Source organism: Micromonospora sp. CPCC 205546 (genome assembly GCF_036902715.1).
GTDB lineage: Bacteria > Actinomycetota > Actinomycetes > Mycobacteriales > Micromonosporaceae > Micromonospora.
Genome location: NZ_JBAKHL010000021.1, coordinates 57,672 through 102,162 on the forward strand (window position 1 = coordinate 57,672; position 44,491 = coordinate 102,162).

At 73.7% G+C, this 44,491-nt stretch carries 38 protein-coding genes (1 of these 38 running past the window's edge); 20 read left to right on the forward strand and 18 right to left on the reverse strand.

Going from position 1 to position 44,491, the window contains the following annotated elements:
- Positions 1-159: the start of an amylo-alpha-1,6-glucosidase gene (locus tag V6U77_RS12900; RefSeq protein ID WP_334606523.1), read on the reverse strand. It extends 1,785 nt beyond the left edge of the window; 159 of the gene's 1,944 nt are visible here — the first part of the coding sequence; its start codon is at positions 157-159; its stop codon lies off the left edge, out of view.
- Between the two features lie 42 nt (positions 160-201).
- On the opposite strand from V6U77_RS12900, the gene V6U77_RS12905 reads away from it, so the two are divergent.
- From V6U77_RS12905 to V6U77_RS12915, 3 genes are read left to right on the forward strand one after another with little or no spacing between them, the layout of a single operon-like run.
- Positions 202-2,910: an MGH1-like glycoside hydrolase domain-containing protein gene (locus tag V6U77_RS12905; RefSeq protein ID WP_334606524.1), complete on the forward strand. Its 2,709-nt coding sequence runs from the start codon at positions 202-204 to the stop codon at positions 2,908-2,910.
- Positions 2,911-2,959: 49 nt separating this feature from the next.
- Positions 2,960-3,403, forward strand: coding sequence for a TetR-like C-terminal domain-containing protein (locus tag V6U77_RS12910; RefSeq protein ID WP_334606525.1), 444 nt, complete (start codon positions 2,960-2,962; stop codon positions 3,401-3,403).
- A gap of 56 nt (positions 3,404-3,459) precedes the next feature.
- The gene (locus tag V6U77_RS12915) at positions 3,460-4,167 is read left to right on the forward strand and encodes an HAD family hydrolase (protein WP_334606526.1); all 708 of its coding nucleotides are present in this window, start codon (positions 3,460-3,462) and stop codon (positions 4,165-4,167) included.
- 422 nt (positions 4,168-4,589) lie between these two features.
- On the opposite strand, the gene V6U77_RS12920 is transcribed toward V6U77_RS12915, so the two are convergent.
- The 4 genes from V6U77_RS12920 to V6U77_RS12935 form a co-directional block, all read right to left on the reverse strand.
- The gene (locus tag V6U77_RS12920; protein WP_334606527.1) at positions 4,590-5,357 is read right to left on the reverse strand and encodes an SH3 domain-containing protein; all 768 of its coding nucleotides are present in this window, start codon (positions 5,355-5,357) and stop codon (positions 4,590-4,592) included.
- Positions 5,345-7,180 (reverse strand): C39 family peptidase, encoded by a 1,836-nt coding sequence (locus tag V6U77_RS12925; RefSeq protein WP_334606528.1) that lies wholly within the window; start codon positions 7,178-7,180, stop codon positions 5,345-5,347. Before V6U77_RS12925 ends, V6U77_RS12920 begins: the two co-directional genes overlap by 13 nt.
- 98 nt (positions 7,181-7,278) lie before the next feature.
- A complete protein-coding gene (locus V6U77_RS12930; protein ID WP_334606529.1) occupies positions 7,279-7,917 on the reverse strand; it encodes a hypothetical protein in 639 nt (212 codons plus the stop codon).
- Between the two features lie 20 nt (positions 7,918-7,937).
- A complete protein-coding gene (locus V6U77_RS12935) occupies positions 7,938-8,663 on the reverse strand; it encodes a hypothetical protein (RefSeq protein WP_334606530.1) in 726 nt (241 codons plus the stop codon).
- A 91-nt stretch (positions 8,664-8,754) separates the two neighbouring features.
- Between V6U77_RS12935 and V6U77_RS12940 the strand changes: the two genes are divergently transcribed.
- A complete protein-coding gene (locus tag V6U77_RS12940; protein ID WP_334606531.1) occupies positions 8,755-11,667 on the forward strand; it encodes an AfsR/SARP family transcriptional regulator in 2,913 nt (970 codons plus the stop codon).
- 38 nt (positions 11,668-11,705) lie between these two features.
- Here the strand turns inward: V6U77_RS12940 and V6U77_RS12945 are convergent, their stop codons facing one another.
- Complete coding sequence (locus tag V6U77_RS12945; RefSeq protein ID WP_334606532.1) at positions 11,706-12,086, reverse strand: YccF domain-containing protein; 381 nt, start codon at positions 12,084-12,086, stop codon at positions 11,706-11,708.
- 93 nt (positions 12,087-12,179) lie between these two features.
- Positions 12,180-12,455, reverse strand: a complete 276-nt coding sequence (locus tag V6U77_RS12950) for a hypothetical protein (protein WP_334606533.1) — start codon at positions 12,453-12,455, stop codon at positions 12,180-12,182.
- A 175-nt stretch (positions 12,456-12,630) separates the two neighbouring features.
- Here V6U77_RS12950 and V6U77_RS12955 point away from each other — a divergent pair, with 175 nt between their 5' ends.
- Positions 12,631-13,071, forward strand: coding sequence for a hypothetical protein (locus V6U77_RS12955; RefSeq protein ID WP_334606534.1), 441 nt, complete (start codon positions 12,631-12,633; stop codon positions 13,069-13,071).
- A gap of 78 nt (positions 13,072-13,149) precedes the next feature.
- Here V6U77_RS12955 and V6U77_RS12960 read toward each other — a convergent pair whose 3' ends face one another.
- Positions 13,150-13,728: a mycothiol-dependent nitroreductase Rv2466c family protein gene (locus V6U77_RS12960; RefSeq protein ID WP_334606535.1), complete on the reverse strand. Its 579-nt coding sequence runs from the start codon at positions 13,726-13,728 to the stop codon at positions 13,150-13,152.
- A 230-nt stretch (positions 13,729-13,958) separates the two neighbouring features.
- Between V6U77_RS12960 and V6U77_RS12965 the strand changes: the two genes are divergently transcribed.
- The 4 genes from V6U77_RS12965 to V6U77_RS12980 are packed head-to-tail and all read left to right on the forward strand — an operon-like array spanning position 13,959 to position 18,331.
- Positions 13,959-15,248, forward strand: a complete 1,290-nt coding sequence (locus V6U77_RS12965; RefSeq protein WP_334606536.1) for an ABC transporter substrate-binding protein — start codon at positions 13,959-13,961, stop codon at positions 15,246-15,248.
- Between the two features lie 46 nt (positions 15,249-15,294).
- Positions 15,295-16,281 carry a carbohydrate ABC transporter permease gene (locus tag V6U77_RS12970; RefSeq protein ID WP_334606537.1) on the forward strand — a complete coding sequence of 329 codons (987 nt, stop codon included), beginning with the start codon at positions 15,295-15,297 and terminating at the stop codon, positions 16,279-16,281.
- 1 nt (position 16,282) lies between these two features.
- Complete coding sequence (locus tag V6U77_RS12975) at positions 16,283-17,116, forward strand: carbohydrate ABC transporter permease (RefSeq protein WP_334606538.1); 834 nt, start codon at positions 16,283-16,285, stop codon at positions 17,114-17,116.
- 9 nt (positions 17,117-17,125) lie between these two features.
- The gene (locus V6U77_RS12980) at positions 17,126-18,331 is read left to right on the forward strand and encodes an ABC transporter ATP-binding protein (RefSeq protein ID WP_334606539.1); all 1,206 of its coding nucleotides are present in this window, start codon (positions 17,126-17,128) and stop codon (positions 18,329-18,331) included.
- Positions 18,332-18,428: 97 nt separating this feature from the next.
- On the opposite strand, the gene V6U77_RS12985 is transcribed toward V6U77_RS12980, so the two are convergent.
- Positions 18,429-19,181 carry a YsnF/AvaK domain-containing protein gene (locus V6U77_RS12985; RefSeq protein WP_334606540.1) on the reverse strand — a complete coding sequence of 251 codons (753 nt, stop codon included), beginning with the start codon at positions 19,179-19,181 and terminating at the stop codon, positions 18,429-18,431.
- A gap of 157 nt (positions 19,182-19,338) precedes the next feature.
- Positions 19,339-20,448, reverse strand: a complete 1,110-nt coding sequence (locus V6U77_RS12990) for a winged helix DNA-binding domain-containing protein (protein WP_334606541.1) — start codon at positions 20,446-20,448, stop codon at positions 19,339-19,341.
- A gap of 126 nt (positions 20,449-20,574) precedes the next feature.
- On the opposite strand from V6U77_RS12990, the gene V6U77_RS12995 reads away from it, so the two are divergent.
- A complete protein-coding gene (locus tag V6U77_RS12995; protein ID WP_334606542.1) occupies positions 20,575-20,964 on the forward strand; it encodes a hypothetical protein in 390 nt (129 codons plus the stop codon).
- Positions 20,965-21,154: 190 nt separating this feature from the next.
- On the opposite strand, the gene V6U77_RS13000 is transcribed toward V6U77_RS12995, so the two are convergent.
- Entirely contained in the window at positions 21,155-21,643 is a 489-nt protein-coding gene (locus V6U77_RS13000) for a GNAT family N-acetyltransferase (protein WP_334606543.1), read from the reverse strand.
- A gap of 143 nt (positions 21,644-21,786) precedes the next feature.
- Between V6U77_RS13000 and wrbA the strand changes: the two genes are divergently transcribed.
- Positions 21,787-22,404: an NAD(P)H:quinone oxidoreductase gene (gene wrbA / locus V6U77_RS13005; RefSeq protein WP_334606544.1), complete on the forward strand. Its 618-nt coding sequence runs from the start codon at positions 21,787-21,789 to the stop codon at positions 22,402-22,404.
- Between the two features lie 94 nt (positions 22,405-22,498).
- Here wrbA and V6U77_RS13010 read toward each other — a convergent pair whose 3' ends face one another.
- On the reverse strand, positions 22,499-24,466 hold the full coding sequence (locus V6U77_RS13010; protein ID WP_334606545.1) for an anthranilate synthase family protein: 1,968 nt from the start codon (positions 24,464-24,466) through the stop codon (positions 22,499-22,501).
- A 256-nt stretch (positions 24,467-24,722) separates the two neighbouring features.
- On the opposite strand from V6U77_RS13010, the gene V6U77_RS13015 reads away from it, so the two are divergent.
- The 3 genes from V6U77_RS13015 to V6U77_RS13025 all read left to right on the forward strand — a co-directional run bounded on the left by V6U77_RS13015 (position 24,723) and on the right by V6U77_RS13025 (position 29,182).
- Entirely contained in the window at positions 24,723-26,102 is a 1,380-nt protein-coding gene (locus V6U77_RS13015) for an FGGY family carbohydrate kinase (RefSeq protein ID WP_334606546.1), read from the forward strand.
- Positions 26,103-26,201: 99 nt separating this feature from the next.
- Complete coding sequence (locus V6U77_RS13020; protein WP_334606547.1) at positions 26,202-28,763, forward strand: sensor histidine kinase; 2,562 nt, start codon at positions 26,202-26,204, stop codon at positions 28,761-28,763.
- Positions 28,760-29,182 (forward strand): roadblock/LC7 domain-containing protein, encoded by a 423-nt coding sequence (locus tag V6U77_RS13025; RefSeq protein ID WP_442934427.1) that lies wholly within the window; start codon positions 28,760-28,762, stop codon positions 29,180-29,182. The genes V6U77_RS13020 and V6U77_RS13025 overlap by 4 nt, the downstream gene beginning before the upstream one ends.
- Positions 29,183-29,254: 72 nt before the next feature.
- Here the strand turns inward: V6U77_RS13025 and V6U77_RS13030 are convergent, their stop codons facing one another.
- Positions 29,255-30,676: a GH1 family beta-glucosidase gene (locus tag V6U77_RS13030; protein ID WP_334606548.1), complete on the reverse strand. Its 1,422-nt coding sequence runs from the start codon at positions 30,674-30,676 to the stop codon at positions 29,255-29,257.
- A gap of 961 nt (positions 30,677-31,637) precedes the next feature.
- On the opposite strand from V6U77_RS13030, the gene V6U77_RS13035 reads away from it, so the two are divergent.
- Positions 31,638-34,529 (forward strand): glycoside hydrolase family 48 protein, encoded by a 2,892-nt coding sequence (locus tag V6U77_RS13035; protein WP_334606564.1) that lies wholly within the window; start codon positions 31,638-31,640, stop codon positions 34,527-34,529.
- Positions 34,530-34,812: 283 nt separating this feature from the next.
- Here the strand turns inward: V6U77_RS13035 and V6U77_RS13040 are convergent, their stop codons facing one another.
- Positions 34,813-35,505, reverse strand: a complete 693-nt coding sequence (locus V6U77_RS13040; RefSeq protein ID WP_334606549.1) for a DUF3159 domain-containing protein — start codon at positions 35,503-35,505, stop codon at positions 34,813-34,815.
- An 84-nt stretch (positions 35,506-35,589) separates the two neighbouring features.
- Between V6U77_RS13040 and V6U77_RS13045 the strand changes: the two genes are divergently transcribed.
- Positions 35,590-36,477 (forward strand): phosphatase PAP2 family protein, encoded by an 888-nt coding sequence (locus tag V6U77_RS13045; RefSeq protein WP_334606551.1) that lies wholly within the window; start codon positions 35,590-35,592, stop codon positions 36,475-36,477.
- A 4-nt stretch (positions 36,478-36,481) separates the two neighbouring features.
- Here the strand turns inward: V6U77_RS13045 and V6U77_RS13050 are convergent, their stop codons facing one another.
- Complete coding sequence (locus tag V6U77_RS13050; protein WP_334606552.1) at positions 36,482-36,934, reverse strand: YbhB/YbcL family Raf kinase inhibitor-like protein; 453 nt, start codon at positions 36,932-36,934, stop codon at positions 36,482-36,484.
- A 103-nt stretch (positions 36,935-37,037) separates the two neighbouring features.
- Between V6U77_RS13050 and V6U77_RS13055 the strand changes: the two genes are divergently transcribed.
- Positions 37,038-37,706 (forward strand): maleylpyruvate isomerase N-terminal domain-containing protein, encoded by a 669-nt coding sequence (locus V6U77_RS13055; RefSeq protein ID WP_334606553.1) that lies wholly within the window; start codon positions 37,038-37,040, stop codon positions 37,704-37,706.
- 76 nt (positions 37,707-37,782) lie between these two features.
- On the opposite strand, the gene V6U77_RS13060 is transcribed toward V6U77_RS13055, so the two are convergent.
- A complete protein-coding gene (locus V6U77_RS13060; protein WP_334606554.1) occupies positions 37,783-38,667 on the reverse strand; it encodes a DUF1028 domain-containing protein in 885 nt (294 codons plus the stop codon).
- Positions 38,668-38,793: 126 nt separating this feature from the next.
- Here V6U77_RS13060 and V6U77_RS13065 point away from each other — a divergent pair, with 126 nt between their 5' ends.
- The 3 genes from V6U77_RS13065 (at position 38,794) to V6U77_RS13075 (ending at position 41,463) form a co-directional block, all read left to right on the forward strand.
- The gene (locus tag V6U77_RS13065; protein WP_334606565.1) at positions 38,794-39,768 is read left to right on the forward strand and encodes an LLM class F420-dependent oxidoreductase; all 975 of its coding nucleotides are present in this window, start codon (positions 38,794-38,796) and stop codon (positions 39,766-39,768) included.
- Positions 39,765-40,556 (forward strand): SDR family oxidoreductase, encoded by a 792-nt coding sequence (locus V6U77_RS13070; protein WP_334606555.1) that lies wholly within the window; start codon positions 39,765-39,767, stop codon positions 40,554-40,556. Before V6U77_RS13065 ends, V6U77_RS13070 begins: the two co-directional genes overlap by 4 nt.
- A gap of 190 nt (positions 40,557-40,746) precedes the next feature.
- Positions 40,747-41,463, forward strand: coding sequence for an NPCBM/NEW2 domain-containing protein (locus V6U77_RS13075; protein ID WP_334606556.1), 717 nt, complete (start codon positions 40,747-40,749; stop codon positions 41,461-41,463).
- 194 nt (positions 41,464-41,657) lie between these two features.
- Here V6U77_RS13075 and V6U77_RS13080 read toward each other — a convergent pair whose 3' ends face one another.
- Together V6U77_RS13080 and V6U77_RS13085 are read right to left on the reverse strand one after the other, a co-directional pair.
- Entirely contained in the window at positions 41,658-42,725 is a 1,068-nt protein-coding gene (locus V6U77_RS13080; RefSeq protein ID WP_334606557.1) for a DUF2855 family protein, read from the reverse strand.
- An 88-nt stretch (positions 42,726-42,813) separates the two neighbouring features.
- Positions 42,814-44,491, reverse strand: a 1,678-nt coding sequence (locus V6U77_RS13085; protein WP_334606558.1) for a DUF3488 and transglutaminase-like domain-containing protein, incomplete at its 5' end; no start/stop codon positions are given.

Genomic DNA, 44,491 nt, shown 5'->3' on the forward strand with positions numbered 1-44,491 from the left:
CTCGCCGGCCACCACGAGCAGTCCGTGGTACCGACGGGTGCGCAGGCCGCTCACCGTGCCGGTGGCGTAGCCGCCGAGACCGTCGGTGACCAGCCACTCCCGGGCCGCGCCGCCGGTCAGATCGCCGCAGACCTGCGGGCCGAAGCGAATGTCGATCAACTTTCCTCCACCGGCGGCGGGGTGCAACACGCCACGACGAGAATGGCTCCTGTGGTGAAGTCCCGCGGCGACGTCGAAGATGTGCGAGTGATCACCGACGTGCCGCCCCCCGACGACCACGCGCCCGACCCCGAACGGCTCCGGCTGGCTCAGGCCGATGCCGGGGAACAGGACTGGCGCGCATGGGGTCCCTATCTGTCCGAACGGGCGTGGGGGACGGTACGGGAGGACTACAGCGAGCACGGTACGGCCTGGGACTACTTCCCGCACGACCACGCGCGCTCCAGAGCCTACCGCTGGAGCGAGGACGGCATGGCGGGCGTCTGCGACGACCGGCAGACGTTCTGCTTCGCCCTCGCCCTGTGGAACGGCAGGGACCCGATCCTCAAGGAGCGGATGTTCGGCCTCGGCGGCGACGGCGGCAACCACGGCGAGGACGCCAAGGACTACTGGTGGTACGAGGACTCCACCCCCACCCACTCGTGGATGCGCTGGCGCTACCACTACCCGCAGGCCGCCTTCCCGTACGACGAGCTGGTCGCGGTCAACGCGCTGCGCGGGCGCGACGACACCGAGTACGAGCTGGTGGACACCGGCATCTTCGACGACGACCGGTACTGGGCGGTGACCGTCGACTACGCCAAGGCCACCCCGACGGACATGTGCGTCGTCGTCACCGTCGCCAACCGGGGCGACCGGGCGGCCACCCTGCACGTGCTGCCCACCCTGTGGTTCCGCAACACCTGGGCCTGGGGCCTGCCGGGCGGTGACCGGGTGCCCCGCCTGGTCGGCGAGGGATCACGGCTGGTCGGCGAGCACCGGGTGCTCGGCCAGCTGCTGCTCGAGGGCGACGGCGAACCCACGCCGCTGCTCTGCGACAACGACACCAACGCCGAGCGGCTCTGGGGGCTGCCCGGCCGCTCCGCCTACCCGAAGGACGGCATCAACGACCACGTGGTCGACGGGGCCCCCACGGTCAACCCGGCCCGCGAGGGCACCAAGGGCGCGCTGCACTACGTGCTGGACGTGCCGGCCGGGGCGCAGCGGCGCATCCGGCTGCGGCTGACCCGTACCGCCCCGCCGCCCGGCGGCACCCCGCCGCCGCCCGCGGACCTGGGCGACGGCTTCGACGCGGTGGTGTGGGCCCGCCGGGCGGAGGCGAACCGGTTCTTCGCCGGCGTGATCCCGGCCGCCGCGACCCCGGACGAGGCCCTGGTCGCCCGGCAGGCGATCGCCGGGCTGATGTGGGGCAAGCAGTTCTACCACTTCGACGTCAAGCGCTGGCTGGAGGGCGATCCCGGCTCCGCGCCCCCGCCCTCCGGCCGCCGGCACGGGCGCAACAGCGCCTGGTGGCACATGACGAGCTTCGACGTGATCTCCATGCCGGACCCGTGGGAGTACCCCTGGTACGCGGCCTGGGACCTGGCCTTCCACTGCGTCAGCATCGCCCGGGTCGACCCCGGCTTCGCCAAGGAGCAGCTGCTGCTCCTGCTGCGCGAGTGGTACCTGCACCCCAACGGCCAGATCCCCGCGTACGAGTGGGCGTTCGGTGACGTGAACCCGCCGGTGCACGCGTGGGCGGCGCTGAAGGTCTTCGAGATCGACGGCGGCCGGGACCACGCCTTCCTGGCCCGGGTGATGCACAAGCTGCTGCTGAACTTCACCTGGTGGGTCAACCGCAAGGACACCGTCGGCAACAACGTCTTCGAGGGCGGCTTCCTCGGGCTGGACAACGTCGGCCCGTTCGACCGCTCGGCGGCGCTGCCGGTGGCCGGCGTGCTGGAGCAGTCCGACGGCACGGCCTGGATGGCGATGTACGCGCTGAACCTGCTGGACATCGCCGTCGTGCTGGCCGAGCACGACCGCACGTGGGTCGACACCGCCACCAAGTTCTTCGAGCACTTCGCCTACATCGCCGCCGCCGCGTACGAGCAGGGCCTGTGGGACGCCGAGGACGAGTTCTTCTACGACGTGCTGCGCCTCGCCGACGGCTCGAAGGTGCCTTTGAGGGTCCGCTCGGTCGTCGGCCTGCTGCCCCTGGCCGCGACGACCCGGCTCACCGCCCACACCCTGCACCGGCTACCCGAGTTGCACGCCCGACTGCGCTGGTTCCTCGCCAACCGCCCCGAGTACGCCGACGTCATCGGCGCCCGGCGGCTCGGCCCCGACGGCCGCCAGCACCGGCTGCTGTCCATGGTCGGCCCGGAGCAGATCGTCCGGCTGCTCGCCCGGATGCTCGACACCGACGAGTTCCTCTCCGAGTACGGCCTGCGCACGCTGTCGCGCGCCCACCTCGACAAGCCGTTCTCGGTGACCCTCGGCGGCCAGGAGTTCAGCGTCGGCTACGAACCGGCCGAGTCGACCAGCGGCCTGTTCGGGGGCAACTCGAACTGGCGCGGCCCGATCTGGATGCCGACCAACTTCCTGCTGATCAGCGCGCTGCGCGACTACGCCGCCTTCTTCGGCGACGACCTGCAGGTGGAGTATCCGACGCGCTCCGGGGAGAAGCGGACCCTCGACGAGATCGCCGACGACCTCTCCGCGCGGCTGATCTCGCTGTTCACCCGCGACGGCTGGGGCCGGCGGCCGATCTACGGCGCCGCCCAGCTCTTCCAGACCCACCCGGACTGGCGGGACCTGATCTGCTTCCCCGAGTACTTCCACGGCGACAACGGCGCGGGGCTGGGCGCCTGGCACCAGACGGGCTGGACGGCGCTGGTCGCCGACCTGATCCTCACCCTGCGCCGCTGAGCCGAGCAGCGCCGCCCTCTACCGCCGCTTCCCCGACCCGGCCGCGCTCATGTCCGCCGTGGCGGTGCGCGGCTTCGCCGACCTGGCCGCCGCGCTCGCCGCCGCCCGGGCCGCCGCCACCGGGCGTGCTGACTGGCCGGCGGTGGTCGCGGCCTACCTGGACTTCGCGTACGCCAGTCCCGAGGTCTACGACGCGATGCTCGCGCACACCGCGGACCTCACCCTGGGCCGCGACCGGGGGCCGGGTGCGCCCGGCGCGGCCTTCGCCGAGTTGCGCGCCGCCCGGGCCCCGCTGGCTGCCGGGCGCGATCCCGACACGCTCGCCGAACTCGGCTGGGCGTTGCTGCACGGCACCGTCATGCTCACCCGGGGCGGCCGGCTGCGCCCGGACAAGCAGGAGCAGCGGGAGGACATGATCATGTCGGGGCTGCTCACCGGCCCGGGCGCCACGGCGTCGACCGGGGACGAGCCGACCCCGGGAAAACCCGGCTGACCGGGCCGGCGGGCCCGCAGTACCGTGGCCCCGGCCGACACGGGTGGAGGAGAGTCATGGGGAACGCGACGCGCCGCCGCGAGGGGCAGGTGCTCGTCTTCGACGCCGACGACACGCTCTGGGAGAACAACGTCCTGTTCGAGCGGGTGATCGACGACTTCCTGGAGTGGCTGGACCATCCGACCCTCGACCGGGCCGAGACCCGGTCCATCCTCGACGACATCGAGCGGGCCAACGCGGTCGCGCACGGCTACGGCAGCAAGGTGTTCCTGCGCAGCCTCGGGCAGTGCCTGGAACGGCTGCGGCAACGGCCCGCCACGGAGGCGGAGCGCCGGCGGATCGACGAACTGGCGACGGCCCTGGTGGCGCACCAGGTGGAGCTGATGCCCGGCGTGGCCGAGGCGCTGGACGACCTGGCCGCCCGGCACGACCTGCTGCTGCTGACCAAGGGCGAGCGCGAGGAGCAGCAGCGCAAGCTCGACGCCTGCGGCCTGCTGCACCACTTCCGGGCCGCGCACATCGTGCCGGAGAAGGACGTCGACACCTACCGGTGGCTGACCCGGGAACACGGCATCGACCCCGCCGTCACCTGGATGATCGGCAACTCCCCGAAGTCCGACATCCGGCCCGCCCGCGCCGCCGGGCTCAACGCCGTGTTCATCCCCAACGACAACACCTGGGTGCTGGAGCACGACGAGCTGGACCCGGCCGACCCGGGGGTGCTGCGGCTGTCCGCGTTCCCCGAGCTGCTGCACCACTTCTGAGCCGTTCTTCGGGCCGCCCCGCAGGGGCGTCCGGAGCGCCGGACGCGGTGACGGCCTCGACGGGAAACAGCGCTGGCCGGTAGGGCGGTGTTACGTCGACATGCCGCATTTTCGCCTTGACGTCAATCACGCGGGCCCGGTGCCGTCCGTCCTTGTCGCGGCCCCGACGGCACGCCTAGCCTGATTCGGCGTTCACGGCTCTTCGGGGTGAGTCGGGAGCGTGCCGAAGTCCGGTAGGTGGGCACCATGGAGCTGAGTGCAGGCGGCTGGCTCGCCGCGTTGAGCCCGGCGTGGGCGACGTGCCACGCCCACGCGCTCAGGCGGTGCGTCCGCCACCACGCCGGACGGCTGGGGGCAGGACCGGGGAGTTGCGGCCCCGGTCCTGACGCCCTCCGCCCGGCGCGCAGCCGCGTTGCCGAGGTTCAGCAGCTCGGGGCGACGGTGCCCGACGAGCCCGTGTGGACGAAGCCGTCGGAGACGAACCGCCCGTCGCCGATCTTGTCCCAGATGTCGGTCCAGTACTGGTAGACGTCGCTCCAGACGCGGGTGCCCCGGGCCTGGCAGACGATCCGTACGGTCGTGCCGTGGGCCACCGTGCCGACCAGGGCGTACGAGGTGCCTGGGCCGGAGCGGACGTTCAGCGGGTCTCCGCCGGTGTTGACGGTGCCGTAGACCCCGCCACCGGGGTTGTTCACGCCGTCGCGGGCCTCGGTGAGGTAGTTGCGGTAGGAGCCGTTGGTGTAGGTGGCCCACGCGCTCCATCCCGACCAGCCCCAGATGTCGTGGGCGGCGCGGGCGTTGCAGTAGACCTCGTAGGCGCAGGCGTCGGTGACCCAGGAGTGGTAGCAGTTGTTGATCTGCCATGCGCCCCGGTCCAGGGAGCCGTTGGGGCAGCCGGACGTCGGGCCGTTGTAGCCCTGCGCGCCCGCGACGCACTGCGACTCGGCCAGCGCCACGGCGACCGAGATGACCAGGTTCTCGCCGGTCCAGCCGGCGGCCCGGGCGGCTCCGGCGCAGCGTACGGAACGGGCGGTGGCCTGGATGCCCACCTCGTCGGCGTCCGACGCGGCCTGGGCCGCCGGGATCGCCGCGCCGGGCCCGGCCGGCACCGCGGCGGCCGCCGGGCCCCCGCCGTACCCGATGCCGAGGACGGCCACCAGCGCGACCAGCCCACGGGTCATGCGGCCCATGCGTACCACCCCCGGATGTAGTCGAGTGTGTAGACGGTGTTCTTGCCGTCCCAGCTGCCGTCGGTGCCGGCGCCGTACGGGTCGTTGACGTAGACGCGGCCGTCGTCGAGGTAACCGGTGATCAGCCCGATGTGTCCGTACTGGCCGTAGGCGAAGTTGCCGCTGACCACGACCATCAGGTTGGCGTCGATCTTCGACTTGATCCACGACCAGGTGACGTTGCCGGTCTCGGCGACGGCGTAGCTCACGTGCCGGTCGAGGTAGTCGCCCATCCAGCGGTGGATGGTGCCCTGGGACGGCGTCTCCACCAGCCAGCCGTACGCCCCGGCGAAGTAGTTCCAGTTCGGGTCCGGCGCCACCGCGTCGTAGGTGGTGCCGTAGGCGCTGTAGCTGTGGGTGATGTAGCGCCCGTAGGGCGACCAGTGCCGTGACGGCGTGCTGACGTAGTAGCCGTTCTGGTTGGCGAGCTGGTAGCCGGCGAGGTCCATCACCGCGCTGGTCGGTCCGCAGGCCGAGTTGCCGTTGAAGGTGTCGGCGGTGTCCCACAACTGGTGGATGAAGGTCGAGCCGACGACCTTGGACTGGACGCCGACGTCCCCGGTGCCGTCGCGCCCGCCGGCCGCACCGGTCGGGGCCGCCCCCTTGGTGCCGGTGGTGACGGCCGAGGTCGGGGCGTCGGCGGTGGCGTCGAGCCGCGCCGCGGTCACTGGTCGCGTCGCGTCCACCGTCTGGACGCCGTACCGGTCCGAGGTGAGGCGGAGCTGGGTGCCGGCGAAGCCGTCGAGGCGGTAGTTGGGGGTGACGCCCTCGACGAGGCGTCGGGCGGTGGTCGCGGCGAGGTCCCGCACGTAGGTGCCGTTGAGGTCGTCGAGCCGCTGCAACGCCCGGGAGCGGCTGGTCGCCTTCTCGGCGGGGGAGACGCACGCCTGGATGGTGTAGGCGACCCGGTCGCCGTCCGGGCTCCAGGCCGCCTCGCGGTAGGAGTCGCGGGTGGCGCCCGTACGCACGACCGTCGCGCCGTGTTCGTCGGCGAGCAGCAGGCTCGACGAGGTGCCGGCGCACGGGTAGACGTGGTCCGCCACGATCGCGCTGACCCGCTGCGCGCCGTCGATCCGGGTCACCCGGATGTCGCGGTAGACCACGCCCTTCGCGGCGTCGCCGGCCAGCACTGTCCGGGTGGCGCCGGTGGTCAGGTCGACCCGGCTCAGCGACGGACCCGACGCTTCGCCGGCGGCGCGGTGGGTGAGCAGCGCCGCGGCGTCGCCCTCCCCCCAGCCGACCAGCCGCACGTCGGCCCCGTCGAGACTGGCGACGGTCCGGTCGGGTCCACTCCGGTCTGGTGGGCGCAGCCGCAGCTGCCCGGAGCCGTCGCCGGCCAGCACGTAGCCGAGCCGGCCGTCCCCGGCGTAGACGGCGGAGGTGATGCGTCCGGCGGCGATCCTGGTCAACCTGCCGCTGCCGACGTCGAGGGAGAGCAGTTCGGCGCCGTACCGGCCGTTGAAGTCCCGGATCAGCGCCGCGTGGCGTCCGGTGGGGCTCAGCGTGGTCCGTACCGAATTGCCGGGGTCGTCGACCGCGACGGTGGCGCGGGTGACGCCGTCGACCCGGACCTGGTAGCCGGCGGCGGAACGGACGGTGTGGATGCCGACGGCGGCGGGGCCGGCCGCCGGGGTCGCCGTGGTGTGGTCGGCGGTGGCCGGCACCGCGCCGGCGAGGGAGGTCGAGAGAGCGGCGGCGCAGAGCCCGGCGAGCACCGCCGGCCGGGATGCCCTGCGCGGTGGACGTCTGCCCGGCGGATGGCCGGGGGAGGGCAGTGGTTGCATGTGCCCCTCCTTCGAGTCGTTCCGGTCGGCCCCTGGGGCCCGACCGGGCGGGATGGGACGGTGGTTCCCGGCCGGCGTCCGCGCCGGTCGGGTGGTGCTCACGGGGCCGGTTCCTGGTGGGCCCTGACGAGCCCCAGCGCGGTGCGCAACGTCAGCGCCACGGCCGTCGTGTCCGCCAGGTGGCTGCGCCGGGCCAACAGGGCCGTGGAGACGGGCCACGTGCTGTTGGCCTCGCGCATCAGTTCGGCGGTCGCCACGTCGGCCGGTCGGCCGACGCCGAGGATCCGGTCGGCGGCGGCGTCGTCGAGGACGTAGATCCAGACGCGGTACGGGCTCGGATCGTCGGTGAGACCCGGTCCGGCCACCGTCGTGCGTTCGACCCGGTCAGGAAGGTTCGCAGCCGGGCAGCCGGACGTCAGCGCCGTCGCCGGACTGAACCGGGCCCTGCCGTAGGCGCCGGTCCAGTTCGGGTCCCGACGTGCCTGCTCCAGGCCCGCGAGCAGGTCGGTGTGCACGGCCTGCCCGTCGGCGTCCGCGCCGGCCTCGACGCACATCCGCAGTGACGAGCGGTTGGTGACGAGCAGCCCGTTGGTGGTGTCGACGTGGGCGTGGTCGCCATGGTCGTGCCCGGGGTCGCGGTCGAGCACGGCGGTCGCGACCGCTCCGGCCGCCACCGCCGACGTGAGGCAGGCCGTCAGCGTGGTCAGCAGGCGGGTCCTGAGGGAATGTCGTGCCATCGTGACTCCTCGCGGAAACGTCAGGCCATGACGTTCAGGACGGACTGGAAGTCGGACGGGCTCGGATACCAGTTGGTCCAGTTGCCGCATCCGTAGCCCACGACCGTGCTGTGCATGAGGCTCGGCGGGTTGCAGGTGCCGTTGTCGTCGGTCAGCCCGAAGACGTGCCCGAACTCGTGGTTGATGAAGCCCCGCCCCACGTTGTCGAGGCGTCCGCCGGAGCTGAACACCAGGAAGACGTACGCCCACTGGCTGTCGTAGTGGCCCTGGGCGGCGTCCCACACGGGGTTGTCGTGCTCGACGCAGTTGTAGTAGCCGACCGGGGCGCCGCAGCGCGCGCTCCAGTCCCAGCCGTAGTGGACCTCGATCTCGATGGTGTTGCGGGTCGAGGCCGGGTACGAGCTGCAGTTGCCGCTGGTCGCCCACAGGTCGATGCGCCAGTTGCCCAGGCCGTCCCAGACCTTGCCGGCGCCCATCTCGGTCAGGGTCTGCTTGACGAAGGCGCGGGCCGAGCTGTGGCTGACCTTTGCCGTGTCGGTGGACTCGACGCAGAACTGCTCGTCGTTGGCGCCGGCCGACGATCCGGCGGTGGCGTAGTGCATGTTGTGCAGGTGACGGGTGGAGGACGGGTTGGGGTGTGAGGCGTGGGCGGGGCCGGTCGGCACCAGCAGCGCGGCGACGAGCACGGCGACCCACATCGCCGGCACCCAGGCCGGCAGCCGCTCCCCGGCATTTCGATCAGTCACGGGAGGATCTCCTTTCCCGGTGGGAGGTGCGGCGCAGCTTCCCAGTCGTCGTTCTATTTCTGGTATAGACAGACCGCTATGCTTTGGCGGCATGAGTGGTCGGCTGACCTTCGGGCTGCTCGGTCCGGTGCGGATCTGGTCGGACGACCGGCCGGTCCCGGCCGGCCCGCCCCGGCAGCGGGCGGTGCTCGCCGCGCTGCTGCTGCACGCCAACCGGGCCACCCCGGTCGACGACATCGTCGACCTGCTCTGGGCCGACGAGCCGCCACGCACCGCGCGCAAGAACGTCCAGCTCTACGTGTGGCGCCTGCGGCAGCTGGTGGGGGACCGGCTGACGTCGGACGCGCCCGGCTACCGGATCACCGTCGGTCCGACCGAACTGGACGTGTCCCGCTTCGTCGCGCTGCTGGAGTCCGCCCGCGCGGCCGTGGGGTCCGGCCTGACCGAGGGGGCCGCCACGCTCTACCGCCGCGCGCTCGACCTGTGGCGTGGTGATCCACTGGCGGACGTGGCCTGCCAGGGCAGCTTCGGCGTCAACGTCGCCTGGCTGGACCGGCTGCGGCTGACGGCGTACGAGGAGTACGTCGACGTCGGGCTGGAGCTGGGTCGGCACCACGAGATGCTGGCCGTGCTCGACGAACTCGTCGCGCGGTATCCGCTGCACGAGCGCTTCGCCGAACAGCAGGTCCTGACGCTGCACCACCTCGGTCGTCGCGGTGAGGCCGTCGACGCCTACCGGCGTTGTCGTCGTGCGCTGGCCGACGAGTTGGAGCTGGAGCCGGGCCCGGTGCTGCACCGGCTCGGCGAACTGGCCGGCGAGGCGGGTCCGGCCGACCCCGGCGCGCCCGGGGCGGCGGGTGAGCCCGCCCGGCAGTTGCCGCACACCGTGCCGGCGCTCGTCGGACGGGACCGGATGCTCGCGGCACTGCGCGATTCGCTGGCCACCGGGCCCGGACGCGCCATGCCGTTGTGCGTGGTCAGTGGCCCGGCCGGGGTCGGCAAGTCGGCGTTGGCGGTGCAGGCGGCGCACCAGGTGGCCGGCTCCTTCCCCGACGGGCAGCTCTACGTGGACCTTCGCGGCGCCACGGCCGGCGTGGACCCCGCGCCGCCGCTGGACGTGCTGGGCCGCCTCCTGCGGGCGCTCGGTGTCGCCGAGACGGCGATCCCCGTCGACGTGGCCGAGGCGTCGGCCACGCTGCGCTCGCTGCTGGCCGGCCGGCGGCTGCTGCTGGTGCTCGACAACGCACACGACGCCGGTCAGGTGCGACCGCTGATCCCGGCCGGCGACGGGTGCGCCGTCCTGGTGACCTCCCGCCGCAGCCTCGCCGACATCGACGGCGCCACCCACGTGGAACTGGACGTCCTCGACGAGGCCGACGCCGTCGAGCTGCTCCGCCGGCTCGTCGGCGCCGCCCGGGTCGCCGCCGAGGCCGACACGGCGGCCCGGTTGGTCCGCCGCCTGGGTGGCCTGCCCCTGGCGATCCGGATCGCCGGCGCGCGCCTGGCCGCCAGACCGAACTGGACCCTGACGACCCTCGACGGCCGCCTGCGCGACAAGCACCGCCGGCTGCACGAGCTGCGCCTGGGCGACATCGCGGTACGCACCAGCTTCCTGGTCAGCTACCAGCACCTCACGCACCCCCTGGCGCCACGGCTGTTCGGGCTCATCGGCGCCGTCGACGCCCCGGACGTCACCTGCGCGGTGGCCGCCGCGCTGCTCGGCGTCGACCTGCCGCTGGCGCTCGACGCGCTCGACGAACTCGTCGACGCGCGACTGGTCGACGAACCCGTGGCGAACCGGTACGCCATGCACGACCTGATCCGGCTCTTCGCCCGGGAGCGTGCCGAGGAGGAGCCGGGGCCGCAGCGGACGTCGGCCGTGAACCGCATGCTCGCCCACTACCTGGAGCGGACCCGTCACGCGTTGGCGCTGCTGCGCCCGGGCACCCGGGCGCCGGCGATCACCGGCCCGTCGCACTTCGCCGACGCCGACGCGGCACTGGCCTGGCTGGCCGCCGAGCGGCCGAACCTGGTGGCGGCCGTCGTCCAGTCCGCGGCCTCGTCGAGCACCGCGCGGTTCGGCGTCGACCTGGCCGACAGCCTCTTCCTGTTCTTCGAGATGCGCGGTCACGTGGGCGACTGGATCACCGTGGACCGGGCGGGCATCGCCGCGGCCGAGCGGCTGGGCGACCGGGTGGCGCAGGCGGGTCTGTCGCACGACCTGGCGGTGGCCTACTTCCACCTGCACCGCACGGACGAGGCGACGCGCCTGCTGCGACGCAGCCTGGAGATCAGCCACGCCGCGGGCGACGACGAGGGCCAGGCCCGGGCGCTGAACCAACTCGGCGTCCTGCACGGGATGGCCGGCGAGTACGACCGGTCGGCCGAGTACTTCAAGAGCAGCCTGCGGCTGCGCCAGCGGCTCGGCGACCTGCGCTCCTGCGCCGCCACCAAGGGCAACATCGGCATGGCCTACCGCCTGGCCGGCCGCTACGAGGAGTCGATCCGCTACTGCCGGGCGGCGGCACGCCTCGCCCGCCGCGGCGCCGCCCCGGAGATCGAGGCCAACGCGTTGGGCAACCTCGGTGAGGTGCAGTGCCTGCTCGGGCGCTACCGCTCCGCCCTGCGCTACCTGCGGCGCGGCCTGGCCGTGGCCGGCGTACCGGTCAACGAACGCAACCGGGGCAGCCTGATGGGCACCCTGGCCGAGGCGTGCCTCGGCGACGGACAGGTCGGCCCGGCCATCCGGTACGCCGAGCTGGCCGTGGAGGCGATGCGCCGGGCCGACTTCCGGCACGGGGAGGCGGTGGCGCTGCGCCGACTCGGGGTGATGCTGTGCCAGCGCGGTGACGCCGCTCGCGGGATCCAGCAGCTCCGGCTGGCGTTGGCCCTCTTCACCCAGGTGGGCAGCGCCGAGGCCGACGAGATCCGCGCGCAGTTGCGGGCCCAGGTCGCGCGCCGGGAGGTGCACGGCGGACGCTGGTCGGCGGCCGGTGCCGGCTGATCACCGTCGGCGAGGGCCACGGCCGTGGGCCGGACCCGTCACGGGGCGTCGACGACCTCGCGTCCGAGGGGCCAGATCGCGGCGGGAACGAGCTTGAAGTTGGCGATCCCGAACGGAATGCCGATGATCGTGAGGCACAGCGCGACACCGGCCAGGACGTGGGACAGGGCCAGCCACCAGCCGGCGAGCACCACCCAGAGGACGTTGGCGAGCCCGGAGGCGATTCCGGCGCCGGGCTTGGGCACGACGGTACGGCCGAACGGCCACAGGGAGTAGACCGCGAGCCGCAGCGACGCGACGCCGAACGGAATCGTGACCACCAGCACGAAGCAGATCAGCGCGGCGATGCCGTAACCGACGGCCAGGACGATGCCGCCGCCGAAGATGAGCCACAGCACGTTGAGCACAAACCGGATCATGCTTCTGAGCATGACCGACCTGTGCCACCCGGGCCGCGCCGCCGTCCCCGGCGTTGCTGCGGGCGGGGTTGGGGTCGTTCGCGTACGTGTGTGTCAGGAGGCCTCGCCGCGCACGATCGCCACCGCGACGCGGCAGAACTCGTCCATGTCGGGATTGAAGCCGGCGGCGATGTCGGGGTGCAGCCCCGAGCGCGTCTCGTCGAGCAGCCGCTGGCAGATCTGCTCCACCGGCTCCCCGGCGTAGCTGGCGCTGACCCGTTCCGTGGCGGCCTGCAGCGCCGAGGTCAGCTGATCCTCCAGCGGCCCGCGCAGCTTCTGCTGCACGGGATCCAGCCCACGAGGATCCAGCGTGACATGTGGCTCCGACATCGGCGCTCCCTTCGTCGGCGTCCGCGGTACCCCACCGCGGCCGTCGGTCAAACCACCTTCGGTACCGACGGCACCTCCTCGTTGGCAACGATCCTGCCAACCGCCGGGCCGACGAGGGGAGGATCCCGCGGGAACCCACCGATCGGGGCGGGCCGGATCTTGTTACGGTGTGCTCGTGGCGGACGGGGCGGCCGGCTGGGGAATGAGGATCCTGCTCTGGGTCGGGCTCCCTTTCCTCGCCCTCCTCGGGCTGGCTCTCGCCGTGCCCGACGTCGCCCCGGCCTGGCGGGCGAAGTCCGGTGGCGGCGTGGCGGGCACGTTCACCGCGCTGCACGAGAAGTGCAGCCGCAACTGCGTCTGGCACGGTGACTTCGTCCCGGCCGGGGGCGGCACGCCGCGTCACGACGTCATCGTCTACGACGGGCCGGACGGGCTGACCTCGGGGGCCACCGTGGCAGCCCGTGACACCGGCGCCCGCAGGGGTGTCTTCGCCGCCCGGGGCGGCGGCACCTGGCTGATCTTCTCCGGGCTCGCGGCGGCCGGCGCGCTCGCCGCGATCGGCTGGGTGGTCGTGGTGGTGCGCGCGATGACCAACCGCCGCCGCACCGGGTCATGACAGGGGCGGCCGGGCACGCCGGGCCGGGCGGGCGAGGCGCCCCCGACCGGGGAGAACCACGAAGGTGACGGCCGCAGGTCAGTGGCGGGCGCGCTTGACCTCGTGGAAGGCGGGCATCCGGATCAGGGGGAGCAGCGAGTCCCAGATCGTCAGGGCGTCGTCGGTGCCGGGAACCTCGGTCAGGATCGGGCCGTGGACGCCCCGCTCGGCGCCGGGCACCATGAGCACCGGCGCGCCGATGTCCGGGCCGGCCGAGGCGTACGCCAGCGCGTGCGACTCGCGTACCGCCTCGTCCCAGCGGTCGTCGTCGAGCGCCGGCGCGGCGGCACCCAGGCCCGCCGCCTCGACGGCCGCGTCCACGATCTTCTCCGACAGCGGGTTGCCCACGTCGTGGCTGCGCGCGCCGACCTCGGCGTAGAAGCGCGCGACGTCGTCGTGGCGGCCCTCGGCGCGCAGGGCCTCCACCAGCCGCAGCGCCCGGCTGGAGGCGGTCATCGCCTCGGCGTGCTCCGGCGGCACCCGCCCCGAGTTCAGGATGGCCAGGCTGAACGCCCGCCACTCGATGTGCAGGCTCCGGGCGTCGGCGACCGCGACCAGCCAACGGGAGGTGCGCCAGGTCCACGGGCAGGCGGGGTCGAGGAAGAAGGTGGCGTCCATCGGCCGAGCCTACGGGCGTCCGGCCCGACCCGCACGGTGGTGATCCGCACCACCGCCGGCGCTGTCGGCCCCGCCCCACCAGCGTCAGGTTTCGCAACTTCGCAGGTCGGGCAGTGTGTGGCCACGAAACGTCCGGGCGACGGAACTGCTGGTCAGACGCCCGAACGGCTCGCCGTGCGCCGGGGCGCGGAGCCTCACCCCGGCCTTTGGCCGACACGAGGGGAGGGGTGATGAGCGACCCTGACAAGGCCCGACGCCGACGGCGGCCGCGCGTGCGCGCGGTGGCTGCCGCCGCGGCGTTGACGCTGGTGGCGCCGATGGCGGCCGCCTGCGGATCCGGCGGGGACGGCGGTACGCCCACGATCAACCTGTACTACCCGCCGGAGCAGAACCTGCAAAAGGTCGTCGACGACTGCAACGCGCAGGCCCAGGGGCGCTACAAGATCGTCTACCGGGTGCTGCCCCGGCAGGCCGACGACCAGCGGGTGCAGATGGTCCGCCGGCTGGCCGCGCAGGACACCGGCATGGACGTCCTCGGCCTCGACGTGACCTGGACGCAGGAGTTCGCCAGCGCCGACTGGATCAGGGAATGGACCGGGCAGGACCGGGCCGAGGTCGAGCAGGGCACCCTCGCCGGCCCGCTGGAGACCGCCCGCTACTCCGACAAGCTCTACGGCGCGCCGAAGAACACCAACGTCCAGCTGCTCTGGTACCGCAAGGACCTGGTGCCGCAGCCGCCGAAGACGTGGGACCAGATGATCTCCGCCGCCCAGGAGCTGAAGCAGCAGGGCAAGCCGTACCGGGTGCTCACCATGGGCGCCCAGTACGAGGGCCTCGTCGTCCTCTACAACACCCTCGCCGAGAGCGCCGGCGGCAAGATCCTCAGCGACGACGGCAAGCAGGCCGTGATGGACGCCGGCACCGTGCGGGCGCTGGAGCAGCTCCAGCGCTTCGCCACGTCGGGCGTGACGTCGCCGTCGTTCAGCAACGCCACGGAGGACCCGGTCCGGCTGGAGTTCCAGTCCGGCGACGGCGCCTTCCAGGTCAACTGGCCGTTCGTCTATCCGGCGATGCAGGAGGCCGACCCGGAGCTGGCGAAGAAGGTCGGCTGGGCGCGCGTCCCGGGCGTCGACGAGAACACCCCGAGCAAGGTCACCATCGGCGGGATCAACATGGCGGTCAGCGCCTACTCGAAGCACCCGGAGGAGTCCTTCGAGGCGGCCCGCTGCATCCGCAACGAGAAGAACCAGAAGTTCTCCGCCGTCAACGACGGGGTGCCGCCGACCATCGAGAAGGTCTACGACGACCCGGAGATGGCCGAGGCGTACCCGATGAAGGACACCATCCTCGAAGAGCTCAAGGAGCCGGCGGTCCGCCCGCTGACCCCGGCGTACCAGAGCATCTCCACCGTCATGTCGGCGATCCTGTCGCCGCCGTCGGCGATCCGGCCCGAGCAGACCGCCGACGAGCTGCGCGACGCCATCGCGGACGCCCTCGAATCGAAGGGGGTCCTGCCGTGAGCGAGCGCACCCGGCGCCTCGACGCCGACGGTCGGGAGGTGGCGGCATGAGCGTCAACGCCACCCCGGCGGGCGCCGAGGTCGCCGCCGAGGAGACCGCCGACCGGGCCACGGCGCCGACCCGGCGCGCCGGCCGGGGCCGCAAGGCCCCGCTCAGCGAGAACAAGAGGGCCGAGCGCCGGCTGGGCTGGCTGCTCTGCGCGCCCGCCGCGCTGGTCATGCTGCTGGTGACCGCCTACCCGATCATCTACTCGGTCTGGCTGTCGTTGCAGCGCTACGACCTGCGCTTCCCCGCCGAACGCGAGTTCGTCGGGCTGGAGAACTACGTCACCGTGCTGACCAACGAGTTCTGGTGGACGGCGTTCGGGGTCACCGCGCTGATCACGGTGGTCACCGTCGCCGTCGAGCTGGTGCTCGGCATGGGCCTGGCGCTGATCATGCACCGCACGCTGGTCGGCCGGGGCCTCGTGCGGACCTCCGCGCTGATCCCGTACGGCATCGTCACGGTCGTCGCGGCCTTCTCCTGGCGGTACGCGTGGACGCCGGGCACCGGCTACCTGGCCAACCTGTTCAGCGACGGCGCGCCGTTGACCGAGCGCGCCAGCTCGCTGGCGATCATCATGCTGGCCGAGATCTGGAAGACCACGCCGTTCATGGCGCTGCTGCTCATGGCCGGCCTGGCCCTGGTGCCGGAGGACCTGCTCAAGGCGGCCTCCACCGACGGCGCCACCTCCTGGCAGCGGTTCACCAAGGTGATGCTGCCGGTGATGAAGCCGGCGATCCTGGTCGCGCTGCTGTTCCGCACCCTGGACGCGTTCCGGGTGTTCGACAACATCTTCGTGCTGACCGCGGGCGGCAACGAGACCTCGTCGGTGTCGATGCTCGCCTACAACAACCTGATCCGGGGCCTGAACCTCGGCATCGGGTCGACGATGTCGGTGCTGATCTTCCTCGCCGTGGCGATCATCGCCTTCGTCTTCGTGAAGCTGTTCGGTACCGCTGCCCCCGGCAGCGACGACGGGGAGAGGCGTTGAGATGGCTGACACCACCACCCGGGCCAAGCTGCGCTGGGGCCTGCTGGACGCCATCGTGGTCGTCTTCGCGCTGGTGCCGGTGCTCTGGATCATGTCGTTGTCGTTCAAGACCCCGGCGACCCTGACCGACGGGAAGTTCATCCCGCAGGAGTGGACGCTGGACAACTACCGGACGATCTTCCAGACCGACCAGTTCGTCCGGGCCCTGGTCAACTCGATCGGCATCGCCCTGATCGCCACCGTGATCGCCGTGGTGCTCGGCGCCATGGCCGCGTACGCGATCTCCCGGCTCGACTTCCCCGGCAAGCGGCTGCTGGTCGGGGTGTCCCTGCTGATCGCGATGTTCCCGCAGGTGTCGCTCGTGTCGCCGCTGTTCGAGATCGAACGCCAGCTCGGCCTCTTCGACACCTGGCCGGGCCTGATCCTGCCGTACATCACCTTCGCCCTGCCGCTGGCGATCTACACGCTGTCGGCGTTCTTCAAGCAGATCCCGTGGGACCTGGAGAAGGCGGCGAAGATGGACGGCGCCACACAGGCCCAGGCGTTCCGGCGGGTCATCGCCCCGCTGGCCGCGCCGGGACTGTTCACCACGGCGATCCTGGTCTTCATCTTCTGCTGGAACGACTTCCTGTTCGCCATCACCCTGACCTCCACCGAGCGGGCCCGCACGGTGCCGGTGGCGCTGTCGTTCTTCACCGGCGAGTCGCAGTTCGAGGACCCCACCGGGGCGATCTGCGCCGCCGCCGTGGTGATCACGATTCCGATCATCCTGTTCGTCCTCTTCTTCCAGCGCCGCATCGTCTCCGGCCTGACCTCCGGCGCAGTCAAGGGATAGGTGGTACTCATGGCTGACATCGTGCTCGACAAGGTGAGCAAGAAGTTCCCCGACGGCACCGTCGCGGTGGCCGACGTCGACCTGGAGATCGCCGACGGGGAGTTCGTCATCCTGGTCGGTCCCTCCGGCTGCGGGAAGTCCACCACCCTCAACATGATCGCGGGCCTGGAGGACATCAGCTCCGGCGAGCTGCGCATCGGCGGCCAGCGGGTCAACGACAAGGCGCCCCGGGACCGCGACATCGCGATGGTGTTCCAGTCCTACGCCCTCTACCCGAACATGACCGTCCGGGAGAACATGGCGTTCCCACTGCGCCTGGCGAAGCTGGACAAGGACACGATCCACCGCAAGGTGGAGGAGGCGGCGAAGGTCCTGGAGCTGTCGGCGCTGCTGGACCGCAAACCGGCCAACCTCTCCGGCGGCCAGCGCCAGCGGGTCGCGATGGGCCGCGCGATCGTCCGGCAGCCCAAGGCGTTCCTCATGGACGAGCCGCTGTCCAACCTGGACGCCAAGCTGCGGGTGCAGATGCGCACCGTGGTGTCGCGCCTGCAGAAGAAGCTCGGCACCACCACCGTGTACGTGACCCACGACCAGACCGAGGCGATGACCCTCGGAGACCGCGTGGTGATCATGCGGGGTGGCGCGGTGCAGCAGGTCGGACCGCCGCAGGAGCTGTACGACAATCCGCGCAACCTCTTCGTCGCCGGCTTCATCGGCTCACCGTCGATGAACTTCCTGCACGCCGCGGTCGAGGACGGCAGCCTGCGTACGGCGCTGGGCGACGTGCCGATCGGCGAGCGGATCCGGCGCGAGCTGGAGGGGGCCGACGCCCCGCGCGAGCTGATCCTCGGCATCCGGCCGGAGCACTTCGAGGACGCCGCGCTGATCGACGACGACACCCGCCGCCGGGGCATCGAGTTCGAGGCGCCGGTCGACATCGTCGAGTCCATGGGCTCCGACAAGTACGTCTACTTCAGCGTCGAGGGGGAGCGGGCCAGCGCCGCCGAGTTGGAGGAGCTGGCCGCCGACGCGGGCGCCGACTTCAGCGGCGGCGGCGCCAGCCTGGTGACCCGGCTGTCGGCCGAGTCCCCGGTCGAGGAGGGGCAGAACCGCCGGGTCTGGTTCAACCTCGAGAAGATCCACCTGTTCGACCCGACCAACGGGCGCAACCTGACCCTGCACGAGGGGCGCGCGGCCGGCGCGCTCGCCGACTGACGTATGCCACCACGGCGGCACCGGTCGCCGTCGCGACGGAGGACAGGACGGGCGGGTGGGTCGAAACCGACCCACCCGCCCGTCGTCGTGTCATCGGTCAGCGGCGTCGCCGGCTACGTTCCGGGATGTCCGCGTCCACCCGCTCGCGACGGATCTGGTCGTCGATGGGCTGTTCCTCGACGACCTCCTCCTTGGCCAGGTGGACCCGCTCCACGGGCACCGTCTCCTTGGCGACCACCGGTCGCTCGGCCCGCAGGGTCATCTCCTGCTCGGCCTCGCCGATGTCGGCGCGCATGCCGCGCGCGTCGCGTGCGGCGATGGGCTCCCGCTCCACGCGCACCTCGTCGTGCTCGACGGGCACGGTGGTGTGCACGTCCTCGGTCACCACGTACTTGCGCAGCCGGGCCGCACCGGCGGGCTGGCTCTCCGTGCCGACCCGCAGCCGCTCCTCCGAGCGGATCAGGTCCTCGCCGGCCGCCGGCGCCCGTCCCCGACCGGCGGTCGGCGGGGGCTGCGGAGCCCGCGGGGCCTGCGGCGTCAGGCGGTAGTGCGCGTAGAGCTGCTCGATCTGCGCCGTGTCCAGCGGCTGGTCGGTGCCGGCGTCCACGGCCGGAGCGTCCTTCACGGTGGACTTGTCGTAGTCGACCGCGAGCCCGGCGTCGGTGATCCGGGCCTTCTCCAGCGGAGCCATCGACTCCTTGTGGCCCATCAGGCCGGTCTTCACACTGACCCAGGTCGGCTCGCCGGCGGCGTCGGCCCAGATCTGACCCACGCTCCCGATCTTCGAGCCCGAGCGGTCCTTGACGTCCTGCCCGTACAGCGAGTTGGCCTGCTGTTCGTTGAGCCTCATGGTCGTCTACCTCCCTCTCGGTTCATGGGGCGGATACCCCGCCGGCCGGCACGGATTCGTCGACGGCCGGCCGGATAGGAGCAGCGCCGCGGGCCCGACGCACTGCCGGGACGCCAGGCACCGATGGGACGGATGGGACCGGTGGGGCCGCCGGCGCTCAGGCGGACCAGTCGACGCGGAGCGGCAGGCCCAGGAAGTCGGCGTAGCGGCTCAGCGCGCCCTGCACCCGGGCCCGGCACCGCTCGTCGAGGGGCACCAGAGGCGACACGGTGACCGTCACCCGGCTCCTGCCGACCGCGCGCTTCCAGGTGCCCACGACCCGCCCGTCGCGCACGACCGTCGCCTGGAAGACGCCGTTGCGGCCGGGCACGATCGCGTCGGCGTGGGCGGGATCGAGCATCAGCGAGCGGTCCTTGAAGCCCAGCAGGTATTCGTCGAAGCCGGGCAGCACCAGCAGGTCGTCGACCGGCGCGCGGGACGCGTCGAGCAGGGCCACGTCGACCAGCGCCTCCTGCCCGTCGACCCGCACCGTCGTGAGGGCGTCGCCGGCCGCCGCGAAGCCCCGGCGCGCGTCGGTGAGCGTGAGCCCCGTCCAACCGGCGAACTCCCGGGCGGTGACCGGCCCGTGGCCCCGGACGTAGCGGTGGGCGAGGGTCGCGAGGGCCTCGTCGCGCTCCGGCCGGTGCGCCTCGGGCGCCCACTCGTCGAGCAGGGCGAAGGTCTGCTCGACGCCCACGTTGGGCGCGAGGCAGGTGACGCCGCGGACGCTCGCGTACCAGAGGAGGTGGTATCCGCGCTGGTCGCCGGTGTCGATCCCGGCGGTCCGCAGCGCGGCCAGGCAGTGTGCCCGGGTGAGCCGGCCGCCGCCGGCCAGCGCGCCCCCGAGCACGTCGAGCGCGCGGGCCGCGTCGGCCTCGGCCAGCCCGAGCTGGGCGCGGCGCGTGGCGGCGCCGGCCAGCGAGCGTACGCCGGTCAGCTCCAGCATCCAGCGGGCGTCGCGGGGCGGCACGAGGTGCACGGTGCCCCGCATCGGCCAGGTGCGCAGCGCCTCCCGGCGTTCGAGCGCGGCGTGCACGTCGGCGTGGCCGAGCGCGGGCAGCCGCGCCCCGAGTGACCACATGCCGCTGGCCAGGTCCTGCGCCTGCATGGCCCCGAACCACCGCACCACGTCGGCAACCCCGGTCGGGCGCGCCGTGGGATGCGGGCGGAGCAGCAGGCTGGTCATCCGTAGTGCGAGCGCCTCGCGCCCGGTCAGCTCCGCCGGCATCAGGCTCCTCGGATCGGGTGGGACACCAGCGTAGGGCCGACCCCCGACATCCGACGCATGACCGCCGTCGTAGCGGGAAAGCGGCCGGCCAGCAGGCGTGCCGTCCGCGCGCCCGGAGGGAGCGACATGACCGCGTCCAGCGAGCCGGCCCGGGGTGCCGGCGTCACGACCCGTGCCGGCCGCGGCGGCCCGGCCGCCAAGACCAGCGCCGCCGCCGCCTTCGCACTGGTCTTCGGGGTGGCCGCGCTGATCAGCGTGCTGACGGTGATCCTGTCCTGGATCGGCCTGCTGCTCGGCGTCATCGGCGTGATCCTCGGCATCGTCGGTCTCAAGATGGCCGGCCGGCCCGGGGTGACGGGCCGGGGCGTGGCGATCGGCGGCCTGGTGCTCAGCGCCCTGGCGGTGCTGATCGGGCTGGCCTTCGCCGCCGGGATCACCACCTTCCTCAACGACCAGGGCGGCGTGGACCGGATCCAGCGGGAGGTCGACGACCTGCGCGACCGCCTCGACACCTGACCGGCGCCCCTGACCGCGCTTCGCCGGCGACGCTGCCGGCCAAGCGCGATCCCCCGTTCGGGTCGGCCGGTGCCGGGCGGTTGCCGGTCCGCCGGCACCGGTGGGACCAGGATCCCCGGTCGGCGGCCGCACCCGCACCGGAACGCATCGAAACTTGCGGACATCTTGAGTCGCCGCGGGCGGCCGGTCCTCAGAGGCGGCGGTGCATGACGAGCAGGTCCACGAAGCCCTGGACGGGATGGCGGAACGCCTCCGGCACCCGGCCGACCACCTCGAAGCCGAGGGACCGCCAGAGCGCCACCGCGCGGGTGTTGGTCGCCACCACGGCGTTGAACTGCATGGCCCGGTAGCCGTCGGCGCGGGCGAGCGCCAGCACGTGCTCGCCCAGGGCCCGCCCCACCCCGCGCCCGCCGGCGGCCGGGGCGACCATGAAGCTGGCGTTGGCGACGTGGTCGCCCGGCCCGAGCTGGTTGGGCACCAACTTCGCCGAGCCGAGCACCGTGCCGTCCGGGTCGACCGCGACGACCGTGCGGCCCGGCGGCGGCACCAGCCACATCGTCCGGGCCCGCTCGCCGTCGACGTCGCGCGGCCAGGTGTACGTCTCACCGGCCGCCACGATCCGTCGCAGGAAGGGCCAGATCAGCGGCCAGTCGTCGCGCGTCGCGGCTCTGATCTCCATGCCCCCAGCATCGCTCGCGGCGGACGGGCGCGGGTACGCGGGGCGCGCCCGGCGCGGGTGGGCCAGCAGATCCGAGCACCGTTTGACGGCGTAAGCATCGGGTAGTCGCGGGAGCTGACCCGACATGAGGAGGGAAACATCCGATGGCTGCCCAGACCAAGGTCGCGGTGATCTACTACAGCGCCACCGGCATCACCTACCAGATGGCGCAGGCGGCGTGCGAGGCCGCCGGTGAGGCTGGTGCGGAGGTGCGCCTGCGCAAGGTGCGTGAGCTGGCGCCGGACGAGGCGATCCGTTCGAACTCGGGCTGGCACGCGCACCACATGGAGACCCAGGACGTCCCCGAGGTGCAGCTCGACGACCTGTCCTGGGCCGACGTGGTGATCTTCGGGACCCCGACCCGGTACGGCGTGATGGCCGCCCAGCTCAAGCAGTTCATGGACACCACCGGACCGCTGTGGTCGCAGGGCGCCCTGGCGAACAAGGTCTATTCGGCGTTCTGCTCGACGGCCACCTTGCACGGCGGGCAGGAGGCCACCCTGCTGTCGATGTTCAACGTCTTCTACCACTGGGGCGGTGTCGTGGTGACCCCCGGCTACACCGACCCGAGCCAGTTCGTCGCCGGCAACCCCTACGGCGCCTCGCACACCAGCAACAACGGCGAGACGGCGCCGGACGACATCGCGCTCGGCGCCACCGCCCTGACCGTCAGGCGGGCCGTGCAGATCGGTGCGGCGCTGAAGGCGGGCCTGCCCGGCTGACCCGCCGTCAACCCGACCGGGCCGGCTGCGCCACCGCGACCGGCGGTCCGGGCGGGGGCTCTCGACCCGATCCGGACCGCCGGTCGCAGCACCCCTACCCCCGATCGAGGCGACCATGCGCACCCGGCCGCCCCGACGACCTCCCGTCCGCCGCGGGCGGCCCCCCGACCGGCGCCGGCAGCAGCCCGCCCAGCAGGTCGGCCAGCACGGCCACGCCGTCGGGGCTCAGCACCGACTCGGGATGGAACTGCACCCCCGCGAACCCCCGCCCGCGCAGGGCGTGCACCGCGCCGTCGGCCGGATCCCGGGCCAGCTCCACCGGGCCGTACGGGGTGGCCATCCGGTCGACGTCGGCGCGCGCCGTGAAGGTGGAGTAGAAGCCGACCCGGCGGCGGGTGCCGAAGACGTCCACCTCCCGCTGGAGACCCTGGTAGGGCGCGTCCCGGCGGTGCGGCGCCAGCCCCAGCAGGCCGGCGAGCAGCTGGTGACCCAGGCAGACGGCCAGCGTCGGCCGGCCCTCGGCGAGCAACCCGGCGAGCATCCCGCGCATCGTGCGCATCTTCGGCTCGGTGGCGCTGCCCGGGTCACCCGGACCGGGGCCGAGCACCACCAGGTCGTGGCCGTGCACGCCGCCGGTGCTGTGCCACGGCCGCAGCGTCACGGCCAGGCCGAGCGCGCCGAGCTGGTGGGCCAGCATGCCGGTGAAGGTGTCCTCGCCGTCGACGATCAGCGCCCGCCGGCCGGCCAGCCCGGCCAGCCCGGGCAGGCCACCGGCTCCCGGCGACCGCTGGTCCAGCCAGAACCGGGCCAGCGGCGCGTTGCGGGCGGCCAACGCGGCCCGGACCTCCGGGTCGTCGGCGAGGCGTACGGCGGGCTCCGGGCCGCCTGCGGGCGCCTGCGGGCCGAGACCCAGCGCGGCCAGCACGCCGGCCGCCTTGGCGTGCGTCTCGGCCACCTCACCCTCGGCCGTCGAGTGCCGCACCAGGGTGGCTCCGACCGGCACCCGCAGCTCGCCGGCGGGGGAGATCTCGGCGGTGCGGATCAGGATCGGCGCGTCCAGGGTCTGCCGGCCGGCGTCGTCGCGCCCGAGCAGCGCCAGCACCCCGGCGTAGTAGCGCCGCCCGACGCGCTCGTGCCGGGCGATGACCCGGCAGGCGTTCTCCATCGGGCTGCCGGTGACGGTGGGCGCGAACATGGTCTCCCGCAGCACCTCGCGCACGTCCTTCGTGCCCCGCCCGGCGAGCAGGTACTCGGTGTGGGCCAGGTGGGACATCTCCTTGAGGTGGGGCCCGACCACCTGGCCGCCGTGCTCGGCGACCGTGGCCATCATCTTCAGCTCCTCGTCGAGCACCATGTACAGCTCCTCGACCTCCTTGGGGTCGGCGAGGAAGCGCAGCAGCGCGGCCCGGTCGGCGAGCGTGCCGGTGTGCCGGAAGGTGCCGCTGATCGGGTTCATCATGACCAGGCCGTCGTCGACGCTGACGTGCCGCTCCGGGCTCGCCCCGACCAGGATCCGGGTGCCGGTGTGCACCAGGAACGTCCAGTAGGCCCCACGCTCGCCCCGCAGCAGCCGGCGCAACGCGGCCAGCGCGGCGACCAGTGGCGGCCCCTGCACGGTGGCGCGCAGGCAGCGGTGGATGACGAAGTTCGCGCCCTCGCCGCGGCCGATCTCCTCGGCGAGCACCCGCCCGACGGTGGCGGCGTACTCGTCGTCGGTGACGTCGAAGCCGGCGCCGGCGGTGCGTACGGGCACGTCGGGCAGCGCGGCGAGCGCCTCGGCCAGCTCGATGCGCCCGTGCCGGGCGATCTCGAGGTACTCCAGCGGGAGGCCGTCGTCGACGCAGGCGAAGCCCCGCTCGACGACCTGCCGGTAGGGCACCAGCGCCAGGGTGCGGGGGCCGGGCGCCCCGTCGGGCAGCGGGAGGTCGGCGAGCCGGTCCGCCGTGCGTACCGTGCCGGTGAACAGCTCCAGGTGGGCGGCGCCCTCGTGGCGTACGAGCGCGAACGGGCCCGGGTCGCCGCCGCCGGTGACGGCGGCGAGCAGCTCGGTCAGGTCGGTCATGGGGGTCTCCTCGGGCCGGGCGGCGCCCGGCGGGGCGACCGTCAGGGCCGGGGGAGAGACCGGCGGCCGCCTCGTCGGGCGGCCGCGTGGGAAGCTACGCGCGGGGGACGGCCGCCGGGTCGGCGGGCCACCAGCAGGACAGGTGCGCGTGCATGCGACCATCCTACGGCTGTGCGCGGGCACCGGAGCGCCGATCGGGCGTACGGCCCACCCGCTGGGACGCCGCATCGCGGCGCACCGGGTAACTTGACCCGCGATGAACATTCTCGCGCTCGACCTGGGCACCTCCTCGGTACGCGGCCTCGTGCTGGACACGGACGCCCGTCCGCTGCCCGGCGCGCTGGCCCGGCGCAAGGTGAGCCTCGCCGTGCACGACGACGGCACCGGCACGCTGGACGGCCCCGGCTACCTGGCCTGCCTGGCGGCGTGCCTGGACGAGCTGGCCGAAGGCGGGCACCTGCGCGACGTGTCGTTGGTGGCGACGTCCGCGCAGTGGCACTCGGTGGTCCCCGTCGGCGCCGACGGCGCGCCCCTCGGGCCGGTGCTGACCTGGTTGGACACCCGCCCCGAGGCCCCCGCGGGGTCGGCCGGCCCGGCCGACCCGGACGACTTCCACCGGCGCACCGGCACGTGGTGGCACCGCTGCTACTGGTCGGTCCGGCTGCCCTGGCTGCGCGAGCACACCGGCGGCCGGATAGCCCGGTTCGCCGGCCTGGCCGAGTACGTGCTGGGCGAGCTTCTCGACTCGGCGCCGATGTCGATCTCCCAGGCCTCCGGCACGGGCCTGCTGGACCTGCAGACGCTGGACTGGGACGCCGAGGCGTGCGCGCTGGCCGGCAGCCGCGCCGACGAGCTGCCCGAGCTGGGCCCGATCGGGTGGCGGGGCCGGCTGCGGCCGGCGTACGCGCGGCGCTGGCCGCAGCTCGCCGAGGCGCCCTGGGCCGGCCCGGTGGGCGACGGCGCGGCGTCGAACGTCGGCTCGGGCTGCGTCGAGCCGGGCCGGGCAGCGGTGACGGTCGGCACGTCGGCGGCGGTCCGGCTGGTGCAGCACGTCCCGGTGGGACAGGCCATGCCGCCACTGCCCGGGGAGCTCTGGCGCTACCGGGTCGACCACCACCACGTGGTGACCGGCGCCGCGTACTCCTCCGGCGGCAACCTCTTCGCCTGGGCCGACCGCGAGCTGCGGCTGCCCGGGGGCAGCGAGCTGGAGGCCGCCCTGGCCCGGGTGCCGCACGAGGGCGGCCTGCCGGTGAACGTCCGCTTCGGCGGCGACCGGCCGCCCGGGATGGCCCCGGCGGGCTCGGGCGCGCTCGGCGGCCTGAGCTTCGGCACCAGCGCGGTGGAGATCCTGGCCGGGTTGATGCGGGGCCTGTGCGACCTGGTCGCCGACGACCTCGTCGTGCTGGAGTCCACCGTCGACGAGCCGGTCGAGGTGGTGCTCGGCGGGGGCGCCATGGCCGCCTCCCGCTGGTGGCGTACGACGTTCGCCGCGGCCCTCGCCCCCCGGCCCGTGTGGTACGGCAGCAACCCGGAGGTCGGGGCGAGCGGCGCGGCGCTGGTGGCCCTGGGCCGCGTCGGTGACGCCTCCCGGCTCGCCGCCATCGTCCGGACGGACGAGACCGCCTCACCCTCCTGAGTAGCACCTCCGCCCGCCCCGTTGACACCGCTCGGGGGCCTGGTTGGATGGACTCCGCTCCCCGGCTCGCGGCGGACGCGGGACAGGGAGGAGGTAGGTGTGGGGGCAGGTCCGGAACCGCCCGACGACACGGTGTCGCAGCATCGGCGGCGCCGGTTCGACGTCCGGGTCGTACCGCACCGCCGCCGTTCCCCGTTCCGGCTGCGGGACTGGCGGATGCGTACCAAGCTCGTCACCGTGCTGGTCATCCCCTCGGTCGCGTTCCTGGTGCTGGCCGGCGTGCAGACCCACACCCTGGTGGGGCGGACGACCGCGCTGGGCGACTTCGCCCAGCAGGTGGGCATCGGCCGGGAGATCGTCGCGCTGGTGCACCAGCTCCAGCAGGAACGCGACCGGGCCGCCGGTGAGCTGGGCGAGCTGCGCCGGGGCGGCGCGGGCGCCGACCGGGACGCGGCGATCGTCGTGCTGAAGCCCCTGCAGGCCGCCACCGACCAGGCGCTGCGCGACCTGCGCCGGGCCGCCAAGCCGCTGGCCGACGCCGACGCCTCCTGGCGGGTCGCCTACTCCGAGGTGCTGGAGACCTACGAGCAGGTCGCCTACATCCGGGCCGCGATCCCCCCGGCGGTGCTGGGCAGCGACACCATCCTGAGCAACTACCACCGGGCCGTCGACGCCCTGCTGCACCTGCTCGCCGAGCCCTCGCCGGGCGAGGACCGGCCCGCCCTCAGCGACGCGGTGCTGCGTTACGTGCAGCTCGCCCGGGTCAAGGAGCTCTCCTCGCGGGTCCGGGCCCAGCTCTACGAGGCCGCCCGCGCCGGACGGTACGGCGTGGAGGAGCAGGTGCTCCTGGCCGACCTGCGCGCCCAGCAGTTGACCGCGCTGGGCGCGTTCCGGGTCGCCGCCACCACCGAGCAGGTCCGTCGCTACGACGAGACCTCGACGGATCCCGCGTTCCTGGCGGCCACCCGGCTGGAGGAGCAGAGCCTGCCGAGCGGGTCCGCCGCGCCGAGCGTGCTGCCGGCGCCACAGTGGTGGGCGGCCGGCGAGCAACGCCAGGAGCTGCTCCGCCGGATCGAGGCGTCGGTGCTCGACGACGCCGTACGGCAGGCCGACGAGGTGAGCGCGTCGCAGCTGCGCACCACGTTGCTGGTCGTCGGCAGCATCCTCTCGGTGCTGCTGGTGGCCCTGCTCACCTCCGTCCTCATCGGCCGTTCCATCGCCCGGTCGATGCGGCTGCTGCGCGGCCAGGCGCTGCGGATCGCCCAGATGGAGCTGCCGGACGCCCTGGACCGCCTGCGCACCGTGACCGGGGGCGTACCCGCGATCGAGGTCCCGCCGGCGGTGGTCCGTTCGCTCGACGAGATCGGCGAGCTGGCGGAGGCGTTCGTCGCGGTGCACCGCAGCGCGGTCAACGTCGCCGTCGAGCAGGCGACCACCCGGCGCAACGTCAACGCGATGTTCGTCAACCTCGCCCGGCGCAGCCAGGTGCTCGTGGAGCGCCAGCTGGAGCTGCTCGACGACCTGGAGCGCGAGGAGAGCGACCCGGACCAGCTGGAGAACCTCTTCAAGCTCGACCACCTGGCCGCCCGGATGCGGCGCAACGACGACAGCCTGCTGGTCCTCGCCGGAACGGAGGCCACCCGCCGGTGGAACCGGCCGGCGGGGCTCGGCGCGATGCTGCTCGGCGCCAGCGCGGAGATCGAGCAGTATCAGCGGGTCCGGCACGGGTCGGTGGCGGACCTGCACGTCGTCGGCCACGCCGTCGGCGAACTGGTCCACATCCTCGCCGAGCTGCTGGAGAACGCCACCTCCTTCTCGCGCCCGGACACGGTCGTGACGGTCAGCGCACGGGCCGAGGGCGCCGGCGCGCTCATCGAGATCGTCGACCGGGGGATCGGGATGAGCGCCGCCGCGCTGGCCGAGGCGAACGCCGCCCTCGCCACCCCGCCGGCGGCCGACGTGGCGACGGTCGAGCGGATGGGCCTGTTCGTGGTCAGCCACCTGGCCGCCCGGCTCGGCGTCGAGGTGCGTCTGGCCGGCGGCGAGGAGGGCCTCGTCGCCCGCGTACGGCTGCCCGGCGGCCTGCTGACTGCCGCCCCTGAGCGGGAGGCGCCCGTACCGACGCGGATGCTGTCCGCCACGGCGGCCGGTGGGGCGTGGGACGGCGGGCCGCCCACCGGCGAGCTGCCCGTGGCCGGGCGACCACCGGCGTGGGACGGCGCGCGGCCGGCGCGTGAGCTGCCGGCGTCGGGGTCGCGGGCGGATGCCCCGCCCCGGCAGGCCCGGTCGGTCCCGGTACGGGCCGAGGACGTGCTCGCCCCGGCGGCCCGGCCGGCCGCGTCGGCCGGCGGGGGGTGGTGGTCCCGGCAGGGCCCGTCGCCCGATCCGGCGCCGCCGACCTCGCCCACGCCGCCGGCCGTCCCGGTCACCGGCGGCACCAACGAGCGCGGCCTGCCCGTGCGGGTGCCGATGGCGCAGCTCTCCGCCGTCACCCGGCCGGCGCGACCGCAACAGCCGGTGGCGCGTCAGGACCTGGACCCGGAGGCGGTCGGGGGGATGCTGTCCCGGCTCTACAGCGGGGTACGGCGGGCCGAGGCCGAGGACACCACGGAGATTTCCATGCCGCCGGGCGGCGTACGCACCGAAGGGGGACAGCGATGACGACGTTGAGCCGGGAGGCCCGCGACCTGAGCTGGCTGGTCAGCGGGTTCACGGAACGGGTGCCGGGGGTGGTGCACGCCATCGTGGTCTCCTCCGACGGCCTGCTGGTCGCGATCTCCGACCATCTGCCCCGCGACCACGCCGACAAGCTCGCCGCGGTGACCTCGGGGCTGATGAGCATCACCGCGGGCGCGGCGCAGATGTTCGACGGGGACGTCGTCAAGCAGACGGTCGTCGAGATGGGACGCGGCTACTTCCTGGTCATGCAGGTGCGCGACGGATCCATCCTGGCCACGTTGGCCGGGTCGGAGGCCGACATCGGCGTCGTCGGCTACGAGATGGCGCGGCTGGCCAAGCAGGCGGGGGAGATGCTCACCCCGGCGTTGCGGGCGGAGTTGCAGCAGGCCCTGCCCCGCTGACCGGACGTCGGCCACCCCGGCGTGTCCACCCCGGCACCGTCGAGCGGCGCCGGGGTGGAGGGTGCCGGGCGGTCAGAGACCGTTGGCGGCGATGACCTGGCGGTACCAGTGCGCGCTGCGCTTGAGCACGCGCCGCTGGGTCTGGTAGTCCACGTAGACCAGTCCCCAGCGCTCGTCGTACCCCGCGTCCCACTCGAAGTTGTCGAGCAGGGACCAGACGTGGTAGCTCTCCAGCGGCACGCCGGCGGCCACGGCGCGGTGGGCGGCGGCGAGGTGGTCGCGCAGGAAGGTCACCCGGCCGGCGTCGTCGACCGTGCCGTCGGCGTCGAGGGCGTCGGGGGTGGGCAGCCCGTTCTCGGTGACGGTGAGCGGGATCGGGCCGTAGTCGCGGGTGACCCGGGTGAGGATGTCGTACATCCCGTCGGGGTGGATCTGCTGCCAGGACGCCTGGGAGGTGGGCCAGCGGGGGACCGTCGTGGCGTCGGCGGCGACGTAGTAGGGCGTGTAGTACTGCACGGCCAGCAGGTCGACCGGCGCGGAGATGGTCGCCAGGTCGCCGTCGCGGATGCCGCCGGCCAGCCGGCTGTCGGGGCCGAGGTCGTCCAGCACGTCCTGCGGGTAGCGGCCGGTGAGGATCGGGTCGAGGTAGAGGCGGTTCTCGTAGCCGTCGCGCAGCCGGGCGGCCCGGGCCGCCTCGGGGGAGCCGTCGGCGGGGTAGCAGGGGTGCAGGTTGAGCGCCGGGCCGATCCGGCCGGCGCCGGTGGCGCGGTGCGCCGCGACGGCGAGCCCGTGGGCCAGGTGCAGGTGGTGGGCGACCAGGTAGGCGGCGGCCGGGTCCTGCCGGCCCGGGGCGTGGTGTCCTTCGAGGTAGCCGTTCTGCACCACCGTCTTCGGCTCGTTGACGGTCAGCCAGACCGGCACCCGGTCGCCGAGCGCGCGGAAGACGATCTCGGCGTAGTCGGCGAACCGGTGGGCGACGTCGCGTGACTCCCAGCCGCCGGCGTCCTGCAGGGCCTGCGGCAGGTCCCAGTGGAACAGCGTCGCCATCGGCGCGATGCCCCGCTCGTGCAGCCCGTCGACGAGGCGGCGGTAGAAGTCCAGCCCACGCTGGTTGGGTGCGCCCGCGCCGTCGGCCTGCACCCGGGGCCAGGAAATGGAGAACCGGTAGCTGTGAAGCCCGAGGTCGCGCATGAGGTCCAGGTCCTCGACGTACCGGTGGTAGTGGTCGGCGGCCACGTCACCGGTGTCGCCGTTGCGGGTGCGGCCCGGCGTACGGCTGAAGGTGTCCCAGATCGACTCGCCGCGGCCGTCCTCCTTGGCCGCGCCCTCGATCTGGTAGGCGGAGGTGGCCGCCCCCCAGCCGAAGCCCGGGGGGAAGCGCAGGCCGTCGGGCCGGTTCCCGTCGTCCGTCACGGCGGGGCCGCCCGTTGCGGCGGCGGGGGCGGTGGCGGAGGGCGCGGCGCCGTCGGGCGGGCGCGGGGTGGGCATCGACATCGGTTCTCCTCATGGTGTGCGTGGCCACCGCCGGGCCGGGAGCGCTCCCAGCATAGGGCAGGGGCTGCCGGCCGGTCGCCTCGCCCGGTTGGGCGGAGACGATCGGGGAAGGCGGAAGGGTGTGGTGTCGTACGCCCGTTGCGGCGGTGCGGGAGCGGGGGCGCGCGGGTGGCGCGCCGGCGCTCGGGTGGCCGGCCGCGGGACGCCGGGGCGCCGGGGGCGCGGGGCGTCGACCGGGCGGGTGCGGGCGGACAGCGGACGAGGCCGGTCGGAACGGCGACACGGCCAGTCCCGTCGGCCTCTTTTCCCATCGTGGCAGGGGGTTTAGTGTGTGGGGACGGGGGAGGGCAACCCCCGTCCCCACCATTGCTGCACACGCACGGGCGGAATTGGCGTCCTGTCGTGCGTGTTGCGCGGGAGCCGGGCCACGCGAGTGGCTAGAGGATCCACCTCCCTCCATGTCGGTGGGATGGCTGACGGCGGTGTCCGGGCTGGCCCGCCGTCAGCCCTCGGGCTGATTCCCCGGGTTCCGCCGTGGGCGGACCCGGGTGATCTTCCAGTTGGAACTCCGTCGATGGAAGCGCTCCCATCGACCGATGTTGCGACTGTAACGCCCGTCACGGCTTTGTGAAAGCCCCAGAACGAGATCGAAACATGTTGCTGCCGCGCTGCGCCGCCGGCCATTGTGGGAGCGCTTCCATGCATGGCAGACTGTCGCCACCGCGACGCGGAGCCAGATCGCGCGAAGCGTGGGTCGCCGAGGGCAGCCGGTGTCTCCGGTACGGCATCCGACGCAGCCGGTGGAGTCGCCCCGCAGCAGGGGCGCCGCCCGCCGCACCCCCGGCCCCGGGCCGGGGCGACCACCATCCCGGGCGCCTCGAATCCCCGTTCGCGGGAGGCGCCCCGCCGGGGGCCCTCCGTTCCCGGCCAGGTCCGAGGAGACACCGCGCACATGAGAAATCTGGCAAGACGTCGCCGCCTGGCGATGGTCGCCGCCGCCGCGCTCGTCGTCGGCGGGGTGACCCTGCCGGCCGGCGCCGCGCAGGCCGCGCCCGCCTGCGACGTGGTCTACGCGACCAGCGACTGGAACAACGGCTTCACCGCCAACGTCACCATCAAGAACCTCGGCGACCCGATCAACGGCTGGACGTTGAAGTTCGCCTTCCCCGGCGACCAGCGGGTGGCCCAGGGCTGGTCGGCCAAATGGAGCCAGACCGGCAACCAGGTCACGGCCACCAACGAGTCCTACAACGGCAACCTCGGCACCGGCGCCTCCACCAGCATCGGCTTCAACGGCACGCACAGCGGCGCCAACCCGAAGCCGACGTCCTTCTCGGTCAACGGCGTGACCTGCGGCGGCACCCAGCAGCAGCCGCCGACGGTCGGGCTGAGCGTGCCGGCCGGCCCGTTCGAGGCCCCCGCCGACGTGCCCCTGAGCGCCACCGCCACCGACCCGGACGGGACGATCAGCAAGGTCGAGTTCTACCGCAACGGCCTGCTGGTCAACACCGACACCACCGCCCCGTACGGCTACACGCTGGAGGACCTGCCCGCCGGCGCGTACACGGTGCAGGCCAAGGCGTACGACAACGCGAACCTGACCGCCACCGCGGAGAAGTCCTTCACCGTCGCGGCGGCGTCCGGTCCGGTGCTGGTCGCCACCCCGTCGGCGGTGAGCGTGACCGAGGGCGCCAGCTCGACGGTCAACCTCAAGCTCAGCGCCGCGCCGACGGCCAACGTGCCGGTCTCGCTGGCCCGCACCGGCGACACCGACATCACCGTCTCGCCGGCCTCGGTGACGCTGACCCCGAGCAACTGGAACACCGGGGTGAACGTGACCGTCGCGGCGGCCGAGGACGCCGACACGATCGGCGGCAGCGCCACCGTCACCGCATCGGCCACCGGGTACGCGCCGTTGGCGATCACCGCCACCGAGATCGACAACGACAGCGGCGGCGGGGACGACACCTACGTCAAGCGGTTCCTGGACCAGTACGGCAAGATCAAGAACTCGGGCTACTTCAGCCCCGAGGGCGTGCCGTACCACTCCATCGAGACGCTCATCGTCGAGGCGCCCGACCACGGCCACGAGACGACCTCGGAGGCGTTCAGCTTCTGGCTGTGGCTGGAGGCCCAGTACGGGCGGGTGACCCAGAACTGGGCGCCGTTCAACAACTCCTGGACGGTGATGGAGAAGTACATCATCCCGTCGCACGCCGACCAGCCCACCGCGGGCGCCGCCGGCACCCCGCAGTACGCCGCCGAGCACGACCTGCCCAGCCAGTACCCCTCGCAGCTCGAGCCGTCCGTGCCGGTCGGCCAGGACCCGCTGCGCGCGGAGCTGCAGAACACCTACGGCACCGGTGACATCTACGGCATGCACTGGCTGCTCGACGTGGACAACACCTACGGCTTCGGCCGCTGCGGCGACGGCACCACCCGGCCGGCGTACATCAACACCTTCCAGCGGGGCACCCAGGAATCGGTGTGGGAGACCGTGCCGCAGCCGTCCTGCGACACCTTCGCCCACGGTGGCAGCAAGGGCTACCTCGACCTGTTCATCAAGGAGGCGAACGCGCCGGCGAAGCAGTGGAAGTACACCAACGCCCCCGACGCCGACGCCCGCGCCGTGCAGGCCGCGTACTGGGCCCTGACCTGGGCCAAGGAGCAGGGCAAGGAGGCCGACGTGGCGGCCACCGTGGCCAAGGCCGCGAAGATGGGTGACTACCTGCGCTACGCCATGTTCGACAAGTACTTCAAGAAGATCGGCAACTGCGTCGGGGCCTCCGCGTGCCCGGCCGGCACCGGCAAGGACTCGGCGCACTACCTGATGTCCTGGTACTACGCCTGGGGCGGCGCGTACGAGCCGAACCAGAACTGGTCGTGGCGCATCGGCTCCAGCCACAACCACTTCGGCTACCAGAACCCCTTCGCGGCGTGGGCGCTGACCAACGTCAACGAGCTCAAGCCGAAGTCGCCCACCGCGGTCACCGACTGGACCAAGAGCCTGGAGCGGCAGCTGGAGTTCTACACCTGGCTCCAGTCCGCCGAGGGCGGCATCGCCGGCGGCGCGACCAACAGCTGGGGCGGCAACTACGGTCAGCCCCCGGCCGGCACGTCGACCTTCTACGGCATGTACTACGACGTCGACCCGGTCTACAACGACCCGCCGTCGAACCAGTGGTTCGGCATGCAGGCCTGGTCGATGCAGCGCATCGCCGAGCTGTACCTGGAGACCGGCAACGCCAAGGCCAAGGCACTGCTCGACAAGTGGGTGCCGTGGGCGATCGCGAACACCACGCTGGGCACGAACTGGTCGATCCCGTCCGACATGAAGTGGACCGGCCAGCCGACCACCTGGAACCCGGCCAACCCGCAGCCCAACACCAACCTGCACGTCGAGGTCACGGTGAAGGGCCAGGACGTCGGCATCGCCGCCGCCTACGCCCGCATCCTGACCGCGTACGCGGCCAAGTCCGGCAACGCGGCGGCGAAGACCACCGCCAAGGGGCTGCTGGACGCGCTGCACGCCGCCAGCGACGCCCAGGGCGTCTCCACCGTGGAGAAGCGCGGTGACTACCGCCGCTTCGACGACGTCTACGACGCCAGCACCGGCCAGGGTCTCTACGTGCCGCCGGGCTGGACGGGGACCATGCCCAACGGCGACGCCATCGCCGCGGGCAAGAGCTTCGTCGACATCCGCTCCTTCTACAAGAACGACCCCGCCTGGCCGAAGGTCCAGGCGTACCTGGACGGCGGTCCCGAGCCGGAGTTCAAGTACCACCGGTTCTGGGCGCAGGCGGACGTCGCCATGGCGTACGCCGACTACGGCAAGCTGTTCCCCAACGGCTGAGCCGACTCCTCCGGGCGGGTGGCGCGGCCCGCCCGCCCGGAGGCCGGCCGGGCCTGGGGGAACACGGACGCCCGGTCGGAGGACGGCCTGACTCCCACGGTCAGGCCGGGGTGGGCCGGCCAACCGGCCGACGCAGCGGGACAGCCGGCCCACCCCACCACACCCGGATATGCACCGGGCGCGAAAACGCCCGAAAAACCGGCCACCACGGGATCACGCGCGAGGCTGCGACGGAGTAACGTACGTCACCGGAGAGGCCGCTCCCCCCGTGGCGGCCTCTCCCTTACTTTTCCGCCGGCTCCGCCGCGGCAGCGGCCGGCACGACCGGGTGCCGCAGCCCGGGGTGACCGGCGGGCAACGACCGGCGCACCACCACCCAGCTCACCGCGAGCACCGCCGCCACCAGCGGCCAGGACAGCGCGACCCGGGCCACCGTCAGCGCGACCACCTGACCGCCGAGCCACAGCGGCAGGAACACCGCCACCCGCAGCACGTAGGACACCGCCCACACCCAGCTGCCCCGGCCGTACGCGCGCAGCAGCGCCCGGTCCCGCCGCCACCGCGTCCGCTGACCGAGCACCGCGCCCACCACCACCCCGAGCAGCGGCCAGCGCACCACGATGCTGACCACCCAGGCCAGCGTGCTCGCCGCGTTCGACAGCAGTTGGACGAGGAAGAAGTCCTCGGCGCGACCGGTGCGCACCGCGACCACCGCGGCCACGCAGACGGCCAGCAGCCCGACCAGCACCGAACGCGGCCGGTCGCCCCGGTGCAGCCGCCAGCCGGCCAGCGCGGCGCCGGTGAGCACCGCCGCGCCCACCCCGGCGGAGAGCGAGTGCCCGCCGAGCAGCCAACCGATCCCGAACGCCACCGGTGGCAGGCTGGCGTCGACCGCGCCCCGGCGCCCGCCGAGCAGGTCCGCGAGCGTCTCCGGCCGGTCCGCCGGGGTCGCCGCACCGTCCGGTGTACGCCTCACCGCACCCTCCTCACGTCCGCCACCAACCTAGCCGTCCACCGGCGGCAGGCCACCCGGTGGCCGGCGCGCGCCTGCCGCTACGGTGTGCGGGTGCGAGCGACGGCGAGGGGTTGGACCGCGGTCTGGTTGGTCGTCCTGGCGATCGTCCAGGCGGCAGCCTTCCTGGCGGTGTGGCGGGTCGCCGTGCACGTCGAGATCGGCCAGTGGGTCGACACCGTCGCCCTGACCGGCAACCGGATCGGACAGGACCGCATCGAGGATCCGGTGGACCGGATCCTCAACGCCATGTCGGTCGTCTCACTGCTGGCGGCGACCGCGGTGATCGGCTTCATCGCCCTGATCCGGGGCCGGATCGCCCTGGCCGTCACGGCCACCCTGCTGATCGCCGGGGCCAACGCCACCACCCAGGTGCTCAAGTACGGCCTGACCCGACCCGACTTCGGCATCGACCCCGAGCGGATCTACGCCGGCAACAGCCTGCCCAGCGGGCACGCCACCGTCGCCGCGTCCGTCGCGGTGGCCCTGGTGCTGGTGCTGCCCCGCACCGTACGGGTCTTCGGCGCGTTCCTCGGCGCCGGCTACGCCGCGATCGCCGGCGTGGCCACCCTCTCCGCGGGCTGGCACCGGCCCAGCGACGCGGTGGCCGCGTTCCTGGTGGTCGGGGTCTGGGCGGCGCTGGCCGGGCTGATGCTGCTGATCACCCAGCGGGAACAGGCGCAGGTGGAGTCGGCCGACGCCCACCGGGTCGCCGCGACGGTGCTCGGCGTCGGCGGCCTGCTGGCGGTGGTGGCCTGCGGCGTCGCCCTCGGCTGGCTGGTCGACCTGCGCGGCACCGCGCCCAGCGAGCTGGCCCGCCGGCCACTGCTCGTCGGCTACGCCGGCACTGCCGCCGGGATCGTCGGCACGATGGGTGTGGTGATGGCCTTGGTGCTCGTCGCCGTGCACCGGCTGGTGCCCCGGGTCAAGGGCTGACCGCTCAACGGGAGTAGGTGCCCACCATCGTCCCGCTCGCGACGTCCCGCTCGACGAGCAGGCGGTGCACCTCGTCCGCCCGCGGCGTCTCGGGCAGCTTTAGCGGCCGGTCCAGCGCGTAGAGCCGGAAGAAGTACCGGTGGGGATCGTCGCCCCGGGGCGGGTGCGGGCCACCCCACCCGGTCGTGCCGAAGCCGTTGGGCCACTCGCGCCCGTCCAGGGGCACGCCGCCCTCCGGCGCCCCTCCGGCGCTCGGCGCGATCCCGGTCACCAGCCAGTGCAGGAACGGCGTCCTGCCCGCGTCCGGGTCCTCCACGAGCAGGACCAGCTCGGCCGCCGACTCCGGCACCCGCTCCCACTCCAGCGGGGGCGAGACGTTGCCGCCCTCCTTCGAGAAGCGGCTCGGCAGCATGTCGTGGTCGTTGAACGCGGTGCTGCGCAGCATGATCCCGGCCATCCCTGGCGCTCCTCTCGTCGGCCCGCCGCGCGTACCCGCCGGGTGGGCCCCGAAACGGCCCGCGCCGGGTGTGAGAGGGTCGGGCGGACGGGGGAGGGGACCGGTGGAGGGCGTACGGGCGGCGTTCCGCGACGAGTGCGAGCGCCTCGGCGAGGTGCTGCGCGGCGTCGACGAGGCGGACCTGGACCGCCCGACCGGCTGCCGGCCGTGGACCGTAGGCGAACTGCTGGCCCACGTACGCACCGGCGCGGGCCGGCTGGTCGACATGCTCGCCGCGCCGGCCCCGCCCCGCGCCGAGGTCGACGCCGCCACCTACTACGGCGCCGCCAAGTTCACCTCGCCAGTGGACGCCGCCCGCGTCGACGCCGGCCGGCGGGAGGCCCGGGAACTGGACGGTCCGGCCCTGGTGGCCGACTTCGACCGGGCCTGGCGGGCCGCCCTCGACGCCGTCGACGCCGCACCGTCGGGTCGGGTGGTACGCACTCGGCACGGCGACGCGATGGCGCTCGGCGAGTTCCTGCGTACCCGCGTGGTGGAGGTCGGCGTGCACGGCCTGGACCTGGCGGCGGCGCTCGACCGGCGGCCGTGGCTGACGCCCACCGCGGCGGAGGTCGTCGCCGACCTGCTCACCGGCGGGCGGGCGGTCCCGCCCGGGCTGGGCTGGGACCGGCTCACGCTGATCCGCAAGGCGACCGGCCGGGCCACCCTCACGGTCCGCGAGCGGGCCGTCGTCGACGCCGCCGGCTTGCGCTGGCTCTCCTTCGGCGGCTGATCCGGGCCCCGATCCTGGCCCGGGCCCATGGGCGCCGTGCCGCGCGGCCCGCCTCGGGGACAGCCCGGCGTGTGGGTCAGGCGTCGGCGCCGAGCGGGTCCGGCTCGGGGCGCGGGGCGGGCACGTGCGGGACGGCCTTGCGCAGGTGGTCCAACACGACCGGGTCGATGCGGCCGGGCACCAGGCGCTCCTCCAGGTTCTCCAGGCCCGCCCAGGAGAAGAGCGCCTCCTCCGGGCCCGCCGGATCGACCGGATGCCCGAGCGCGCTCAGCAGCGCGCCGACCTCGGCGGCGACCGCGCCCGTCAGGTCGAGCAGGGTGGCCGGGTCGGGCCGGGTGAACAGCAGGGTGTGCACCGCGAGCAGCCGACCCAGCTCGGTCACCGGGTCGGGATGGTCGTCGACCCGCAGGTCGACCAGGACGTCGCCGGTGCCGTCGTAGCCGCCGCCGCGCTCGACCACCAGCAGCCCGGCGCTCTGCCGGCCGCGGCGGTCGCCGCCGGCCTGGTCCCCGGCGCGCAGCGCGGCCAGCAGCCGGTCGGCGAACGGCAGCGCGGCCCCGCCCAGCCAGGCGTCGCGGACCGCGTCGATGACCTGCGGACCGGCCAGGATGTTGCCCTGCGCGGCCCAGCCGTCCCCGGACTGGCCCCCGGCCCAGGGGTGGCAGGCGGGGCCGGTCCAGGTCGCGCCGGCGCCCGTGGCGGCGACCACACCGAGCTGGCGATGGTCCCGGTCCGGGTCGGCGGCCACCAGCCCGGCCACCACGTGGGCGGCAGCCACCCCGGTGCGCAGCAGCGTCAGCCCCTGCGGCCGGTAGGCGAGGTTGACGTGGGCCTGGGTGGCGAGCGCGCCGACCTCGGCCTCGGCGGCCGGCACCAGCGCACCGGCGGCCAGGAACCTGCTCGCCACGACGACGCCGTGGCGGCGGCCGTCGGCGGAGCGGGCGACGAGCGAGAAGGTCACGCATGGAGAGTATCTCCCGCCGCTGCGTACATATCCCTAGGCTTCGATGGGTGTGGGATCCTCGGCGGGATCTTGCTCTGCGGCACGGCGAGCGGGCACCATCGACCGATGACGACGCGATGGGGCATGACCGTGCCGCTGGACGGCATCCCGCTCGCCGAGCACGCCGCGATCTACGCGGCCCTCGACCGGGCCGGCTTCACCGACGTGTGGTCCTCGGAGGTCAACGGGGCCGACGCGTTCACCCCCCTGGCGCTCGCCGCCGCCTGGCAACCCCGGCTGCGCCTGGGCACCGCGATCACGCCGGTCTTCACCCGGGGCCCGGGCCTGCTGGCCATGAGCGCGGCGGCGCTGGCCGACGCCGCCCCCGGCCGGTTCGCGCTCGGCATCGGCGCGTCCTCGCCGGTCGTCGTCGGCAACTGGAACGCCGTGCCGTTCGACGAGCCGTTCCGGCGCACCCGCGACGTGCTGCGGTTCCTGCGTGCGGCGCTGGCCGGGGAGACCGTCGACGAGGAGTACGACACCTTCGCCGTGCGCCGCTTCACCCTGGACCGCAGGCCCGCCGTGCCACCGCCCGTACTGCTCGCCGCGCTGCGCCCGGGGATGCTGCGCCTGGCCGGCGCCGAGGCCGACGGGGTCATCCTCAACTGGCTCGCCGCCACCGACGTGCCCCGGGCGCTGGCCGAGGTGGGCGAGCGGCGGCCCGGCTTCGAGGTGGTCGCCAGGATCTTCGTCTGCCCGACCGAGGACGCCACGCACGCCCGCGCCCTGGGCCGCCGGCTGATCACCAGCTACCTCACCGTCCCCGCGTACGCCGAGTTCCACCGCTGGCTGGGCCGGGAGGAGGCGCTGGCGCCGATGTGGCGGGCCTGGGCCGCGAGGGACCGGCGCGGCGCGGGCGCGGCGGTGCCCGACGAGGTCGTCGACGCGCTGGTGCTGCACGGCTCGCCGGAGCACTGCCGCGAGCAGGTGCGCCGCTACGCCGAGGCCGGCGTGGACGTGCCGGTGCTGGCCCTGCTGCCCACCCCCGAGCTCGCCGCCGGCGGCGCGGCGGCGCTGGGGGACCTGATCTCGCGCCTGGGTGGGGGTGGATCGCGGTGAACCTGACCGACCGGGTGGTGGTGATAACCGGCGGGGCCGGCGGGATCGGCTCCGCCCTGGCCCGGCGCTTCGCCGCCGAGGGCGCCGCCGCCGTGGTGGTGGCCGACCTCGACGCCGACGCGGCCCGCGCCGTGGCCGACGGCCTCGGCCCGGTGGCCCACGCCGCCGGGCTGGACGTCACCGACGAGGAGCAGGTCCGCGCGCTGGTCGCCGACACCGAGCAGCGGTACGGGCGCATCGACCTGTTCTGCGCCAACGCGGGCGTCACCTCCGGCGGCGGGATGGAGGTCGACGACGCCGGCTGGGACCGCGCCTGGCGGGTCAACGTGCTCTCCCACGTCTACGCGGCCCGCGCGGTGCTGCCGGCGATGCTCGCCCGGGGCGGCGGCCACCTGCTGCACACCTGCTCGGCGGCGGGCGTGCTGACGTCGGTCGGCGACGCCCCGTACGCCACGACCAAGCACGCCGCCGTGGGCTTCGCCGAGTGGCTCTCCGTCACCTACCGCGACCAGGGCGTCCGGATCAGCGCGCTGTGCCCGCAGGGGGTGGACACGCCCATGCTCGCCGACGGGCTGGCCGCCGGTCACCTGGGCGCCCGCGTCGTGGCCGCCTCCGGCGCGGTGCTCACCGCCGACGAGGTCGCCGACGCGGTGGTCGCCGGTCTCGCCGAGGAGCGCTTCCTGATCCTGCCGCACCCCGAGGTCGCCGACTACGCCCGCCGCAAGGCGGAGGACCCGGACGGCTGGCAGTCCGGCCTGCGCAAACTCGTCCGCCGCCTGCGGGGCTGACCCCCCGTGGGCAGCAGGGGAACCGTGGCTCTTCCTGCTCCCCCCGTCGGATAGGCAACCGCTCGGTCGCGTATCCGACTGTCTGATGTGGACGGCGCGGTGACATGGCGGCGGCGGCAAGGTCGGGGCAGGGTGGCAGGTGCCCAATCGTCATTCGGGAAGTCGGGCCCTCACAGGTGGGAAGGTGCGCATGGCGTCCACGAATCACGACAACGATCCCGCATGGTGGAAGTCGGGTGCGTTCAAGGGCGCCCTCGCTGCCGGGATCATCACTTCGCTCATCGCCGGAGTCTTCACTGTCGTCGCGGCCGCGGTCCCGCTCTGGCCCTTCGCCGGTGAGTCCACCGACGCTCAGAACGGCACCGTGACCCAGAGCCCTCAAGCCTCCGGTTCCAGCGACGGGAGTCCGGTTGCCCCGTTCACTTCTCCGCCCGCGCCTACCGGAGAGGCTTCGGCGTCGCCGTCAGGCAGCGGTTCGGCAGAGGACGCCGCTGTCCGGTACCTGGCCGACATGGAAGCCGTGCAGGGCAGTTCGAACGTTCACGTGTCGAAGTTGTACGACGGTCGCGTGACCCGGGAATTCAACAGCAGCATCCTGGCGTCGATCAACATGTTCAGATCCAAGTACACCTACGTCTACACGGTCGACGGTGACTGGAAGTTCTTCCGGGCGACCATAGGCATCGACGTCGGCTCGAAGCCGGGCGCGGAGGTGCACTTCCGCGTGTATCTCAACGACGTGGCGGTCGATTCGGGGTACGTCCTCACGATGCAGGAGACGAAAGAGCTGGTCATCCCAGTCGCCGGCAAGAGTCAGATCAAGCTGGTCACGACCGCACAGAAGAGCGGTGGCGTCGGGAACAGCGGTCGGGCGACATGGGGAGACGCGCGTTTCACGATGGAGTGAACGTAGGTGCCGAGCGATGCGGGCAGAACCGTAGCGGAGTGGCAGCGACCGCGCCGGTGCGACCAGCTGAGGCCGGCAGCGCTGTCCTGGCGTCCCGGCCATGACGTACGGGCCGATTTCCGTGCCCGCCCGCAGACCCGGCAGGACGACCCGCCCGGCAGCAGCCCCTCGCAGGGCCCGTGCCGCAGCGCCGTTCACAGGCGGACGATCTGACCCACGCGCGGTGGTGTCCGGCCGGCGAGGACCTCCGACCAGGCGCGCTCCAGGGCGTCGGGCCCGGATCCGACCCGCACGTCGAGCCAGCCGCCCACGACTCCCGTGAACCGTCGCCAGGCGTCGGTGAACCGCTGGTCGAGCCCGTCGCGGCCCCAGTCCTGGCGGCGCTTGCGCATCTGCACCGGGGCGAAGAACACCTCCCCGGCGGCGTCGGCGTTCGGGGTCCGGGTGGTGAGTCCGACCGCCACGTCGCGTACGAGCCGGTCGCCGAGGCGCCGCCGCAGGGCCGCCCGGGTCGCGGGCGCCCCCGACAGGTCGAGGTAGACGGTCGGTACGGCGTCGAGGGCGTCGATCTCGTCGTAGGTGAGGACGTCGTCGTAGCACCCGAGTGACCGGGTGAACGCGAGGTTGCCGGGGGAGGTGAGCCCGACCAGGCGCGGGCCGCGGCCGTGCAACTCGAACGCGGCGGCGTACGCGGTCTTGCTGGACGCCGACGACAGCACCAGCGCCTGCGCCCCGTGGAAGTCGTTGTCGACGACCTGGTCGGCCAGCATGAAGGAGGTGAAGAACAGCGGCCGGAACAGGACCAGCAGGTCCTCCTGGTCTTCCCGGTACGCCGGGTCGCCCATGGTCGACCGGTAGACGTTGTACGGCGAGGGCAGGTCGGCCCGGTGCGCGCTCGCGTCGCGGAACCCGGAGGCGTCCACCCGGTCCGGCCGCAGCAGGAGGTGACCCGCCGGCGGGAGGTAGCCGTAGACCCGCTGCCCGGCCGCGACCCCGTCGACCGTCGACTCGACCACCTCCGCGAAGCCCCACAGCGGCGGCAGCCCCCACCGCGGACCGAGCCCACGGGGGCCGGGCGGGAAGAACTGCCAGTAGCGCATCGCGTCGCCGAGCACGGCGTAGGTCACGTTGTTGGCGGTGAGGCCGACGCGGTCGACCCGCAGCAGTGCCTCGCCGTCGGCGAGGGCGGGCGTCGTGCCCTCGACGAGCGTGGTCCGGCTGAGGTCGTCACGAGCGACGGCGAAGGTCCAGGAAGCAGGCATGGGCAGACGCTAAGCAGACCGCAGCGCCGAGACAAGTGCACTGTGAGTGCAAAATCCCACTCGCCGGCCGGGTTGACGGCACACCGGCTCAGCGGGGCCAGCGCAGGGGACCGGGGCGCACCGACCAGACGAGCCGGCGCCACCAGGGGCGGGCGGCGCGCAGCGCGGCGACGTAGTCGCCGGCCGTCGCCACCGCCCGGGCCGCCTGCTCGGCGCTGGCCGTACCCGGGGCGAACGCCGTCTGGTTGAGCAGCCCCGCCAACTCCTCGACGTCCGCCTCGAGGGGGAGGACGGCACGGGCGCGGGCGGCGACCTCGGATGCGGAGAGGTCCCCGCCGACCGGGTGACCGGCCAGCCGCAGCGCGTCGGTGACCTCCCGCCAGGCGCCGGCGATGCGCTGGCCGGGGTCGCCCCGCTCCAGCCGCCCCCGGGTCAGCGACCGGCGCATCAGCAGCAACGTGAGCAGCGCGGCCACGACCAGCAGCAGCATGCCGCCCGTCCCGCCGCCGACCAGCAGCGCCGCCGGCGGCCCACCGGACTCGGCCGGGCGGCCCGGCGCCGCCGCCGGCTCCGGGGTCGCGGTCGGCCCGACCGTGGGCTCCGGCACCTCCGACGGGGGCGGCTCCTCCGGCGTCGGGCGGAAGTCCTCCTCCACCGGTCGCGGCTCCTCGTCGGGCCGGGGCAGCGGGTCGAACGGCACCCAGCCCAGCCCCTCGAAGAGCACCTCCGGCCAGGCGTACGCGTCGCCGGCCCGGACCGGCCCGTCACCGGCGGCGCGGAAGCCCACCACGACCCGGGTCGGCAGGCCGGTCAGCCGGCCCAGCACGGCGAACGCCGCCGCGAACTGCTCGGAGGTGCCCCGCTGGCCGCCCGCGTCGCGGGGTCCGAAGAGGAAGAAGTTCAGGTTCGGGTACGCGTGCCCGCTCGGCGCGTCCGCCACGAGCCGGTAGTGCTCGGCGAGGAACTGCTCCACGGCGGCGGCCCGCGCGTACGGGGCGCCGTTGGACTCGGCGAGCTGGGCGGCGAGGCGGCGCAGCGGATCGGGCACCCCGTCGGCGACCCGCAGCACCCGGGCCACCTCCTCGCCGGCCGGTACGTCCGCCGTGGCGAGCAGGTTGGCGTCCGGCGTCTCCAGCGCCGACGTCACGCGGTAACGCAGCCCCGGGGTCAGGCCCTCCGGTCGGATCAGCGTCCCGGTCGTCGGGTCGTACGCCACCCGGGCCCCGGTGACCTCGCGCGGGGTGGCGACGGCGGGCAGCAGCCGGCCGCTCAGCCCGGCGACGGTGATCTCCTGTCGTACGGTCTCCACCGTGCTGTCGGGCGCCGGTGCCGTCACGGGCAGGATCCGCCCCGCGTTGCGGTAGGTCGCGCCGACCCGCCAGGTCACCCCGTCGTAGTCGCTGAGCACCGCCAGCCGGACCGGCGCCGGACGGCCACCGGCGTCCGGCCCCGGCGCGTCCCCCGGCTCGGGGGCCGGGGGACCCGGGCGCTGCGTGCGTACGTCGAGCAGTTGCTGACCCGGGTTCAGCGCCCAGCCGGAGATGCGGATGAGCGGGTTCTCGTCGAGGGTCTCCACCTGCGGGGGCTCGACGTACCGCCGAGGGTCCACCGGCCGGCCGTCGACCTGGCCGGCGAGCAGCGGACCGAGCAGCGCGACCAGCCCGACGACCACCGCGAGGCCGGCGGCGGAGGCCGCGGCGAGCCGGGCCCGGACGGCGGCGCGGACGGCCGGCGCCAGCCCGGCGGTCGCGTCGGCGCCCGCGGGG

Bases quoted from the DNA above. Each gene is read 5' to 3' on its own strand.
- V6U77_RS12905 (WP_334606524.1), top strand. From the start codon at position 202: ATGGCTCCTGTGGTGAAGTCCCGCGGCGACGTCGAAGATGTGCGAGTG.
- V6U77_RS12910 (WP_334606525.1), top strand. From the start codon at position 2,960: ATGTCCGCCGTGGCGGTGCGCGGCTTCGCCGACCTGGCCGCCGCGCTC.
- V6U77_RS12915 (WP_334606526.1), top strand. From the start codon at position 3,460: ATGGGGAACGCGACGCGCCGCCGCGAGGGGCAGGTGCTCGTCTTCGAC.
- V6U77_RS12920 (WP_334606527.1), bottom strand. From the start codon at position 5,357: ATGGGCCGCATGACCCGTGGGCTGGTCGCGCTGGTGGCCGTCCTCGGC.
- V6U77_RS12925 (WP_334606528.1), bottom strand. From the start codon at position 7,180: ATGCAACCACTGCCCTCCCCCGGCCATCCGCCGGGCAGACGTCCACCG.
- V6U77_RS12930 (WP_334606529.1), bottom strand. From the start codon at position 7,917: ATGGCACGACATTCCCTCAGGACCCGCCTGCTGACCACGCTGACGGCC.
- V6U77_RS12940 (WP_334606531.1), top strand. From the start codon at position 8,755: ATGAGTGGTCGGCTGACCTTCGGGCTGCTCGGTCCGGTGCGGATCTGG.
- V6U77_RS12945 (WP_334606532.1), bottom strand. From the start codon at position 12,086: ATGATCCGGTTTGTGCTCAACGTGCTGTGGCTCATCTTCGGCGGCGGC.
- V6U77_RS12950 (WP_334606533.1), bottom strand. From the start codon at position 12,455: ATGTCGGAGCCACATGTCACGCTGGATCCTCGTGGGCTGGATCCCGTG.
- V6U77_RS12960 (WP_334606535.1), bottom strand. From the start codon at position 13,728: ATGGACGCCACCTTCTTCCTCGACCCCGCCTGCCCGTGGACCTGGCGC.
- V6U77_RS12965 (WP_334606536.1), top strand. From the start codon at position 13,959: ATGAGCGACCCTGACAAGGCCCGACGCCGACGGCGGCCGCGCGTGCGC.
- V6U77_RS12970 (WP_334606537.1), top strand. From the start codon at position 15,295: ATGAGCGTCAACGCCACCCCGGCGGGCGCCGAGGTCGCCGCCGAGGAG.
- V6U77_RS12975 (WP_334606538.1), top strand. From the start codon at position 16,283: ATGGCTGACACCACCACCCGGGCCAAGCTGCGCTGGGGCCTGCTGGAC.
- V6U77_RS12980 (WP_334606539.1), top strand. From the start codon at position 17,126: ATGGCTGACATCGTGCTCGACAAGGTGAGCAAGAAGTTCCCCGACGGC.
- V6U77_RS12985 (WP_334606540.1), bottom strand. From the start codon at position 19,181: ATGAGGCTCAACGAACAGCAGGCCAACTCGCTGTACGGGCAGGACGTC.
- V6U77_RS12990 (WP_334606541.1), bottom strand. From the start codon at position 20,448: ATGCCGGCGGAGCTGACCGGGCGCGAGGCGCTCGCACTACGGATGACC.
- V6U77_RS12995 (WP_334606542.1), top strand. From the start codon at position 20,575: ATGACCGCGTCCAGCGAGCCGGCCCGGGGTGCCGGCGTCACGACCCGT.
- V6U77_RS13000 (WP_334606543.1), bottom strand. From the start codon at position 21,643: ATGGAGATCAGAGCCGCGACGCGCGACGACTGGCCGCTGATCTGGCCC.
- wrbA (WP_334606544.1), top strand. From the start codon at position 21,787: ATGGCTGCCCAGACCAAGGTCGCGGTGATCTACTACAGCGCCACCGGC.
- V6U77_RS13010 (WP_334606545.1), bottom strand. From the start codon at position 24,466: ATGACCGACCTGACCGAGCTGCTCGCCGCCGTCACCGGCGGCGGCGAC.
- V6U77_RS13015 (WP_334606546.1), top strand. From the start codon at position 24,723: ATGAACATTCTCGCGCTCGACCTGGGCACCTCCTCGGTACGCGGCCTC.
- V6U77_RS13025 (WP_442934427.1), top strand. From the start codon at position 28,760: ATGACGACGTTGAGCCGGGAGGCCCGCGACCTGAGCTGGCTGGTCAGC.
- V6U77_RS13030 (WP_334606548.1), bottom strand. From the start codon at position 30,676: ATGTCGATGCCCACCCCGCGCCCGCCCGACGGCGCCGCGCCCTCCGCC.
- V6U77_RS13050 (WP_334606552.1), bottom strand. From the start codon at position 36,934: ATGGCCGGGATCATGCTGCGCAGCACCGCGTTCAACGACCACGACATG.
- V6U77_RS13065 (WP_334606565.1), top strand. From the start codon at position 38,794: ATGACCGTGCCGCTGGACGGCATCCCGCTCGCCGAGCACGCCGCGATC.
- V6U77_RS13075 (WP_334606556.1), top strand. From the start codon at position 40,747: ATGGCGTCCACGAATCACGACAACGATCCCGCATGGTGGAAGTCGGGT.
- V6U77_RS13080 (WP_334606557.1), bottom strand. From the start codon at position 42,725: ATGCCTGCTTCCTGGACCTTCGCCGTCGCTCGTGACGACCTCAGCCGG.